Here is a 48130-nt window from a genome sequence, read left to right on the forward strand (position 1 = left end):
CAGTTTTTCTCAGTTAGTTCCTACTCATATATACAAAAATTGAATTTATTAGACATTATTTCTTATTAAATATTACATATAAAATTTATCTATAGTATAATTAAAATAAGAAAAAAAAGAGGGGAGTGGTGGGATGAGATTTATTCATGCATTATCCTATAGGGGTGCGGACTATTTAATGAAGCAGATGAAGGGAAATCATGAAAGCAGGAGAATTTATTATTTCGGGTTTCAAATTATAATTGGTGCGGTAATTAAAGGGTTACTTTTGATACTGCTAGCCGCAATCACACGAACAATACTTCCTTCTCTCACAATTGTGGCTGTTTTTGTGGCATTAAGGCAAATTGCCGGAGGATACCACATGAAGACTTACGGAAAGTGTATAGCAGCTTCTTTGGGAATGTTCATTGCAGCGGCGTTGATTTCGAAATATACATATCATTTTTGGAACAGAACATCACTTCTGATTTTTGTAATATTAACATTTATTGTTTCGTTAATACTCTTGTTAAAATGGGCGCCTTCGGATAATCCCAACAGGCCGATAACCAAACAGGAGGAAATCAAGAAATTTAAGGGTTTGTCTGTATTGTTTATAATAATCTGGCTTTCTGTGTCGTTGATTTCAGTATATTTTGAGCTAAATATGTACACCTTGGCAGGATGCTTTGGAGTTATACTTGAAGTGTTTACGATAACGCCGGTAGGACACAAATTTTTTAGGAGACTCGAACAAAGTATGGATAGAGTAAAAAAATAAATAATAAAAAGTAGATAATAAAAAAGATAAATTGAAACCTGCGGCATGCAGGTTTTTTAATATGTCCTTTACAAAAGGGGAGTAAAGTATTAAAATTAAAAAAAGTATTATAAGAAAAATATTATTATAAGCTGATAGGAAGGTAGTTAGATTGAGTAACGTCGAATTGATTGAAAAAATAAATGAATTGAAGAAAGAAAAAAATGCTGTAATAGTGGCTCATAATTATCAAAATGATGAAGTTCAAGAAGTAGCGGATGTTATTGGCGATTCACTGGCTTTGAGCAGATACTGCGCCAATAATGACAAGGATGTTATTGTTTTTTGCGGTGTTCATTTTATGGCTGAAAGCGCAAAGATACTTTCACCGTCAAAGACTGTACTGCTTCCGGAAATTGATGCCGGTTGTCCTATGGCTGACATGGTAACAGCCGATGCTTTAAGAGAGGAGAAGAAAAAGCATCCCGGGGCTGTTGTTGTTTGTTATGTCAATTCATCTGCTGAGGTAAAGGCTGAAAGTGACATATGCTGTACGTCATCGAATGCCATTGAAGTTGTAAAATCAATTCCGGAGAAGGACATATTGTTTGTTCCCGACAAAAACTTAGGAAGTTATGTTGCCCAGAAGGTTCCGGAAAAAAATATAATTTTGTGGGAAGGTTTTTGCATTACACATCACAGAGTCAGCCTTGAACAAGTTAAAGAAATCAGAAAAATTCACCCTGATGCTCTTTTGCTTGTGCATCCAGAGTGCCGCAAAGAGGTTTGGGAAGAGGCGGATTTTGTCGGCAGTACCAAGCAGATAATTGACTTTGCAAAAGAATCCGGCAGTTCAAAGTTTATTATAGGTACGGAAATGGGAGTAATGTATAAACTTAAAAAGGATAATCCCGATAAAAGTTTCTATTTGCTCTCCCAAGGACTTGTATGTCCAAATATGAAAAAAACCACATTAAAAAGTGTCTATAATGCATTAAAAGAAATGAAATATGAAATAACACTTGACGAGAATATAAGATTAAATGCAAAAAGGGCTCTGGATAGAATGATCCGGATTGGCTGAGTTGTGTATATTTCATTAGCTGAATTTAAGGCTCCGAGGTTTCTGGGTATGGTTATCCGGAGCCTTTGTTGTGATGTAAAATGAATGCAATTATTATAGAGGAGGAATAACGAATTTTGGATGAGGGTAGATATTTGGTAGACTTTGATACTGAGAAGATACCGACAGAGTTTCATGATGTGGTTATCATAGGAAGCGGGATAGCGGGAGTTTACACTGCTCTTGAGATACCTGAAAAATATGATGTTGCAATACTGACAAAGGAAACAATTGAGATAAGCAATTCGGTCCTTGCTCAAGGAGGTATAGCTGTTTCCCTTGACAAAGGGGATTCTCCGGAGTTGCACTTTAAGGATACAATATATGCCGGAGCAGGTTTGTGTGATGAACAAAGCGTATGGGTATTGGTTAATGAAGCTGCTGCAAACATTGATACTTTGTGTAAGTTTGGAGTTAATTTTGACAGAAAAAGCAAAGACGAACTCTCTCTCACAAGGGAGGGAGCTCACAGCAAAAACAGGATTATACATGCAGGGGACACAACGGGCAAAGAGGTTTGTGACAAGCTCATATCGGTGGTAAGGACGAGGGAGAATGTTAAAATAAAGGAAAGAGTTGCAGCAATAGATTTAATAACCGAAAACAATGTGTGCAAAGGCGTATTGGCCTATGATGAAGACAGTTCATCCTATATATTTTACAGGGCTCATGTTGTGGTATGTGCAACGGGAGGTTTTGGACAATTGTATTCAAACACAACAAATCCCGATGTGGCAACTGGCGACGGGGTAGGTCTTGCCTATAGGGCCGGTGCGGAGCTCATGGATCTGGAGTTTGTTCAATTTCATCCCACAGTGCTTTTTCACCCGGATAACAAGAGCTTTCTTATATCCGAAGCGGTAAGGGGTGAAGGCGCTATATTAAGGAATGTAAAAGGCGAAAGATTTATGCCTAAATACCATGAGCTGAAAGAATTGGCGCCTAGAGATATAGTTTCAAGGTCTATTTTTCATGAAATGAAGAAGACAAATTCAACCCATGTATATCTGGATATTACATTTAAGGATAAGGAATATTTGGAGCACAGATTCCCGAATATTTACAAGACATGCTTGAGCTATGGAATAGATATAGCCAAGGATTATATTCCTGTTGCTCCGGCTGAACACTACTGCATGGGAGGAATAAGAACTGATGTATTTGGACGTACAAATATAAAGGGTTTCTATGCGTGCGGTGAGGTTGCATGCAATGGTATACATGGGGCAAACAGATTGGCCAGCAATTCACTTCTTGAAGGTTTGGTGTTTGGACACAAGATAGGAAAAGAGGTAGCGAATATAGTTGAAAACTGCCGGGACAAGACCCTGAAAGTCAGTATTAAAGCCCAGACAAACAGGGTGGCTAAAGATATTGATGCAAATCAAATCAAAAAGGATATTCAGGAAACAATGACCCAGTATGTTGGAATAGTAAGAGAGAAGGAAGGGCTTGAAAAGGCAAAGAAAAAAGTCGATGAATACTACGGTTTGATAAAGAATATGAAAAATACCGGTGTCGGCGACTTTGAGCTGCAAAATATTGTTCTTCTCTCAAGGCTTGTAATTGAGACGGCTTTAGAGCGCAAGGAAAGCCGAGGGGCACATTTTAGGTTGGATTATCAAAAAACTGATGATGAAAATTGGAAAAGAAACATAATAAAAAGAAAATTTTAGTACATACTAATGGGGGAAGGGGTAAAAATATGCAGTACATATCGGACATAGACAGGATTATTATAAATGCACTAAAGGAAGATATTCCTTCAGGTGATATTACAACTGACAACATTATTGATGAAACATCTGAATCTGAGGCTGTGTTGATTTCGAAGGATGAAGGAGTGATAGCAGGATTAGATGTTGCAAAAAAGGTTTTTTTAATGCTAGACGACAAAGTTGTATTTGAAAAAATGGTTGAGGATGGACAGGCTGTAAAACGCGGAGATATAATCGCCAAAATAAAAGGCAATACTAGAGCTTTTAAAGGGGGAAAGAACGGCCCTAAACCTTCTTCAAAGACTTTCGGGTATTGCAACGAAGACAAGGCAGCTTGCGGATAAAATTAAGAATTTGCCTGCAAAACTGGTGGATACGAGAAAGACAACTCCAGGGCTTCGGATACTGGAAAAGTATGCTGTTAGAGTCGGCGGAGGATATAATCACAGGTATTGTCTTTCCGACGGGGTTTTGATAAAGGATAATCATATAAAAGCTGCAGGAGGAATCAAACAGGCAATTGGGCTTGTACGCGAAAAGATTCCTCATACCATGAAGATTGAAGTTGAAACCGAAAGTATTGAACAGGTGCTTGAGGCATTAGATGCAAAGGCCGACATAATAATGCTTGACAACATGGGGCTTGACAAAATGAAGGAGGCTGTTAAAATTATTAATGGCAAAGCTATTACTGAAGCATCCGGCAACGTAAATGCCGATACAATTTATGATATTGCCAGCACAGGTGTCGATATCATCTCCGTAGGAGGTCTAACACATTCTGTAAAAGCATTTGATATTAGCATGAAGATCAGCTAATATAGCCAGCAAAATTTTTTTGAGTAAATTCTCAAAATTTTTTCTCATTTTTGCTAAAGAAAAAGTTTTCCATGATCGATAATTAAGTCGTGTTTGATAATTAATTCAAAAAGATTAATTAAGTTAGGATGTAATGACGACTTGTGGATAAAACGAAAAGATATCCACAATTAATTCACATGTTCATTATTATTTTTGTGTATAAATTGTGAAAAACGCTTGACACAAGCGTTTGCAGTTTTGTGTTTATCAACAGATATCCACAGCTTTGTGGATATCTGTTGTGTTTTATGTGGATAAAGAAATTTTTTTATTTATTTATGACTGCAGGATATGGTAAATCTGTATTAAGCATTTCCACAATGCGGTTAAAAACCATGTTGTTGTTTAATATGCCTTTATGATTCGGAGCATCTAAAATATTGCCGTTTAAGAGGTTATTCACAGTAAAGTTGTTTTCACCAACATTGAATATTTCAGTTTTAATTCCCCATTTGTCAAGGCTGGCACTTTCATCGGTAACCACTTCATCGTACTGGCTTAAAAGATTTCCTATTTGGATTGAGCTGTTTAATCCGCTGTTAATTGTGTTGGGGAAAATATTCACGAACAATTCGTTGTCGGGAACCAGTTCTTTAATTGACCTATCGTTAAAATACTCTTCTCCGATTGATGCCAGGACAGAGCCTTTATGGGGTACTGAAAGAAAGATTATTTTATTGATATCATCATTTTTCAGATAATTTTTGCTTGCCGAATAATACCTTGCCACAAGTCCTCCCATGCTGTGGACAATTAAGTCGAATTTACCCACAAGTATTCCTTGATTTAAGAATTCCTGTTTTTGATTTTGTAAAAACAACTCCAGTTCTTTGGCACCGTATTCTACTCCGAGAGTGGAATCATAACTTAGTGAGGTGCATGCATATCCTTTTGACGAAATAAATTCACTTAAATTGTCAAAAACATCTTCCGTTTCCCGATATCCATGTACAAAGACAATGGGTACGGGAACAAGGTTCAGCTTTACTGTAGAGTTTATACCGGTGCCGGCGATGGAAGCAGAAATGTCAATTGGCTGGGGATTTGTGTCAAAGCCTAGATTATAGTAGTGTTCCGGGACGTAAGTTACAAAGCATTCTCCCTGCCTGTCGGTGATCGCTTTGCCGGGATGCACGGTACCGATATCCTTTGTACTTTCAAAATTAACTTCAATATAGGGAATTTGATTTCCATTTGCATCTCTAACTACAGCCTTTAAATATACCTTGTTTGTAGGTTCGGATGAAATTGAATCAACCTGGCTGTTTATAAGACTCAGGTAAATATTTAAGTTTGATTTATTATAAAAGGTTTTAAAAAAAAAGACATAAATATGTTCAAAATGAACAAATATAAGAAAAAGTACTAGAATGACTGTTATAAAGATTTTCCGATTTCGAACCTTATGCACAAAAATCAATCCCTTATTGATAATTTTGAAAAAATTAAGCTTGAGAATTTAAACGATGTGATTAATTCTAATTATAGCATTCCACGGACATATTATAAATATGAAACAGTTGGATTATAAAAGTAAATCATGGATTGTTTGGGTATATATTTAATAACAGGTCTACATAAACTGTACTGGCAAATCTTATGAATGTGTAGATTTGCAAACATATTGGGTTGTCTATATTTTCATTTATTAAATAGTCTTTTGAGGGGAAAATAAAATTGAAATACAAATAAGGAGATGATGAGCTTGAAGGTTAAGGATAAAATGACGAAAGCTGTAGCATATGTTTCTCCACAAACCAGTGTAGTTGAGGCAGCGCAGCTGATGCAAAAGCACAATGTAGGTTCTATTCCTGTTTATGACCAAGGTGTAGTTGGAATAGTAACGGACAGAGATATTGTTGTAAGAAATGTTGCCCATGGTAAAATTCCTAAAGACACAAAAGTACAGGATGTTATGACATCACAGGTTACAACCGTATCACCTGAGATGGATGTGGATGAAGCTACAAAACTCATGGCAAATCAACAGATTAGAAGAGTTCCGGTGGTTGAAAACAATCAGATTGTCGGAATACTTTCATTAGGAGACATAGCTGCAGATACGAGGTTTGAGATGGAAGCCTCGGAGGCATTGTCTGAAATATCCAAACCTGCAAAACCTTATAGAATCTAAAATATAGAATGCGTTGAGATGACACGAGCCTGTGTCATCTCAATGCTTTATTTGGCCTCTTGGAATGAAATGAAAGAGGCAAAAGCGAAGGGACTCGATGTCCATTTGTATTTGAATTTGCAGTATCAGTTAATAATAGAAGCGGACAAATTTTATAGAATATAGGTCAGCAAGCAGCAAATCGTCCGTATCAACCTCTCTGATTATAATGTAACTTGTTCCCACATCAACTAAAGTACCTTCCCTATCCAAAAGCATGTTGGTACCGATAAGAAACTCAACCTTTACTCTTGCTCCTATATGCCGTTTGAGATATCCTTGAGTATAGTTAATGTTTTGTATGGTTTCAGGTTCGGGTTCCATAGTGGGAGGCGTTGGAACCTGTGGAGTCGTCATGCTTGCCGGTGAAGGCATCTGGGTGTACATCGGACCGGTAGGGTATCCTGTGGGCAAAGGCGGCAAAGCTGTTATGGATGGTGAAACAGGCACATTGCCCGGTGAAGGCTGGTTTGGAGTCATTTGGCGGTTCAAATTGCCGCAAAATGCTTGACAATTATTCGGATTAAAATGGTTGAGCATAAGATTTCCCTCCATAATGAAATATTTCTAATGATATTACTTTTAAGTTTGTGCATATAATTCTGTCGGTCTGTAAAAACAATGTTGATTGACCCGGGTTACAAATTGACCTGTGCCGCTTGCGGGAAATATATAGCTGCACGATGGGCTAAAGGATTATAATACCAAAGGCATTCGCCTATCCCAGGAAGCTTGTTTCCGGACAGCGCCCAATCGGCAACATCATAGTGAATTTGCTCGGGAGGAGTTGCCCAGATTGTCTGTGGATTTACTTCACCATATACTTTACTCATTACACATGTAAATTGACTGGGCTGGAATATAACTTTTCGAAGGTCTCCCTGGCCGGTTCGCAGGTATTCTCCATATGAAGCGTGCACGCGGTTCATAACAACAGTTGCAACAGCTTTCATACCGTCAATTCCTTCACCGCCGGCTTCGCATTTAATAAGTCGCGCAAATAATTCTCTTGAGGAAAATGACATAATGATCACCCTGACTTTATTCTTTTATATTTAATGCAATCATTTTAACAGTATCTAATGTAAGTAATATTAGAAACGGATATTATAGTATATTAACATAACGGAAAATTGGTAACAAAAATCACTATGAAAGCTCCAAAGAAATTATGTGAAAGGTAAAATAGCATTCTTGATTGTGCGGTTGAAAAAATTACATCAAATTAATAAATGAAAAATGAAGATAATAATATTGTACGCAAAATTTTAGCATCGGCCGTTAAGGACTGATGCAAAAAGGAGGCAATTATTATGAGCAGAAACAGAGGTATAATGTCGGAAGAGCTCAAAACCGAAATTGCAAAGGAACTTGGGTATACAACACAGTTTCAAAGGAAGGTTGGGGCTCAGTAAGTTCAAGGGACTGCGGTAATATAGTCAAGAAGGCTATAGAAATGGCAGAAAGGAACCTCGCAAGCAAATAGTATTGCCTTAAAGCGTAAGAGAAGCCGGTGAAATACCGGCTTTTTAAGTTCTTAAAAAAAACATTTCCCAAAAAAATCACTAATATAATTGTACTTACAGCAATTTTATAGTATAATATTAGATATTGAAACTACTGAATTTTCCAAGCAAGTCCAACAAAACAGTTTGTTTCAATTCTGTTACAATTTCTTTACACTTAAATTCAAATTGTTGACTCACTAATAGGCCGATGGTATAATAAGTTTGAATTCAAGATAGGTTATGTGCGCCAGTCTTGATCAAAAAGCAAGATAGGTCAGGTTAAGAAACAAAAGGGATAAGGCGTAGCCTGGCTTCAATATTTAAGCCTGCTTCCCAAAAAAAACTTACAAGGAGGATTTGAGAGTATGAAGAATCTCAAAAAATTGCTGGCAGTATTAGTTGTAATCTCTATGGTTTCAACTTTTTTGGTGCCTGCATTTGCTGATTCATTCAGCTATGAAAAAGAAGCAGAAGAGTTGTATAAGCTTGGCTTGTACAAAGGCACATCAGAAACTGAATATGTGCCCAACTTAGAAGGTAAACTTGACAGACAGACTGGAGTTGTTATGCTCCTCAGACTGTTCGGTCAGGAAGATGAAGCATTGGAAATACCAATGGAAGAAGCTGCTGCAACACTTGCTGCTAAATTCTCAGATGCAGCTGACATTGCAGATTGGGCACAAAGACAAGTTGCATATGCAGTTGAAAAAGGATATGTAAAAGGTTATCCGGACGGAACATTTGGTCCAAATGCAGACCTTAACGGTTTGGCTTTCTGTTCATTAATCCTTCAACAGTTAGGATATGACGGAGACTTCGTATATGACGAAGCTGCATACAAATTACAGCAGTTCGGCGGTTTGACCGAAGAACAAGCTAAAATCTTCAACAGCAAAGAAGGAATAAACAGAGATTCAATGGTAGGTATCGCCTACTCAGCATTACAGGCTGTATACAAAGAAACTGGAAAGACAGTTATTGAAGTTCTCGTTGAAAACGGAAACGTTGACAAAGAACTTGCATTAGAAATTGGAGTATTGTTAAAACCAATTAAAGAAGTAAAAGCTTTGGCTGATGTTAAAGTTCAGATAGGTAACACTCCTGAACTTCCAGAAGAAGTAGAAGTTGTATATGAAGATGATACAACTGCGAAACTTGCAGTTGCTTGGCCTACAGTTGATACTTCAGAACTTGGAGAACAGGAAATCGAAGGTACTATCAAAGGTGCTAACGGTTTGGCATACAGAGCTCCAAAGGCTACTGTAAAAGTTGTAGTAACTCCTGAAGAGCTTGTAGTTGTAGATGTTAAAGCTGACAACCTTAAGGAAATAGTAATCGACTTCAACGGTGAAGTAGCTGAAAAGGCTAGCGAAAAAACTAGCTACTCAATTGACGGCAATGACATTGAGTTGGTTACAGTATCAGATGACAAGACTTCAGTTACTTTGACAGCTAAAAATGCTCTCAAAGCAGAAGAAGAAGTTGAAATAACAATCAAGACAGCAACTGGTATTAAGGAAGAAGTTACTAAGACTGTAGTACCTGTTGACTACGAAAATCCTGAAGCTTTATCCATCGAATTGATAGGCCCAGATTCCTTTGAAATTGAATTCTCAGAGCCTGTTACAAGCAGTTCAGATGCTGACGTTATCGTTGATGACGGAACTTACTATGTAAGCGAAAAGACATTATCAGATAACTACAGAAAATTAACTGTAGTATTGGGCGTAAGCTCATTGAATGAAGGAACTTACAAAGTAAGAGTTAAAGGTTACAGAGACTTTGCAGGAAATATGCTGAGATCAAAAACCTTTGACTTGGAGTATGTAAAAGATACTACAGCTCCGACTGCTAGAATAAAAGAAGCAACACAGAACAAGTTAGTAATCGAATTTAACGAGCCTGCTACAAGAGACGGTTACACAGGATCTGAAGCAGCTCTTACAAGAGATTACTTCTACCACACATATTCTTCATGGAAGCCAACTAAAGTTGTAGCTTCTGACAACAACAAGGTTTACACTTTACACTTCTCTGAAACAGAAAACGATGGCAGCTATCCAGTATACCTGCTTCCAGTAGGAAATGTTACTGTAACAATTCTTAAGGAAGTAGACGATGATGCGATAGTAGATGCATGGGGCAACAAAGTAGAGTCAGACATAAAGCTTACTGCTACAGTAGTAGCTGACAATGAGGCTCCAACAGTAAAATCTGTAAAAGCTGAAGCAGAAGACAAAATTGAAGTTGTATTCAGCGAAGATGTAAATAAAGATCAAGCAGAAAAGACAGACAACTATGTAATCAAAAAAGGCGGAAAAGAAATAGACGAATCATTTACAGTTGAATATAAGAGCGATGAAACAAAAGCAGTTATTACTTTAAGCGAAAAGCTTGCTGGCGGTAAATATACAATAGATATTAAGGGTATCAAAGATACTTCAGTATCTCAGAACGAAATGAAAGCTGTAACTCTTGAGTTTGAAGTTACTGACAAAACTGCTCCAACAGTTAAGAGTGTAACATTTGTTGGCAAATACATCTATGTAACATTCAGCGAAGCTATGTCAACAAAGGGTAACGGTTCAGTCTGAACAAAGACAACTACAAACTGTACGATGATACTAGTAAATCTGTAGAAATTAAGAAGATTGAAAGCTTCGGTTCAGAAAAAGACAAAGTAAGATTAACTGTTGCAGACGGTGTAACTCTTACTACAAGTTTTGAACTGTTAGTAGCTAATGTTGAAGACGAAAGCGGTAATGCAATCGGTGCATTCGATGTACAGAAAAAAGCATTAGCAAATGAAGAAAAACCAAAAGTAGAAGAAGTTAATGTTATCTCAAAGACAGAAATTGAAATAGTTGTTGACAAGATCCTTGACAGAGGAACTATTGACAGAGCTGACTTTAAGGTATCAAGAACTGGCGTAACTGCAACAGAAGTTACAGGAATAAGCTTGATTACCTTCAAGGATGGTAAGACAACAATTAAAGCTAAACTTGCAACTGCAGTTCAACCTGCGAACTCAGGCGATATCGAAGGTAAGGGTTATGCTCTTGAAATTGTAGGAGTAGTTAAATCCGATACTGGTGAGGAAATGGTACAAGAAACACTCTCAGTTGACTTTGCTGATAAGTTTGCTCCAAGCTATAAGAGCGTAACTGCTGGCGTATACGGTTCAACAAAAGGATTCACATTAGAATTTGATGAAGAAATCAAGTTCTTGAACAACTCAGCTGGATTGGGTGCAACTGACCTCGTAATCAAAGACGGCGGTAAGACTCTTGAAGCTGGTATCGACTACGATGTAGCAGTTAAAGACGGTAACAAGATAGAAGTTACTCTCAAGGGTGACGACTACAAAGACTTCAAAGGTACTCTCAAAGTATCAACTAAGGAAACTGTGAAGTATATCACAGACAAAGCAGGTAATGCACTCAACAAGTTCGAAGATAAAGAAGTAAAGATTAACTAATCTTACTTCCGACTGAAAGTAAAAAGGGCTTCCCATTAAGGGAAGCCTTTTTTATTACGCGTGCAGAGCACCTTATATTTCTAATTGACATCAACACATTAATTATATACAATAATAATGATTTAAAGTTAACAAATAGGGAATTTTAAAAGGAGTACTGCATAATGGCATTGCTCCTTCATTATTAAATTTCTGTCTGAAAAGTAAATATGGCTCTAAAACCTTTGAGATAAACGCAGATGGGGGACGGAATAAATGGAAGAGTTAAGTTTGAGAGAATTAATTGAAATAATAATAAAAGGTAAGTGGATTATAGCGGTTGTAACTGCAATTTGTATAGCTGTTAGCATAGTAATAAGTGTATTTGTTATAAATCCGACTTATGAGGCACAAACGATGTTGATGATTTCGCCCATAAAAAAGACTGAAATGCAAACAACTCTGATACAGACAGGCGATGTGGATATCAACAATTTTTCTTCTTTAGTGGATGCAATATCGCGGTATCCGGAAATGTCCATTGATACCTACAGAGAACAGGTGAAGGCTCCGGTAATTCTGCAGTATATTCGTGATGAACTGAATATGAAAGATGTTCCTTTAAGCATAATAGCGTCAAAAATAACTGTTAATGCGATTAAGAATACAAATCTGATAACAATAAGTGTAAGGGATGTAAACCCTGAAACTGCGGCAAAAATAGCAAATCTGGTTAGTGATAGATTTACAAGATTTGTATCTGAAACAAACCAAAAGCAGGCAGAAAGCTCGGCAAAGTTTATTGAGAACCAGATGAAAAAAGAAAGAGAAAATATGGAGAAAATATCGGAAGAGTATAAAAACTTTTTGTCACAACCTAGAAGTCCGGAAGAAGTTAAAATGGAGCTGGATTCAAAACTGGAAAAGATCACAGAATATAAAACACAATTATCACAAATCAGAGTTGACGAGAATGCTACAAGAGCATCGTTAAATACTGCAAAAAACCTGATAAGTAAAACACCGCAAAAACTGGTAACGGATACCACTTTATTATCTGATCCGCTTTTAACGGGAATGATTAAGGACAAGACGGGACTTAGTTCGGAAGAGCTTGCAAAAATAAAGATGTCAACAGAGCAAATAAACGTGATATATGTTGAGTTGTCAAACGCGGTGAACGAACTGGAGGTTCAATTGTCAAATCTTGAGGCTCAGAGGAAGAATATGGAGCAAGTGATTCAAGATAGTCAAAGGGAAATTGAAAATCTCCAGGCAGAATATGCAGAGAAACAGCAGCAGTACGAAATATTGAAAATGGAGCTTGATTTATCAAAGGAAGCATATAATGCATATCAGCAAAAATATAAAGAGTCAATGATTATGCAATCGGCAGAAGTAGGTAAGTCAAGTATAGTAATAGTATCTGAAGCTATTCCGCCTATTAATCCTGTTTCGCCGAAGAAAGCTTTAAATGTGGCCATTGCAGGGGTGTTTGGAATGGGAAGTAGCTTTGCTATTGTTTTTACAAAAGAATATTTAATTAGAAGCAAGAAGTGAAAAATGTCTGTTTAGTAGCTGTAAATAGACAAATAAAACCAAATTGGCAATGAAGGTGATAGAAATGGGTAAAAGCAGCAAGGGTTTAAAGAGGGGACAAGCAGGAAAGGCTGCAAAGCCGGTAAAAGAAGAGAATAAATATAGTATATTTAGGATGCTAATATTAGTACTAAATTTAATTGTGATATTCTATTCACCCTTTGTAAGAGGTTTGTATTTTGAAGCAGAGCAGCTGCCGGCAGAGATATTTATACTGGCAAGCTTTGCTGTATTTTGGATACTGAAGTACATGGAGAAGGGAAGAAAATTTATATCAACCCCAATAGAGTATTGTTCATTAGGGCTGATGCTTATTTATTTTATATCGATACTAAGCTCGGCTAGTACAAGGCTTGCAATTTCAGAATGGCTGAAGTATTGTATGTATTTTGCCGTATTTTTCATGATTACGGATCTGGCATCAACAATGAAAAATAAGCTAATAGTATTATGGACAGTTATTACAGCATCGATGGGGTTATGTGTTTTAGGTCTCGACAGTGCAGCTGGGGGAAAATTGGTTGATTGGCTAAATGGGATATTTGATTTTCTGCACATACCCGTTAATTTCTTTGGCCTTTATGTTGATGGCCGTATTCATTCAACGCTCCAATATCCAAATGCATTGGCTGCGTACCTAATGGCGGTATTTTTTATAGCTGTAACGGTATCTATAATATCATCAAAGGTTTGGCAAAAACTTGTTGCTGGAGTATGCAGCTTTATATTTACAACTACAATAATATTTACTATGAGCCGTGGTGTAATGATATTAATACCCGTTATGCTGATATTATATCTTGTGGCAGTTCCTAAGGGTGCCAAGTTAAGAGCATTTTTAATGGCTTTCTTTGCAGCAGTTTCAAGTATAATACCTGTGCTGTTTTCACCTTTGGGAGGCAGAAGCGGTTCAAGCCTATGGCTGGGAATTATATTAGGGATGATAATGTCCATAATTTTAACGGTTGCAGTGGAGTATTTATTCAAGCTGCGTTTCAAAATAAGGTTAAACCTAAAACCTTATTTCTTGATTATTCCTGTTGCTGTAGCCTTGATTGCAATGCTGGTTGTAATAAGTATTCCTAAAGAACTGGAACTTGGAATTTACAATCCGGAAGGAGGAACGGGACATTCCTTCCAGAAAAGTATTGAATTGAAGCCGGGTAAAGAGTACAAGCTGTTATTTGACGTATCGTATTTGAATAACAATGATGAAAATTCATTAACAGTGTCGGTAAGCAGCCGAGATAAAAAGAACATTATGTTTGGAGGAAAAACCGAACTTGCAACAGTTAACGAGAAGAATAGCGATACCCTGGAAATTCCGTTTACCGTACCGCAAGATAGTTCATTAGTAGATATCAAATTTACAAATAACTCTGCTAAATCAAAAGTGTCTATTGACAACGCAAAAATTGTTGACGGCAAAACCGGCAAAAGTGTAAAAAGCATCAAACTTCAATATAAGTTTATACCGAATTCTGTAGCATCAAGATTTCAAAATTTAATCGCTTCAAGAAGCTTTATTCAAAGGCAAATATATTTAAATGACGGATTTAGAATGTTCAAGGACAATTGGCTGCTTGGAGCAGGAGGTGGAGCATGGTCACTGCTTGTGTTCGGATACCAATCCCACTTGTACTGGTCAACACAATCTCATGCATATTTTCTGCAGGTCGCAGTAGAGACCGGTATACTCGGATTCATAATTCTGATACTGCTGTTGTTATCAATTATTGTACAGTTTGTTACAGAACATAAAAATAAAAAAGAAGAGGATATTAATTATAGGATTTTGCAGGGTACACTGTTGACATCCGTACTCGGAATGTTTTTGCATTCGTGTTTGGATTTTGATTTATCATTATCCTCCGTATTTCTATTGTTGTGGACATTGGTAGCACTGTTGAATTCAGGGTACAGACGCAATAAGCCTGTTGTAGTAAAAAATAATGACAGTTCCGGTGCGAAATCGGACTTGCTTTATAGGATAAGCAACTTGAAATCACTTAATATAAACCCTATAATATTGGCTGTTTTATCCTCTATGATTATTATAATGCCGGTATTATTTGTAGCTGCCTCAAGTTTTGAAGGCAAATACCAGAATTCAATGTCTGAAGGCAATAGAGACGATGCGTTAAAATATATAAAGAGCGCGGAGTCGTTAGATACCTTTAATGTAGATTATAAAATAAAATATGCAGACTTGATTTTATCTTCGGAAAGCATAACAAAAGAAGAGTTTGAAACTGCAAAGAAATTGGTAAATGAAGCGGAAAAGGCAGGGAAATATAATGCCAATGCATTAGAAAATGCAGCCGTACTATATATGAAAATGTCTATGTTTGATAAAGGAATTGAGCTTATAGACAGGGCTATTGAGTTGAAACCGTTTGTTGAGCAAAGCTGGGAGCTTAAGCTAAATATGCATTACCAGCTTGTGCGTGCATATTTAAATAACGGTGACCCTGAAAGTGCGAGAAAATATTTAGACTTGGCACTTAAAACCATCGATACTGCAAAAACTAAAAATGAAAGAAACATGGATCCTTTTGTATTTAATACAAAGACGATGGAATATCTGGAAAAGCTGGTTTATATAAAAGAAAATTTTGACCGTTTGGATTTGGAAGAGGTAGAAAAAATTAAATTTTTAAGTATTAACGAAATAGATATCGATTCTAATAATATACCGGATCAATGGAAAATTGTCCAAGTGGAAAGAGTAGAAGTAAGCATTAATGAAGGTAATATACAAATAAATAATATAAACGACAACACTCCAGGTTCCTTTCAGACAAGAAATATAAACTTTGAAGGCGGCAAAAAATATAAAATCGAATTAATAACTGACAACCAAGAAGATGGCACTAAAGTGCTGTATTATATCCCTGAGTTTCATAAGGATTTTGTGCAGCTTGAAAAGACAGGTGAAGGAAAATATTCAGTGAATATTGAGATTCCGCAGGATTATAAAGCGGCAAATACCTATATAAGGTTCCGTTTTTCAAAGGATTCATTAATAAAAAGCCTGACTGTAACCCAGATATGAGTTTTAGGTTTGAGAGGTCAGGACATGAAATTTAATGTATTTAATAAAAAGAGAGGCAGTAATAAAAATGTTAATGCAAAGGGAAATTAAGACTAATATTAAAACTAAAAAACGAATATATTTATCCTCTCCGCATATGAGTGAGGAGGGATATGAAAAGCAGTATATTAATGAAGCATTTGAGACCAATTGGATTGCACCACTGGGAGAGAATGTTAACGAATTTGAGAATGAGCTTGCAGCAAAAGTGGGAGCAAGAGCTGCTGCAGCATTGTCGTCGGGTACGGCTGCAATTCATATGGCACTAAAAGCTGCCGGAGTGAGTGAAGGAGATATTGTATTTTGTCCGACGCTTACTTTTTCTGCTACTGCAAACCCGATAATATACCAGAATGCAATACCGGTGTTTATTGACAGCGATTATGAGACATGGAACATGAGTCCTGATGCTTTAGAAGAGGCATTTAGAAAGTATCCGAAGGTAAAGGCTGTATTGGTAGTGCATCTTTACGGATTATCGGCCGATATGGATAGAATAGTTGAGATATGCAGAAAGCATGATGTTCAACTCATTGAGGATGCTGCCGAATCTTTGGGTACTACCTATAAAGGTAAGTATACCGGTACTATTGGGGACTATGGAATTTATTCCTTTAACGGAAACAAGATTATTACAACCTCCGGCGGAGGAATGTTGGTGTCTAACAATGATGAGAGAATTGCAAAAGTAAAATTTTGGGCTACTCAGGCAAGGGATAAAGCCCGACACTATCAACACAGTGAATTGGGCTATAACTACAGAATGAGCAATGTAGTTGCCGGAATCGGAAGAGGACAATTAAAAGTCCTGGATCAGAGAGTAGAGAAAAAAAGATATATATTTGATTTTTACAAAAGGGAACTGGGTTTCATTGATGAAATTGACTTTATGCCAATTAATGATTGGAATGAACCTAACTGCTGGCTTAGCTGCATTACGCTGACGGGTAAAGTCAGACCCTTGGATGTGATAATAAGGCTGGAAGAGGAAAATATAGAATCAAGACCGATATGGAAGCCCATGCATATGCAGCCATTCTTTGAAGGCTATGATTATATTGGGTCAAATGTTTCTGAAAAGATATTTGAAAATGGTGTGTGTTTGCCTAGTGATACCAAAATGACGGATGATGATCTTTATAGGGTTGTAAATATAATAAAAGGGTTGTGGAAATAGTATGCATTGTGAGGTCAAACAGAAAATAAATCCGGATGTACGGGTTTTATACAAAGAAGGAATATATAAAAAATATTTAAAAAGGCCAATTGATTTTATATTATCATTGGCAGCAATTATAATTTTTTCACCATTAATTCTTATTGTTGCACTGATGGTGAGAATAAATCTTGGAAGTCCAGTTATATTTAAGCAGGAAAGACCGGGGCTCAATGAGAGGATATTTACTCTATACAAGTTTCGGACTATGACGGATAAGAGAGATGATAAAGGGGAATTGCTGCCGGATAGCCGCAGGTTGACTAGGTTTGGCAAGTTTTTAAGGTCGACTTCCCTTGACGAGCTTCCGGAGCTATTTAATATTCTAAGAGGAGATATGAGTATTGTAGGGCCAAGGCCTTTGCTAGTTGAATACCTGCCGTATTATACGGAAGAAGAGAGGCTTCGTCATACTGTTCGGCCGGGGTTAACCGGTCTTGCTCAAGTAAACGGGCGAAACAATTTAGAATGGGATATTAGACTTGGACTGGATGTAGAATACGTTAAGAATGTTACATTCGGCCTTGACATTTCTATTATTGTAAAGACAATAATAAAGGTATTCAAGAGGGAAGGCGTTGCTGTTGTTGATCAGACTCCTTTAAAAGATTTGCATGTTGAAAGGAGTAACAAATATGATAATAAAAACCTTACAGTACGATGATTTTTTACTCTACAGAGACAGGATAAGAGATTTGCTGGCAGAGATATATGATATCAATTTTGATGTCTCCCATGATTACAGCATTAATGAGAGCAATAAAAAATTAAAGCTTTTAGATGAATATATTAAATCAAATCAAGCTGTTTTAATCGGTGCAATTGAAGGGGAAAATTTGGTTGGATTTATATGGATATATAGGCATGAGTATTTTGGTGAAATAAGAATGCATGTAAATCAAATAATAGTGGATAGAGGATATAAAGGGAAAGGTATAGGAAAGAGATTGTTGGAAGAAGCTGAGAAAAAGGCTCTTGAGACAGGGATAAATGTAATTGATTTATTTGTTTCGGAAAAAAATATAGAGGCTATGAATTTTTATAAGAAATCAGGTTTTATTACGGAGCGAAGATATATGAAAAAGATGCTGTAGAGGTGTTCGTATGGTCTTTTTTGTGAATATAGATGACAATAATAAATGGGATAATATAGTCAAAGGATTTAAAAATTTTGATGTTTATTATCTGTCAGGATATGTAAAGGCTTTCCAAACCCATGGTGATGGGGAGCCTAAACTGTTTTTTATGAAGATAAGAATATTAAAGCAATTAATGTTTTTATGAAAAGGGATATTGAAAAGGATCAAAACTTTTCGGGCAAAATACCGTCCGCTACCTTTTACGATGCAGCGACACCGTATGGGTACGGTGGTTTTTTAATTGAAGGGAATGTGACGGATGAAAGTTTAGAAGCCCTTGAAAAAGAGTATTCCAGACTTTGCATGAATGAAGGTATTATTAGTGAATTTGTCCGTTTTCACCCGGTGCTAAATAATTCCAAGGTGCTTTCATCAATTTATGATATTTCAGAGCTTGGAAGGACCGTAACAATAGAGTTGGGTTCACAGGAGCAAATGTGGGAAGGTTTTGCCGGCAACAATCGCAATAAGATTCGGAAAGCTAAAAAGTCCGGAGTCGAGATATATTGGGGACGAAGCCGGGAATTGTTTGATGTGTTTATTCCCATGTATAATGAAACAATGGACAAGGATGATGCAACAGACTATTATTATTTCAAGAACGACTTTTACAACAGCATACTTGAAGACTTGAAATATAATTCACTAATGTTTTATGCTGTTTTTGAAAGCAAAATAATTTCAATGTCAATTATTTTGTTTTCAAACCAACAGATGCATTATCATTTATCTGCATCTGACAGAAACTACAAGAATCTTGCGGCTACCAACCTATTGTTGTATGAAGCGGCATGCTGGGGCTGCGAAAACGGATATAAGACGCTCCATTTGGGCGGAGGTCTGGGCAGCAGGGAAGACAGCCTTTACCAGTTTAAAAAGGGGTTTAACAAGAATTCAAATACTTGTTTTTCTATAGGTAAGAAAATATTTGACAATGAGAAATATAATGAGTTAATAGAAATAAGAAAACAGGACCAGGGCTTTGACGAAAATAAATTGTTTTTCCCTGTATATAGGGGATAAAACAAGGATCGTATTAAAGTCTAGATTAAGATAACTAATTTTTCAATGAAGGGGTACGAAAGATGGGGATATTCATTAAAACTTTATTTTATACAAGCGGATTTATCATATTTTGGGCCATGATAGGATATCCCGTATCACTTAAAATAATTGGCAGGTTATATAAATCGCGCAAATTAGAAAAAGACTATAGTTATCAACCTACAGTAACGGTTATGGTTGTTGCACATAACGAGGAAAAAGTAATACTTGAAAAACTTAATAATATCTTAGAGCTTGACTATCCAAAGGACAAAATTGAGATTTTGGTTGCTTCCGACAATAGTACGGACCAAACCAACGATATTGTGAGAGAATTCATCGAAAGGCATCCTGAGTGTAAAATCAGGCTTTATGAAGTCAAGACCAGAAAGGGAAAAACAAATGCGCAAAATGAGGCTCAAAAAACTGTAACAACGGAAATTCTGGTTATGACGGATGCCAACTCAATGTTGGATAGAAATGCAGTTAAAGAATTAGTGGCGGCATTTACATCAGATAATATCGCATATGTTTCCGGAAGGCTTGCAATTGCAAATCGGGAAGCAAGTGATGTCAGCAACGCAGAGGCCGGCTATTGGGACAGTGACCTTGCTAGCCGTGAAATTGAAGCAAGAATTCAAACAATAACAGCCGGAAACGGAGCGCTGTACGCTTGCAGAAACATAGAATATCATGATTTTGACCCAATACAATGCCATGATGCGGCAATGCCTTTATATTATGCACTAAAGGGAAAAAGAGCTATTTGCAACCATGATGCTGTGGCATATGAAAAGGCTGGAGAAGTAATTGAAGATGAATTTAAAAGAAAAGTACGTATGAATCGTACGATATTAAAGGCTATTTTGCCGGATATAAGGATACTTAACTTTTTTAAGTACAAATGGTTTTCATTTTTTTATTTTGGACACAGGACATGCAGATATCTATTATGGATAGCACATTTAATTGTATTGATATCCAATGCTTTCCTGGTAACGGATTCGTGGTTTTACAGCATAGCATTTTCGGGTCAATCGTTGTTTTATTTGTTAGCATTAATAAAAGTGCTTACAAATGCAAACAACAGGATATTGGCAATTATCCATTATTATTGCATTACCGTAGCATCCCAGTGGGTTGGAGTTTATAATATATTGACAGGAAGGTCCAAGCCTTTTTGGGAAAAAGCAGAGAGCACAAGATAGAATAAGGAGAGTAAATAAAGAAAGGATTTGCTATGAAGATACTATTATTGGCTTCAGGAAGAGATATTCATAGTGTCAGATGGGCTAATCAACTGAGCCGAAATGGAAATACAGTACATTTGTGTTATGTTTCCAATCAAAAACCTTCGATAGATAAATTTGATGACAACGTGTTTTTACATGAATTAAAATTTCCGGCCCCTATTGGATACTATTTAAATGTATATCAGCTAAGAAAAATCATTAAGAATATAAAGCCGGATATTTTGAACGCTCATTACGCCAGCGGTTATGGAACTTTAGGCAGATTAACCGGATACTCACCTTATTTGATTTCGGTTTATGGAGGGGATGTTTATGACTTTCCGTATCAGAGCCGGATAAATATGGAAATAATCAAGAAAAACTTGAAAGCGGCAGATTCGATAGCATCAACAAGTTATGCAATGGCCCGTCAGACATCAAAGTTAATAAATTGCCGGGCCGAGGATATTTATATTACTCCTTTTGGGGTGGATACGAAACAGTTTTACAAAAGAAATATGAATAAAGGTAATGAGATTGTTATTGGAAGCATAAAAAAACTTACACCCAAATATGGGATAAAATACGGAATCTTAGCAATTAATTATTTGGTTAACAACCTATTTGCCGAAAATAAAAAGAATACGAAAATAAAGTATTTGATTTATGGAGAAGGGCCTGAAAGGGCTGAACTAGAGCAACTGGTAAAAGATCTAAACCTTCAGGACATTATTGAGTTCAAAGGAAGAATTCCAAACAATTTGGTGCCTCAGGCATTGAATGAATTTGATATTTTTCTCGGTACGAGTGTTCTTGACAGCGAAAGCTTTGGAGTTGCAGTGGTTGAGGCAATGGCTTGTGAGGTTCCGGTGATTGTTACCGATGTTGATGGATTTAAAGAGGTTGTCGACAACGGAAAAGCGGGGATTATGGTGCCAAGGAAAGATTACAAAGCCATGGCAGAGCAAATATACAAATTGGTAAAGGATTCCGAGCTTCGCGTGAAGCTTGGAAAGTTGAGAGAGAACGAGTCATTGAAAAGTATAATTGGATAGATAATGTTAAAGAAATGGAATATATATATAGTCAACTGATTGCAAAGACAAAGAAATAATTATCAAGAGATATTTTACGATAAAGGGGAGGATGGAGATATAATGTCCATACTCGATGACGTTACTTTTCGAACCAAGCCGATGCTTCTTAGCATATTGATATTTATTATTACTTTTGCAAATTCCGGGCCGTCGGTGCCCAGAATATTGCTATATTTTGGTTTTGTCATGGTTCTTGTATTTATTCCCTTGTTAAAGAGCAAGACAAATTTTTTAACTCTAAAGTAATATATACAAATTTAGCGTTGGTTTTGTTTAATGCTATTATTCTTTTTGTATATTACGAAAATTTTTCATCGATATATAACGGCTTGTTATATATCGCGTGTATTTTGTTTTTTCTGGTACTGATGAATTTCAGCACAAATCTTAAAAATACAGAGGCATTTATCCGCTATATATCAATCGGTACTAAAATATTAATGATAGCAGCAGTTGGCCTGTCACTATCGGGGATAGAGTTTCAATGGGTATCTAGAACATCATTTTTATTTTTTCTATTATATTTTATTTTGCTTGATGAGAAAACGAAGAAGCATAGTAAGATTTTATATATGGGTATATGGCTGTTTATTGCGGCTCTTGACGGAGAAAGGACATTTATGTTGTTATTCCCTGTTATGTTGTTCCTAATGGCATCTGTAAATTGGATTTTTGAGCATAAAAAGGTATATAAGTTTCTGTTTATTGTAGTCGTTATATTAATTATATCCATACCGGTAATTTACGTTATGTTATCTAATTCGGAGTATAAAGATTTATTGAATCAATATGCTGTAAGATATACTAAGAGCAGATTCTTTTCGGGCAGAGATGTTATATGGTCGAATATGTTTGAGTACTACCTTAGGGGAAATATATTTTTGGGGAGCGGCCATCATGTAACACCAATCACAATCTATGGTGCCGAACTTTCGTCACATAACACTTACATGAGCATACTGATTAGAACAGGAATGATTGGAATTTTTTTATTCTTTTACTTTTTATGGAGTGTATGGAATAGGTATTTAGAGTTTAAAGATACAGAGGCAATAAAGTTGAGTGCTGTGTTCTTAATTATAACTATGCTTAAGCAATCTTCGGAAATGGCCCTTATTGGCAACAATGTTGCTGTATCCGTAATAAATTGGTTGGTTATTGCTTTTGGATTCGTTTATTGTAATTCATTAAACTACCAAAATAAAATGGAAAGAGGTTTTGAAGTTGACCAGAATCGGGAACAGTAAAACAATTTTGAATTTTGTTTTGTCCAGTGATGAAAATTATGCAGATAAGCTTGCGGTTACGATGTACTCGATTTTAGAGGTTCATGCTGAAGTTGATGAAGTGTGCATCCATGTTTTATCCAACAATATTTTAAAAACCAGTATTGAGAAAATTAAAACAATAGAAGATAAATTCAGTAATGCTAAAATCATTGTTCATAATTTAGATGACTTAGGCGAAAAGCTGGGAAAAGATGTAAATGTCGACCATTTGTCTCTTGCTGCCTATGCAAGATTATTAATACCGGATATTCTGCCCGATGACGTGGACAAGGCATTGTATTTGGATGTAGATATATTGGTTAGAGAAAATTTATCGGATTTATTCTCTATGGCTATCGAAGACTATTATGTAGCCGGTGTTAAATCGATTATAGACTTGGCAGATTGCAATGAAGAGAGGAGCACTACTTTCACATTAATTCAGGAGTAATGTTGTGGAATTTTAAAAAATGCAGGGAAGAAAAGTTGTTCAAAAATGCTTGGATTATATCAGAAATACGAACGGAAAAATAAAATTTCATGACCAGACAATAATTAATGAAGTATGTAAGGGAAAAATTAAAGCTCTTCACCCAAGGTATAATGTGATGAGTGGAATGTTTTTTCTCAAGTATTCGAAATTTATTAGTGTTTATGGCCTGAAGAACTATTATTCAAAAAAAGAATTTGATGATGCAGTATCCTCACCGGCGATAATTCACCTTACATCTTGGGTGGTTGGCAGACCGTGGGAAGAAGGATGCGTTCACCCATATAAAGGTGAATATGAAAGAATACTGCAATTAACTCCATGGAGGGGCAAACCTTTATTAAGAAAAAGAAGACGGGGATATAAGCTTGTTATTTATAGCTGTTGCCGGGGAGTTTAATAAGGATAATTACAAAAATTAAGCGGTTGATTAAAGCAAAAATAAAGTAGGAAGGTTTGGAAAATGAGAGTAGGAATACTGACATATCATAATACATTGAATTTTGGTGCTTTAATGCAATGTTATGCATTGTATAAAGCTTGCTTCAATCTTGGGGCTGAAGTTGAAGTAATTGATTATAGAAACTGGGTAATAAAAAATAATGTAAAACCGATTTCCATGATTACAAGGAGAGGAAAAGAGAAGGTTAATATTAAGAGCATTATAAAATTACTATGTGCGTACCCTATGATAAAATCTAAGAAGGCATCATTCGAAAAGTTTATCAAAAAAAATATAAGGCTGAGCGAAAAGGTATATGATACAAGAGAAGAAATACTAAACGATCCTCCGGAATATGACAAGTATATAATTGGCAGCGACCAGGTATGGAATTACAATATAAATGGCATGGACACGACATATTTGATGGATTTTGTTAAAGATGAGAGCAGAATATTTAGTTTTTCATCAAGTTTTGGTTTGGAAGCTATTGATAAAGACAAGGAAAAGGTCTATTCAAAATTATTGGCGCGAATTCCGGAAATTTCGGTTAGAGAACAGCAGGGTTCAAAAATCATTCATGACCTGACGGGAAAAGATGCGAAAGTACTTTGTGACCCTGTATTTTTAATACCAAAAGAAGAATGGATAAGTTTAATCAACACAAACAATCGGAGCAAAAATAGCAATATTTGCACTTATTTCTTAAACTATAATACAAAAGAACAGTTTGAGAGGGAATATAACAAGAAAACCGATCTTAAAAGATATAAGAATGTGAAACTGGCTGGAGGCATAACATTCAAGGATTTTATAGACAGAAATATTATGGTGAAAATATTTGGCGGACCCCTTGATTATTTAAAGTCAATTTATGATGCGAGATATATATTTACGGATTCTTTCCATGCAACGGTATTTTCGATACTTTTTGAGAAATTTTGTTGTTTTTTTGTCAGGTAACAAAGGAAGAGACTCAAGGATTATTAATTTATTGAAACTTTTTAATATGGAAAACCGTATTTATAACGGGAGCCTTTCAAATTTGGATGAGAGGATTGATACCGAAAGAAATAAAAAAATATGTGAAGAGATTAGAAATGAAGCGATAGAATACCTAAAGAAAAATATATCAAAATAAAAAGGAATTTGGTAGGAAGATGAAATATGAGAAAAAATGTAATTTTAATGACAATATATGAGATTCTTGTTTTGATTCTGCCCTTTGTTACAATGCCCTATGTTTCAAGAATATTAGGGCCGGAAGGAGTAGGACTCTATGCCTACAGCAATTCCATTGTGAGTTATTTTGTTCTGATTTCTTTGCTGGGGATTCAGCTATACGGTAAAAGGGAAATTGCAAAAGTTAATCATGATGAAATGACGAGAAGCAAGGTGTTCTTTGAAATATATCTTATACAGTTAATAATGTCAATTATATCTCTTGGTATATATGCGTTCTTTATATTAACTACCAATGACGGGATTAGAACATTATTGGTGATACAATTGGTAATACTGGTGTCATCCTGCCTGAATATAGATTGGTTTTATTTTGGCATCGAAAAATTTAAAATGACCGTTACAAGGAATTTACTGGTTAAGGCGCTTTCCTTGGTACTTATTTTTGTGTTTATTAAAGAACCCGGTGATTTGAGTAAATATGTATTCATAATGTCTTTTTCAACTTTTTTCAGTCATTTTGTTATGTGGTTTAGTCTAAGTAAATATGTCAAGAGGTCAAAAATTGATACTCATGCGGTTATAAAAAGATTTAAACCTATTGTTATGCTTTTTATTCCTGTACTTGCAATCCAGTTGTTTTCAATTGTGGACAAGACAATGCTGGGGTTGATGGCAGATAAGCAGCAGGTTGGTTTCTATGAAAATGCCAACAGAATTGCAAGAGTACCTATTTCAATTATTACATCCCTTGGAACCGTCATGCTTCCGAGGATGACCAATCTGATTGCGAACGGACAAAAGCAGGCTACTGAAAGGTATATAGAAAAATCTTTAATATTTACAATGTTTCTGACTTTTGGATGTGTATTTGGTATATTTGGGGTTGCAGACACTTTTGTTCCGTTATTTCTGGGGAAATCATTTGCGGAATCGGCTTCATTAGTTAAAGTATTGAGTGCTATATTGGTTTTTGTTTCATGGGGAAATGTATTTAGAACTCAATATATTCTGCCTAAAGGTATGGATACCCTGTACACTAAGTCTGTAGTTTATGCGGCTATATTAAATATTATATTGAATGCGATATTAATACCGGTTTTACAAGCTTTTGGTGCAGCAATTGCATCTGTTATTTCCGAAGCTTTAATATGTATTTATCAGCTATTTAAAATTAGAAATGAATTTAAAATAATACAATATATTAAACCATGTCTTAAATATCTGGTAAGCGGAATGATTATGGGGGCGATTGTTTCAATTACCGGTAGTGTCTTGAGGGGGGGAGCGGGCACAGTACTCTTGCAAATTGCTATAGGGATTTTTGTATATTTTGATTTATCCATTGTATTTGAGATTATTCAAAACCAAATGTTTATTGCTTTGGAAATAAGAAAAGTTTTTCTTAGACTAAAGCCTAGCAGAAAAATATGATGCCAATAGAAATAACGCACCTGCTTTAACAAAAATTTGTTTTTGTTTTTTGTATTTAATCTGATATAATAAAAAAGACATAAGGTGAGCAATTAATATAAATTTTAGCAGCTTTCTACTTTGTAATGTATGGGGGTCTACAATGAAACAAAAGATCAGAGCGAATGGATTAATTGCGATTGATGTTTTTTTAGTAAATATATCGCTTGTTATTTCATACCTTTTAAGGTTTGACTTAAATTATAGAAATATACCGGAGCGCTTCACCGAACACCTGATAAAGCTTGCCCTCATTGCAACAATTGTCAAGCTTGTGACTTTTGCTTCGATGAGGCTTTACAACAGTTTGTGGAAATATGCCGGGATATATGAAGTGTTTATGGTGGTTGCCGCTTCATTTATCAGCAACTCAATAATGATAAGCTATGTTTTTTTATCCCAAGTACCTGTACCGAGAAGCATATTCTTAATATGCATTTTGACAGACATTGCCTTGGTTACGGGAGTGCGGTTTGCCTATAGGGTGTTTAGAAGAATTGTCAAGGGTGAAATGATTCGTTTTACCAACTCAAAAAGGGTGCTGATTGCCGGTGCCGGGGATGCCGGTGCAATAATTGTAAAGGAAATGAAGTCTCATCCGGGACTAAAGAGCACTCCGGTGGCGTTTGTCGATGATGATGTATATAAAATAGGGAAAAAATTGAGCGGAGTTCCCGTTGTTGGAGAAACAAAGGATATTTCAAAAATAATACAAAAGCTGCAGATAGACGAGGTTATTATTGCCATGCCGTCTGCCAGCCACAAAAAAATAAACGAAATATACGCCAGTTGTTCGAAAACGGACTGCAAGGTAAAGATACTTCCGTCGGTTTCACAGTTAATCGATGAATCTGTTGTCATGCAAAAAATAAGGGATGTCAATATAGAAGACCTTTTGGGCAGAGAGCCTGTAAACCTTGATATTGAAGAAGTTGGTGCATATTTAAAGGGACAGGTGGTAATGGTCACCGGAGGAGGAGGCTCAATCGGTTCGGAGCTGTGCAGACAGATAGCGGGCTTTTCTCCAAAGAGGCTTATTATTTTGGATAATTATGAAAATAATGCATATGACATACAAAATGAGCTGTTGTACAAATACCCGGATTTAAAGCTTGACACAGTGATTGCCAACATCAGAGAGAAGCAGAGGATGGAGAGCATATTCAGAAGATTTATGCCGGATGTTGTATTTCATGCTGCGGCTCACAAGCATGTTCCTCTAATGGAGAGTAATCCTACGGAGGCAATAAAAAACAATGTATTTGGCACCATGAATGTGGCAGAATGTGCCGACAAGTACGGGACTAAAAGGTTCGTACTCATATCCACGGACAAAGCTGTAAACCCTACAAATATTATGGGTGCGACAAAAAGAATTGCAGAAATGCTTATTCAGTCAATGAATGAAACCAGCAAAACTGAGTTTGTTGCAGTAAGATTCGGTAACGTACTTGGAAGCAACGGAAGTGTTATACCTTTGTTTAAAAAGCAAATTGAGATGGGAGGTCCGGTAACCGTTACCCATCCCGAAATAACCAGATTTTTTATGACAATTCCTGAGGCTGTGCAGTTGGTACTACAGGCAGGAGCAATGGCAAAGGGTGGAGAGATATTTGTACTTGATATGGGTGAGCCTGTGAAAATCAGTGATCTTGCAAGAAACCTCATAAAGCTTTCGGGTTTTGAGCCGGATGTGGATATAAAGATTGTGTATACGGGGTTAAGACCCGGCGAAAAGCTTTACGAAGAGCTTCTGCTTAGCGAAGAAGGACTTCAGGCAACCAAAAACAACAAGATATACATTGCAAAGCCTGTTCACATTGACCTTGCAATGCTTCAAAGGGAGCTGGATTGTCTTAGGGATATTATGGTGACGAATTCTGAAGGGATTTCGGAATATATCAAACTTATTGTACCTACGTACAAAAAGGTGGAGAACGGTAATTAGAATTTTGAAGGTATCTAACTTAATAAAACTAAAAATAGACGTTTGAAGTGACAAACGTCTATTTATTAAACACTGCGTGGTTTTATGTCATTTTTTAATTAATTGCATCTTGCAGCTTTATTTAGATGACTTAAGCTGAAAGCATAGGTTTTGTCCCTCTGGACAATTCTGTTGTAAAGGGACAGTATTTTGTCCAATCGCTGGCTATAGTGCAAAACTTCTTCATTCAAGAGATCAAAATTGTTTTTTTCGATTAAGTCGTTTAACCTGAGGTGCATCTTAGTTATGAGAATATACATTAACTCCTTGGACATGACATGCAACCTCCTTTGATATAGTTTTATTTTTCACTGGAAGAAAGCTACTAACATTAGAAGGAATAAGGACAACCATCTTATTTTATTATAGCACATATTGGAATAATATCAATATAATTTGTGTAATATTTTATAATATTTGAGGAAAAACAGGTTACAGGATATAAAAATTCAATTAATTGGGGGTATTGTCGTAAAATATATGTTCTTATTTTCGTTTTTAATGTTATAATGGAAGGTATGGTAGCTATAAAATCATTTATTCATAAAAGAAAGGAAGTGTGTTTTGTGAGCGCAAAAATCCTTGTTGTTGATGACGAAAAGAATATAGTTGATATCCTTAAATTTAATTTGACAAAAGAGGGTTTTTCCACGGTTGAGGCAAATGATGGCGAGCAGGCCATCGAACTTGCTTTAAGTGAAAAACCGGACCTAATACTTTTAGATATAATGCTTCCTAAAATGGACGGCTTTACTGTTTGCCGCAAATTGAGGGAAAGCGTATCTACTCCGATAATAATGATTACAGCAAAAGAAGAAGAAGTTGACAAGGTATTGGGCTTGGAGCTTGGAGCGGATGATTATATAACAAAGCCTTTCAGCACCAGGGAGCTGATGGCCAGGGTAAAGGCAAACCTAAGAAGAGTTGCTTCATCTGCGGAGGCTCAAAAGAAGCAAGCTAACTGTTTGAAGTTTGGAGAACTGGAAATAGATATTGAACATTATGAAGTAAGAAGGAACAATGAGGTAATTGAACTTACACTAAGAGAGTTTGAACTTGTTAAATTTCTGGCATTGCAGCAGGGACAGATATTTTCAAGGGAAAGCCTTTTGGAAAAGGTTTGGGGTTATGAGTACTACGGAGATGTCCGTACAGTGGATGTTACAGTAAGAAGAGTTAGAGAAAAAATTGAGAAGGATCCGAGCAATCCCTATTACATTATGACAAAAAGGGGAGTAGGATATTACTTTAACAAAATAAGTTAAAGTACAAAAAATGAGAAAATTTTGACTGTGCGAGGATGGGTATGGTTTTGAAGCGTTTGCAGTTTCTAAGGAGCCTTCAGTGGAGACTTGTGACAATTTTCATACTTTTGGCATTGGTGTTGGCAGTTTCGGCAAGTGTATCATTAAACTATTTTGTTGAATTGTTCTTTTATGATACATTTAAAGCAGGGATTGAGAATGGTTTTGAATATTGGGGTATTGATGAGAAAGATGAGCCGACAAAAGATCAAATTGTTTCGTACCTTACTGCCAATAACAAGGCGAACGCAATGTCCCTGTTTTTTATAAACAATTTCAGGACATTTACCATAATTGACAAAAACACCAATGAGATAATATATACTGATGTAAAAATGCCCTATAGGGAAACACTGAGGGAGGATATTATACAGTCAAGGAACTATCTTGCCGCATTGGCGGGGGATAAAGGAGATAAAGGAAAGTTAATAAGAATTGGAGATAAGGCCTTTTTTGATTATGCAAGGCGAATTGGCAATACGGATTATATTTTATACTTCAGATATGACCGGGAAGAATGGGCCGGAGCAATAGAGGCCTTTAATGATATAATAAAGCTGAGCTTTCTTATTGCGGTTATATTATCATTGATTTTCGGGTATGCTTTGTCAAAAACTATAACCGTTCCGATTGTCAATCTCATGCATAAAGCCAGGGAAATGGCGGCAGGAGATTTCGGACAGGTTATGGAGGTAAAATCCGACGATGAAATAGGAAAGCTTACGAAAGCTTTTAATTTTATGAGCAAGGAGCTTAAAAATACTTTAAATCAAATTTCCAGGGAAAAAAGCAAGATAGAGACTATTCTCAATTATATGACTGACGGTATAATTGCATTTAATATAAACGGAGAAGTAATTCATATAAATCCGGTGGCGAAAGCAATATTGGAGATTGATAAATTTGATTTTGATTTCAACGAATTTTCAAAGAGATATAATCTCGATGTTTCGATAGAAGAGGTTAAGTACCTTGAAATATACAATGCAAAAGAAGCCAGCATTAATATTGGAGAAAAATATGTCAAAATATATTTTGCTCTTTTTACTGACGAGGAAAATAATGCCGACGGTATAATTGCCGTGCTTCACGATATAACCGAACAGCAAAAGCTCGAGAACATGCGCAAAGAATTTGTTGCAAATGTGTCCCATGAACTGAGGACTCCTTTGACATCAATTAAGAGCTATGCAGAAACATTGCTGGACGGAGCTTTGGAAGAGAAGGAAATTGCGGAGAAATTCCTGGGAGTTATTAACTCGGAAGCCGACAGAATGACAAGACTTGTAAAAGATCTTCTTCAGCTTTCAAGGCTCGATAACAATCAAATGAAATGGGACATGCAGAAGATATCTTTTGAAGCCTTGGTAAAGAACTGCATAGAGAAGGTTAAGTTTGAGTCGACAGAGAAAAATCAAATACTGGAGTGCTTTACCATTGGTGAGATAATGGAGATTTTTGCCGACAGGGACCGCATTGAGCAGGTGGTTTTGAATATCCTTACCAATGCCATAAAGTATACTCCCGAAGGCGGTAAAATTACAGTTTATATTGGAAAGATGTACAGCGATGTTTATGTTAAGGTGATTGACTCAGGGATAGGAATTCCCAAGGAGGATATTGAGAGAATATTTGAAAGGTTTTACAGGACCGACAAGGCACGTTCGAGGGAAATGGGCGGTACGGGCCTTGGGCTTGCAATTGCAAAAGAAATCGTAGAGGCTCATAAAGGCACGATATCTGTCGCAAGTGAGCTGGGAAAGGGAACAGAGGTTACTGTAAAGCTGCCGGCATGTAATTGAATCTTAAATACAGTGTAATATTTTTGTAACAGTTATATAGTATAATTAAATTAGTATTAGGGGGGATAAAGTTTAATTTTGTCTTTATTTCTCTATTATGAGGTGTTTTTATGAAAAAAAAGATATTTGCGCTGTTTTTGATAGTTGTATTTTCAATAGGTATGTGCATGACGGTATTTGCCGACGAGAAAATTGATTTGATATCCGATAAAAAGACTGAGGATACAAAACAATTTCTTGTTACAATTACCCGTCCCGAAGGTGATGAAACTACCTTTAAAGAATCTTATGTAATTTGCGGCAATTCAGACAAACAGAATATAACAGTTAAACTTCTTATGTATAATGAAAAGACAGAACAGTTTGAGCCTTACATGAATCTAGATGGAGAAGATACTTGGACGATAGGAGCTTCGGGGTTCTTTATGAAAGAGATTGAGCTTCCGAAGAAAGGAGCAAACAAGGTAAGAATTGTGGCATACCAAGGAACGGCAAAGATGGACAAAGCGGAATTGGTTTTAGGAGAGAATTTGCAGGTAAACACATTTACCGTTACCTTACTGGACAGAAGTATCAGAGATGCAATTAAGAACGGATTTCTTAGAATTACAGATATGTTGGATAATTTATTCGGAGCATAAAGGTCTGGGATTTGAATGAAATGGTTTGGCCGTGAAAGAGTAAAGTTGTACATACTATTATTGTTGGTAATGACAAGTTTTATACAGGTAGGTATCCTTTGGTATTATCAAAATCGAGGAGTGCCTACTAATTTTTATGGGGATTTTTTTACAATGCACACAGCGAAACCGAGTATGACATCGGAGATGCTTTTAAGCCTTATAGAGTTGTGGTTTCCGAAGGATTTGAGAATCCCCATTGGGTGATTAAGGAAAATCATGAATATTATAAGCCGTTGTGGAATGATGCGAAAGCCTACATAAAATATCTTTTAACCGATAAAAGTGTCACATCCAAAGGGGAATACGGCAGGGAATTTTGGGGTGATGTGGTTTTAAAGAAATCTTTCGTCTTTGAGTTTAAGACCTGCATAAACTCTGAGCTTCTGGCGGCATTTCTTAATGAAAGCTGGGTATCGGGATTCAAATCCGAAGGTATCTATAAAATGGCAATCCTTCCATCGGAAAATATAAACAAGAATCTTACAATATATGTATTTGACGGTGACAAGGTAAATAAATATGTGGTTCCTTTTGTGACGAAGGGTTTGTCAATAAAAGACTATGACGATATTATTGCCAATCTCTACAAACAAGATATTGATGAGTACGGCGTTATAAAAGAATACGTGACAAACTATGTATATCAATATCTTAGCCCGGATGTTTTGATAGTTGCCCAGGGGCCAAAATTCAGAAATTACAAGAATCTTATTTGTGAGGTGCCTCAAAAAATAAGAGATATCCAGCCAAACAGCAGTCAGGACCTTAATGATATAGCCAAAACCGTCCTTGGAGAGAATGAGGATGATTACATAAGAAGTATTGATGTTTACAACAATACAATTGTGTTCCAAAATTTAAGCAGTATGTACAGAATTTACAAGGATGGCCTCTTGGAGTATAAATATCTCCATACAATTAACAACTACGAAAAAGGCAGTAAAGTTGAAGCTTTAAAGAGAGCGTTGGAGTTTATTAACCGCAGAGATAAGCTGGCGCCGGGTGTGGATATTTACTTATCGGGAATTGTGGAACACAGCAATTATTATACCTTTACTTTTGACTATAAATGCAATGATATAGCGGTTTCGTTTAATGAATATACGGTAAACAACAAGGATAAAAATAAACTGAACCATGCCATAACAGTGGATGTCAACAGCCAGAGGGTTTTGAGCTGCTACTGGATACTAAAAGAGTTTAAGTTGGGTAAGGACAACTTGATGCTGAATGTCAAGTTTGAAAGCCTGTTTGATGATATATTCACCCTGTATCAGGATATAAGCATAAAGGATTTTTCTGTAAAGGATATAAATATGTCATATGAGGTTAAATTCAGCATAAACAGTCAGAGTTTAGAGCCTGTCTGGATAGTTGAGACAATTGAGGGCAAACGGTATGTTGTACCAATGCAAAGGAAACCTCCGGAGGGAAAATAGATATGGACTGGGCTAGAGCAAAGAATATTTTTATAGTGCTGTTTTTTCTTTTGAATATTTTTTTGAGTATTATTCTTATATATACGTTAGATAGCGACAGCATCTCAAAGGATACGATTGATGATGCCCGGCAGGCGCTGGCGGAAAGAGGAGTCGCCATAACCTGCGAAATTCCGCATTTTAACGGAAGTATTGGAACACTAACTTATGACGACACAAGCTTTAACAGAGAAATTATAGTTAGGAATTTGACGGGAAGTAAGCAAAATGGGGAAAGTATACTGAGCACCCTTGATATAAAGGATGAAAGCAAAGAACTGATTTTTCCGGACGAGTATTCTTTTGCTTTTAGGGACAGTAACCCCGAAGGCCTTTCTGCGGGTTTAAAAACTGCAGAAGGCGTGCTGAGTTTTGTGTCTAATGTGCTTAGAGGGACGGGAATACCGGTGACGGATTATCATTTGGACATAATTGAAGAAAAAGAGGGGCAAAAAACTTATATTTTCAAGCAGAAATATAAGAACTTCTGGATTCATGAAAACTATATTGTTGTGGAGCTTGGCGATAAGGGTGTTACATATATCGAATTAAGATACCGGAAGATAGACAGCATAATTAACGGCAAAAAGGTCATGCCTGTGTACCAAGTACTTATACGGCACTATGATCGATAAAGAATATTACTATTACCAAAATTGATTTGGGTTTTAAAGAGCATAAAATGGATGACGGCAGCAGGGAGCTGGATGATATTCCTGTTTGGCGTATTGAGTATAAAGATAAAGGAGAGAGACAAAATAAGTTTTTTAAGGTATATGACGGAACGGAAATAGAATAAAAGTAAGGATAAAATAAATTATTAAAATTTATAGTATGCAAACAATGTAATTTAGTAGTATAATTGACTAGTAAGCTATAGAATTAGAAATTGATACAGTATACGGGTGGGGGCGTATTGGTTGGAAAAGTTTGTTATTGCGGGAGGAAGACCTCTTGAAGGTGAGGTCAGCATAAGCGGAGCGAAAAATTCTGTCGTTGCGGTTATTCCTGCGGCCATATTGGTCGACGGACAGTGCACGATAGAGAATATTCCAAACATCAGCGATGTAAAAACACTTATAAATATATTAAAAGACTTGGGAGCAGAGATTAATTTCGAAAACAACGATACTCTTTCAATAAATTCTCAGTATATAAAGTCCTACACTGCTACATATGACATGGTGAAAAGTTTAAGGGCTTCCTACTACTTGATGGGAGCACTTTTGGGCAGGTTTAAAAAAGCAGAGGTTTCGCTTCCGGGAGGATGCGATTTTGGATTTAGACCGATAGATCAGCATATTAAAGGATTTGAGGCATTAGGGGCAAAGGTTAATATAGATCACGGTGTTGTAAAGCTCGAAGCCGAAAAGTTGGTGGGCTGTCAGATATATATGGACGTGGTAAGCGTCGGGGCTACAATTAATATAATGCTCGCAGCTGTAAAAGCTGAGGGAACGACAATTATTGAGAATGCCTCTAAAGAGCCGCATGTTGTTGATGTGGCAAACTTCCTAAATGCGATGGGAGCCAACATAAAAGGTGCGGGAACCGATGTTATAAAGATAAAAGGTGTTGACGGTTTGCCGGGAGGAGCGTGCCATTCAATAATTCCCGACATGATAGAGGCCGGAACATTTATGGTTGCTGCAGCTGCCACCAGAGGAGATGTGACTGTCAGAAATATAATACCGAGACATATTGAGTCATTGAGCGCAAAGCTTGTTGAAATGAATGTAAAGATTCAGGAAGGCGGAGACTATGTAAGGGTTATAGGTGCTGATGAAATAGAAAAGGCAAATATTAAAACCCTCCCTTATCCGGGATTTCCAACCGATCTGCATCCGCCGACATCGGTTTTGCTTTGCCTGGCTAACGGAACAAGCACTGTAACCGAAGGAATTTGGGATTCGAGGTTTCAGTATGTGGATGAGTTAAAAAGAATGGGAGCAAAGATAAAGGTTGAGGGCAGAATGGCGGTTGTTGAAGGAGTTCCGAAGCTTACGGGTGCCCCGGTAAGGGCTACGGATTTGAGGGCAGGGGCTGCCATGGTAATAGCTGGACTTGTTGCAGAAGGTGTGACTGAGGTGTATAATATAAAGTACATAGATCGAGGTTATGAGAACCTTGAAGTAAAGCTAAAGAGTCTTGGTGCACAGATAACAAGAAAATAGCAGAGCGAACTAATAGTTAGGAGATTACAAATGATTAGATTTTGCAGCTTGTACAGCGGAAGCAGCGGCAACGCAGTTTTTCTGGCGGCCGGTAAGACTAAAATTTTGATTGATGCGGGACTTAGCGGTAAAAAAATTACAGAAGCGCTTGTTTCAATTGGCGAAAAGCCCACGGAATTAAGCGCTATTTTAGTGTCCCATGAACACAGTGACCATATTAGAGGTGCAGGCATAATTTCAAGAAAGTATGCCATTCCGATATATGCAAACGAAAATACATGGTCGGCTATGGAAAATCTCATAGGCCCTGTAAGTGTCAAGAACAAAATGTATTTTAACACGGGAAGAGAATTTGAAATAGGAAATGTGATTGTAAACCCCTTTCCCATACCCCATGATGCAGCGGAACCGGTGGGTTTTAACTTTTTTGTGGACAACAACAAGATTACAACAGCTACCGACATTGGACATATGAATAAAGAGCTTCTGGAATGTATTGAAGGAAGCGACCTTTTGCTTATAGAATCAAACCACGACATAGAAATGTTAAAGGTAGGGCCATACCCATGGCACCTCAAGAAGAGAATACTGGGGGATAGAGGGCATCTGTCCAATGAAATGGCAGGCAAGGTGGTGGCACATCTTGCTGAGAAGGGAACCAGGTGTTTTTTGTTGGGGCACTTAAGCAAGGAGAACAATTTCCCCGAGCTGGCTTATGAGACTGTGCGCAACATACTGAAAGAGAAGAATATAGATATAGAAAGGGATATAAGGCTTTCTGTAGCTTTAAGGGACAGAGCCGGCAAGGTAGTGGAAATTTGAAGCGGAGTAGCGTGAAGGCATGAAAATCACAATAATTGCAGTGGGAAAGATAAAGGAAAAGTATTTAAGAGAGGGTATAAACGAGTACAGCAAAAGGCTTTCCAGGTTTTGCAGCCTGGAAATAATTGAAGTTGATGACGAGCAGGCACCGGATAACCTTAGCAGCATGCAGGAGGAACAGGTTAAAAAGCGCGAGGCCGAAAGGATTGTTAAGAGGCTGAAAGAAGGCTCCACTCTTATTGTCTTGGACGTTGCGGCAGCAAACTGAGTTCTGAGGAATTGGCCCGCAAGATAGAGACATTTTTCATTTCAGGCAAATCCCATATCACTTTTGTAATCGGAGGGTCTTTGGGGATAGACAAAGAGCTTCTTAATATGGCTCATTTTAGGCTTTCCCTTTCGAATATGACATTTCCGCATCAGTTAACAAGACTGATACTTCTTGAACAGTTGTATAGAATGTTTAAAATTACCGGCTCAATAAAACAATAGAATATCTAATTCTCGGACATTTGTGATAAAATATTAATAAGTGAGACATCCATGATTCGGATTTAAGAATTGGGAATGGGGTGGTATTGGTGAATAAAAAAGATTTGTCTGAAAGAGATATATGCTCTAAATACATAACCCCCTCTTTGATAAATGCAGGATGGGATTTGGAAAGACAAATTAGGGAAGAAGTAACCTTTACTGACGGAAGAATTATAGTTAGAAAGAAAATGGTTACAAGAGGAGAGAGAAAAAGAGCGGACTATATACTGTATTATAAGTCAAATCTACCTCTTGCTGTTATAGAGGCAAAAGATAATAAGCATTTCGTTGGAGCCGGTATGCAGCAGGCATTGGAATATGCCCGGATACTGGATATTCCTTTTGTGTATTCGAGCAACGGAGATGCATTTTTAGAACATGACAGAACTATTCAAGAAGGTAAAAAAGAAAGAGAGATACCCCTTGACCAATTCCCGTTTCCGGAACAGCTTTGGGAAAGATATAAAAAAGCAAAAGGATTTAATCAAGAGGAAGAAGAAATTGTCACACAGGAATACTATTTTGAACAAGACGGAAAAACTCCAAGATATTATCAGCGTATTGCCATAAATAGAACGATAGAGGCCATTGCAAAAGGACAGAAACGTATTTTGCTTGTCATGGCTACCGGTACGGGGAAAACTTATACAGCCTTTCAAATAATCTATAGGCTTTGGAAGTCCAGAGCGAAAAAGAGAATTTTGTTTCTGGCCGATAGGAATATACTGGTAGACCAGACTATGGCCAATGATTTTAAATATTTTGGCGATAAAATGACCAAAATCACCAATAGAAAAATAGATAAAGCCCATGAAATATATCTGGCTCTGTATCAAGGAATTTCAGGTACAGAGGAGTTTAAAAACGTTTACAAGCAATTTTCCCAGGACTTCTTTGATTTAGTCATCATTGATGAGTGCCACAGGGGAAGTGCCAAAGAAGATTCTGCATGGAGAGAAATATTGGAATACTTTCATCCGGCTACTCAAATAGGGCTTACGGCCACTCCAAAGGAAACAAAGGATGTTTCTAATATAGAATACTTCGGTGAACCTATTTACACCTATTCATTAAAACAGGGGATCGAAGACGGTTTTCTTGCTCCATACAAGGTAATCAGAGTATTGCTGGACAGAGATGCTGAAGGGTATAGGCCGGAGAAAGGAAAGAGGGACAAGTACGGATTTGAAATTGAAGATAGAGAATACAATATAAAGGACTATGACAAAAACTTAGTTCTTGAAAAGAGAACAGAGGCTGTTGCCAAAAAAGTATCGGATTATCTTAAGAATAACAATTCAAGGTTTGCAAAGTCCATATTCTTCTGTGTAGACATTGAGCATGCCGAAAGAATGAGGCAGGCACTTGTCAATGAAAATTCAGACTTGGTAGTGGAGAATTCCAAATATGTTATGAGAATCACTGGGGATAACGAAGAAGGCAAGGCGGAATTGGACAACTTTATAGACCCTGCAAGTAAATACCCCGTTTTAGTTACAACCAGCAAGTTAATGACTACAGGCGTAGACGCCCAGACTTGTCAGTTTATAATTTTAGATGCTAATATAAATAGTATGATTGAATTCAAGCAGATTATTGGGAGAGGCACAAGAATAAGAGAGGATTACGGAAAGCAATATTTTACCATCATTGACTTTAGAGGGGTTACCAAATTATTTGCAGATCCGGACTTTGATGGAGACCCTGTGATTGTTAAAACTACTAATGGAGATATTCCTGTTGAAGAGGATGAAGAGGTTTCAGGCGGTGAAGGGGAATTCGAGGGAGAACACGAACCTGAAACAGGCAATGGAGAAGGTTTTCCTCCGGAAATTCCGGGCGGGGGGAGTATTAGTGAAACTCCGGCCAAGTACTATGTAAATGATGTTCCTGTAAAAGTAATACATGAAAGAGTTTATTACTATGACAAAGATGGTAAGCTAATAACCGAAACACTGATGGCTTATACCAAGAAAAACATTAGAAATGAATTTAAAACTTTGGATGAGTTCCTGGCAAAATGGAAAGAAACAGAGAGAAAAGAAGCCATTATAAAAGAATTGGAAGAGCGGGGAATACTTTTAGAGGAACTGAAAGATGAAGTGGGCAAAGATTTAGACCCCTTTGATTTAATTTGTCATGTAGCCTTTGATATGCCCCCTCTCACAAGGCAAGAAAGAGCAAATAATGTAAAGAAGCGAAACTACTTTACAAAGTATGGGGAAAGCGCAAGGGAGGTCTTGGAGGCACTTTTGGAAAAGTACGCTGATGAAGGAATTGAGAATATAGAAAACTTAGAAATACTTAAAGTGCCGGAGTTTAAAAAGTTCGGTTCGCCAATTGAAATAGTTAAAAGGTTTGGAGGAAAGAAGAAATATCTGGAAGCAATAAAAGAGTTACAAGAGGAAATATACACTGCTTAAGAATTAGAAAGGTGATGGATAAATGTCGATATCTGTGACTATTAAAGCTGTTCAGGATATTATGCGCCAAGATGCCGGCGTAGATGGAGATGCACAAAGGATATCACAACTTGTTTGGATGATATTTTTGAAAGTATTTGATGCAAAGGAAGAAGAATGGGAACTGATTGATGACGACTATACCCCTATTATTCCGGAAGGGTTGCGCTGGAGAGATTGGGCTGCGGATGATGAGGGTATTACAGGTGATGAACTTTTAGACTTTGTAAACAATAAACTTTTTAAAGAGCTAAAAGAAATGGAATTGGATGAAAACAGCAATCCAAGAGCTTTTATTGTAAAGGCTGTTTTTGAGGATTCTTATAATTATATGAAGTCCGGAACCCTAATGAGGCAGGTAATCAATAAATTAAATGAAATAGACTTTACAACTCAAAAGGACAGGCATCTATTTAATGATATCTATGAAAGCATATTAAGGGATTTGCAAAGTGCGGGAAATGCAGGAGAATACTATACTCCAAGGGCCGTAACTCAATTCATGGTGGACATGGTTAATCCGCAATTGGGAGAAAAGGTTTTGGACTTTGCCTGCGGGACGGGCGGATTTTTAGTATGCGCCTTAGAGCATTTGAAGAAGCAAGTAAAGAATATTGATGATGAAAAAACATTACAGGAAACAATACTGGGTATTGAAAAAAAGCCTTTACCTTATATGTTGGCAGTAACCAATTTGATTTTGCATGATATAGATAGTCCCAAAATAAGACATGATAACTCCTTGACCCGTAATGTAAGGGATTATAGGCCAATAGATAAGGTGGATATTATTGTGACTAATCCACCCTTTGGAGGTATTGAGGAAGATGGTATACAAGTAAATTTTCCGCAGCAATTTCAGACAAAGGAAACTGCTGACCTTTTTATGGTGTTATTAATGTATTTATTAAAGGATACGGGAAGAGCGGCAATTGTATTGCCTGACGGATTTCTCTTCGGTGAAGGTGTAAAGACTACAATTAAAGAGAAGTTGCTTGAGGAGTTTAATCTTCATACAATAGTGAGACTTCCTAATGGGGTATTTGCACCCTATACGGATATAAATACCAATCTTTTGTTTATGGAAAAAGGAAAATCCACGAAAGAGATTTGGTTCTTTGAGCATCCACTGCCGGAAGGATATAAGAAGTATACAAAGACAAAGCCAGTAAAATATGAAGAATTTGAACTGGAAAAACAGTGGTGGAATAACAGAGAAGAGAATGAATATGCTTGGAAGGTTGGTATTGAGGAAATAAAGAGCAGGAATTATAATCTAGATATAAAGAATCCAAATAATAAGGGAGCCGAGGTTGAATTAACTAAAGATGAAATTATAAATAGAATTGAATCAAATTTAGCGAAAGCACATGAATTACTAAATCTTATAAAAAGGAGTTTTTAGAATGAGTTGGAAAGAAGTTACAATAGGCTCCTTTTTGAAAGAAAGACCTGACAAAATAAAGCCTGATCAAGCAAATTCTTTAGGCCTAAAGCGAATTGAAAAGATAGATTTTTCGGGTAATATATATCTTTTAGAGAATACGAGCACAAAAACCAATATGATTATAGTTAAACCGGGAGATTTGGTAATATCAGGGATTAATGTTGCAAAAGGAGCATTGGCAGTATATGAAGGAACAGAAGATGTATTGGCTACAATACATTATTCTTCTTACGAATTTGATAAATCTATTATTGATATTGAATATTTAAAATGGTTTCTTACAAGTAATAAATTTATGAATGTTTTAAAGGAACAAGTTGGAGGGGGAATAAAAACAGAATTAAAACCAAAGAAGTTTCTGCCTCTAAAAATTAAGTTGCCTGATATTAATTTGCAAACAGAAATAGCAAAAAGAATTAATAATGTTTCTAATGAAATTGAATTACTAAAAGTAACAAATGAAAAAAATTATGAATTGATATCAAAACTTCGCCAAGCTATTCTTCAAGAAGCTGTACAGGGTAAACTCGTACCACAAGACCCTAATGATGAGCCAGCAAATGTTCTTTTAGAAAAAATAAAAGAAGAAAAAGAAAGGTTGATAAAGAAAGGCAAGATCAATAAAGAAAAGCCTCTGCCACCTATTACAGGAGATGAGATTCCCTATGAATTACCTAAGGGGTGGGAGTGGGTTAGATTGGGATGTATCGTAAATGTGAAATCAAGTAAGAGAATTTATGAGAGTGACTATAAAGCTTCTGGAATACCTTTTTTTCGTTCTAAAGAAATTGGAGAATTATCTCAAGGTAAGAATATTAGCTCAGAATATTATATATCTATTGATAAGTATAAAGAAATAAAGGATAAATATGGAACTCCTTTGAAAGGAGACTTATTATTAACCTCTGTGGGAAGTATCGGTAACACATGGATTTCTGATGGGAGAGAATTTTACTATAAAGATGGTAATGTAACTCAAATCGACAATAACAAGTTTTTAGATATGAAATATATTCAAAATTTCATAAAAAGCCCGTTATTTTTTAAGCAGGTAAACAGTTCTGTTTCCGGTACTGCTTATAATGCGCTTACAATCATAAAAATTAAAAACCTTATTTTTCCTTTGCCTCCGCTAAATGAGCAAAAACGCATTGTAGAAAAAGTAGATCATTTAATGGACTTGTGTGATAAACTAGAAAAGAACATTGAAGAGTCTAAAAAAGACAGCGAACTTTTAATGCAATCTGTTTTACATGAAGCATTTAACGAAGTATAACAAAAAGACTTTCAGGTTAATCTGAAAGTCTCCTTTTCACAGCATAACTAAATGCAAAATATTAGTGAGCCTACATTAAAAAAGTATACTTTTGCACACTTTTACTTAAACAATCTAACTAGGGTTATTTAGTCAAATAACCTTAAATACATTGGAATACAATCCTCAGTATATTCGCTGTATAAAGGGATATATTTTTCTAAAGTTTCAAAACCATTTCTCTTGTAAAATTTAAATCCCTCTTTTGTAGAATATAATACTATCATTTGAATTCCTAATATATTAAGTGAATAATTATATATATCGCCAATTAAAGAACCTAAAATCATATCACTCAAAATTTTATCGCCAAATTCTTCGCTATGATATACATAATCTTGATACACCTTGCTGACTGCAAACATCTTGATTTCTATAGCAGGAAATCCACGAATTTTCAATTCATCAATAGAATTCTTTTCTTTAATATCTTTAGTTTCCGAATAAATTATAGATGTAGCTGCTAATGTATAATATGCAATTAATTTATCTTTTTTATCATTTAATACTAAATAGGTAACCCCTTTACCTGAATTCATATCATTTAAAGCATCTTCTCTAATATATCTATCGATTTCATCATTACCGCAACGAAAATCGGTCAAGATATTTAAATAATCTTCACTTAGTAAGGAGATAGTATAAGGTAATTTTTTAAGCATCATTATCCCTTATGCAACCTGTATTTTCTCTTCTAAACATTGAAGATAATTTTCTGCATTCAGATAAAAATTCAGGCTTTATGATGTTTTTTTTACTATCTTCTAAAAACTCATTTGATTTATCTTTATCAATAATAATAGCTCTATCACAAGGTCTGGTTAACAATGCCATATTGTTACCTCCTCTCCTAAATACCCCTTTAAATTGCTTGGATAATTGGAAATTCTTGTCCATATTATACCACCTCTGATTAAAACATTCAACTAATATATTATGTTTAATCAAAGGTTTTAATACATTTGATGAATAATTTTACCATATAAATTATGACACATTATTGCTACTTAACATTATTATATCATGCTGAATTACCAATATCAATTCTTATACTCATCCAATGCAAAAAAATGGTAGTTGGCTATTTGATCTTATCCTTATATCAACAATGAATATTTCTTAATACTTTTTCTAATAGTTACTAAAAAGTGATATAATTATTCCGATAATCTACGCTACTGATAAGGATGAGAATATGAAAATTAGAATTATTAATACTGAGAAGATAAAAGACAAATATGTAAAAGATGCTGTGCAAGAATACACTAAGCGTTTAAGCGCATACTGCAAAATAGAATATGTAGAAACAAAAAATCCGGCAAAAGAAATATCCGATAAAACGTATGTGATTAAACTTAATAAAAACGGTGAACAACTTTCCTCAGAACAATTGGCGGAAAAAATTGAGCAGTTGGGAGTAAGCAGTAAAAGTCATATTACTATATTTTTAGGCGACGATGATATTGAAGCTGACTTTGAATTATCCATTTCTAAAATGGATATTGATATAAACATATTATTGATAATTATATGTGAGCAGATTTACAGGGCTTACCGTATTATCAACAATGCTCCATATCACAAATAAAGCGGTGCCTCAAGACTAAATGTTATATCATCATAACATGGTATCACACATTTTTTGAATATGATATAATAGAAAGTACAGCAAATGATAACAGGATAATTTTCCTGTTATTTTTTAGTCATGTATTCGGCAATGTATGATGAGCTATATACAAATAAACAGGCCGAGATTGAAAGAGGTTGGATATAATGCTGTATCTGGTTAAATTCTTTTATCAGACTTTTTTGCTCCCTCCGGGGTGTATAATTTTACTGCTGGCATTAGCTTCGTTTTGGCAGTATAGAAAGAAAACCCAAAAGTATACGAAGTTTTTTGTTATCATAGCCGTAATACTTTATGTGGTTTCTACTCCTATAATATGCGATAATTTAATCTGGTCCCTGGAGGGAAAATTCAAACCGCCTTCAGAACCAAACGGTGATGTTATTATTATGCTGGGGGGAGGAGCCTATGCGGATACTCCAAATGTAAATGGAAAGGGTCATCTTTCAAGCATAGCGTCAAATAGGCTGTTGACCTGTATACAGCTTTATCATAAACTGGATGTTCCTATAATTATTTCAGGGGGACAGATTCCCGGCCACACAAATTCTGAGGCTGAAATTGCAAAGAATATTTTGCTGGGATTGGGTATTCCCGAGGAAAAGATAATTGTTGAAAATAGGAGTTTAAATACTACTCAAAATGCAATTTATACAAAGGAGCTGATTGAAAAACACGGTTTTAATGAGCCGATACTGGTAACATCGGCATTTCACATGGAAAGAGCTGTAAGGCAATTCAGAAAAAATGAGGTGAATGTCACTCCCTATCCTACCGATTTTCAAACAAACAGCATAAGAAGAGTTACTTTTATGGATTTTGTTCCGTCAGCGGAAGCCTTACAAAAGTTTTATTTTTCCGTCAAAGAGTATGTTGGAATAGTTGCTTCAAAGTGGTATTAAAGTGGTATTAATGATAAAGACAGGATTGTTAAATGGATATTAAATAATGACGATAAATATTGCTGATAATAATTATTGAACATAGAATTTATTATCAATAAAAAAATAAAAGGAGGATTTGTTATGTTAAAACGCAGAATTATAGCAGTAGGAATGGCAATAGTTGTAGCAGGATTGTTGGTAGGGTGCAACAAGACTCAGGGTACTCCAACCAATACTGCAAAACAGTATAAGGACGGCACATATTATGCCGAAGCAGATGATTTTGATCAATCAGGATGGAAGGGTACAGTAAAGATTGAAGTAAAGGACGGAAAAATTGTTTCAGCAGACTGGAACGCAATTCACAAAGATGGCGGCGATGATAAAGATACCCAGTCGAAAAATGGCGAATACAAAATGGTAGAAAGAGGCGGTGCTAAAGCAGAATGGCATGAGCAAGCCGAAAAGGTTGAAGCCTACCTTGTAGAGACGCAGGACCCGTCAAATATAAAGTATAAGGACGAAGAAGGTCATACTGATGCAATATCCGGAGCGACAATTAAAGTAAAAGAGTTTTTCGATTTGGCAAAGAAAGCTTTAAAAGATGCAGAAAAATAGAGAAAACGCGTGCAATATTTTATAGCGGTTGAAAAGTTTCTATTTATGTTTTCGCTATAATATGTTATATTATTTATTGGACAATGATTTTAATTTTTTGTATTAAGTGGAGGGGGATCTGGTGAAAAAGTTATTAGTTTTATTGCTTTTGTTTTCTTTTCTTGTTGTAGGGTGTTCCGGTGACAGGAAGGAGAAAAAGCTTCAGGCCACTGAATTGACCGATAAGTATCAGATAGAAAGCGTGTCTGAAGAAAATACCTATGGGGATGTGCATACGGTATTTACTTATCCGGTAATAAAGGACCTGATTGACAAGAGAATTGAGGACAAGATTAATAGCACAATATCAGCAAGAATTGAAGATTACAGGAGCTTGGTCAGCGTTAGTGAGGAATTTGGACTTGAAGAAACTATGACTGTATGGTATGAAGTCCCATTCAGATCAAAAGAAAAACTTAGTATAAAATTCTATATTCAATCTCATATAAAACAAGAAGATTATACGGATATTACCATCGACACATATAATTTTGATCTGAACAGCGGTGAAGACATTCCATTGGCAGATCTATTTAAATTAAAAACATATAAAGATAAGCTGAATTCAATATTGCAGGTAAAGTTCAATGAGTTGGATGTTAAAACAAACAAACAATTTGCCGGTCTGGATGAAGATCAAGACTACTATTTGAAAGACGACAAGCTGGTAATATACTATCAGTCATTGATTTATACGGATGATGAACCCCTTGAGTTTGAAATACCTTTCGCTGATATAAGCGACATGCTCAAAGCTCCGATAAATTAATGACAATGCACAATAGGGTAAAATGAGAAATATTAAAAATATGATGACTACTTGCCTGACAAGTGGTCATCATATTTTTTACAAAGACTATATAATTTCATCAGAAAATATTTGACAATCAGGACTGCTTTCATGAAGTTGCCGTGAAAAACAACTATTCTTGAAGAGAATCATAGTAATAAAATAATGAACAAATCCCACTATGATTCCGGTAAGTGATATAATACTTTCAATAAGGAATTTAAAGTCCATTATTTTAAATGAATAAACGAAAACAGCCGTTAATAGTAAAAAGCATATTGATATTTTGATAGAAGCTTTCTTGATGGAAATATCCAAGAAATGGACAGCCAACCAAGACAGAATAAAATATGACGGCATAAAAATCAGCGTTCCGATATCTGTAAACATCAAGAATTCCATATTCGAATAATCGGGATAAAAATCAAAAAGGAGTTTACCGAAAACAGCTATTGACCCAATTATCCATAATAAATAAAAGACAGTAATAAGTTTTTTCAATTTAATATCACCTCATTGTTTTCATTATAAATTTTACCATTTCATTTGTCCACATAAAGTTTTTGGAAATCTAAAATAGAGCAATGCCGATTATTATTTTGTGCAATTTTACCTCTTGCTTTTAGAATAAATCCGTGGTATACTATTTAAGCGTTAAGTAACTGCTTGTATAATTGAATAGCATAATAGCCGTATATATGGAGAGATGGCTGAGTTGGTCTAAGGCGCACGACTGGAAATCGTGTGTACGTTAATAGCGTACCGAGGGTTCGAATCCCTCTCTCTCCGCCAGTACCAAGGGTTGCAGAGTTTTATCTGTAACCTGTTTTTATATCACAATACTTTTCATGTCAAAAATATGTCACAACTTATTTTCTATGATGTTACCATATATGTCTGATGTAATTGAAATACTGCTATGGCTGAGAATTTAAGAATACGGTTTTAAGTTTTACACCTTCATGCGGCATTAAGCCGGCAGCAGTATGGCGTAGAACATGAATGCCTATAAGGTTTAAGACTTACTCTATTTAAAACAACAGAAGCAGAATTTTTTGATAATGCTCATGATTCAATATTTGTGTTATAATAGAGTTAATGCAAGAAAAAAGAAAAATAGTAATTATAATTTTATAAGGGGAGGATTTATTATGAAGAAGCAACATTTGTTGACAATAGAAAGCGAAGACGCAGAAGATTTTAATAGAAAAGTCAATGCTTTTTTGACAAGTGGTTACAAAGTAACATCAACTCATATTCGAGGAGTTTATGTGGGTACTTGTGACGAAAGTAGTATTTATCT

At 36.0% G+C, this 48130-nt stretch carries 42 protein-coding genes, 1 tRNA gene and 5 pseudogenes; 41 read left to right on the forward strand and 7 right to left on the reverse strand.

The window, feature by feature from the left end:
* The first annotated feature begins 133 nt into the window (after positions 1-133).
* The 4 genes and pseudogenes from JCM21531_RS08515 (at position 134) to nadC (ending at position 4402) form a co-directional block, all read left to right on the forward strand.
* Positions 134-763, forward strand: coding sequence for an accessory gene regulator ArgB-like protein (locus tag JCM21531_RS08515; protein WP_038289053.1), 630 nt, complete (start codon positions 134-136; stop codon positions 761-763).
* Positions 764-914: 151 nt separating this feature from the next.
* Positions 915-1826, forward strand: coding sequence for a quinolinate synthase NadA (gene nadA, locus JCM21531_RS08520; protein WP_038289054.1), 912 nt, complete (start codon positions 915-917; stop codon positions 1824-1826).
* Between the two features lie 116 nt (positions 1827-1942).
* The gene (gene nadB / locus JCM21531_RS08525) at positions 1943-3541 is read left to right on the forward strand and encodes an L-aspartate oxidase (protein WP_038289056.1); all 1599 of its coding nucleotides are present in this window, start codon (positions 1943-1945) and stop codon (positions 3539-3541) included.
* A 29-nt stretch (positions 3542-3570) separates the two neighbouring features.
* Positions 3571-4402: pseudogene (nadC, locus tag JCM21531_RS08530) on the forward strand (carboxylating nicotinate-nucleotide diphosphorylase).
* A gap of 310 nt (positions 4403-4712) precedes the next feature.
* Here the strand turns inward: nadC and JCM21531_RS08535 are convergent.
* On the reverse strand, positions 4713-5855 hold the full coding sequence (locus JCM21531_RS08535) for a PGAP1-like alpha/beta domain-containing protein (protein ID WP_243467450.1): 1143 nt from the start codon (positions 5853-5855) through the stop codon (positions 4713-4715).
* Between the two features lie 294 nt (positions 5856-6149).
* On the opposite strand from JCM21531_RS08535, the gene JCM21531_RS08540 reads away from it, so the two are divergent.
* Positions 6150-6578 carry a CBS domain-containing protein gene (locus tag JCM21531_RS08540; protein ID WP_038289057.1) on the forward strand — a complete coding sequence of 143 codons (429 nt, stop codon included), beginning with the start codon at positions 6150-6152 and terminating at the stop codon, positions 6576-6578.
* A gap of 129 nt (positions 6579-6707) precedes the next feature.
* On the opposite strand, the gene JCM21531_RS08545 is transcribed toward JCM21531_RS08540, so the two are convergent.
* Entirely contained in the window at positions 6708-7157 is a 450-nt protein-coding gene (locus tag JCM21531_RS08545; RefSeq protein WP_038289058.1) for a hypothetical protein, read from the reverse strand.
* 42 nt (positions 7158-7199) lie between these two features.
* Positions 7200-7642 (reverse strand): annotated as a pseudogene (locus JCM21531_RS08550) (cell wall hydrolase).
* A 288-nt stretch (positions 7643-7930) separates the two neighbouring features.
* Here JCM21531_RS08550 and JCM21531_RS18335 point away from each other — a divergent pair.
* Positions 7931-8103 (forward strand): annotated as a pseudogene (locus JCM21531_RS18335) (small, acid-soluble spore protein, alpha/beta type).
* Between the two features lie 387 nt (positions 8104-8490).
* Positions 8491-10719 (forward strand): Ig-like domain-containing protein, encoded by a 2229-nt coding sequence (locus tag JCM21531_RS08555; RefSeq protein ID WP_243467451.1) that lies wholly within the window; start codon positions 8491-8493, stop codon positions 10717-10719.
* Positions 10720-10729: 10 nt separating this feature from the next.
* Here JCM21531_RS08555 and JCM21531_RS21485 read toward each other — a convergent pair whose 3' ends face one another.
* Complete coding sequence (locus tag JCM21531_RS21485) at positions 10730-11098, reverse strand: hypothetical protein (RefSeq protein WP_243467452.1); 369 nt, start codon at positions 11096-11098, stop codon at positions 10730-10732.
* Here JCM21531_RS21485 and JCM21531_RS21490 point away from each other — a divergent pair.
* The 16 genes and pseudogenes from JCM21531_RS21490 to JCM21531_RS08635 all read left to right on the forward strand — a co-directional run bounded on the left by JCM21531_RS21490 (position 11085) and on the right by JCM21531_RS08635 (position 28806).
* Positions 11085-11603, forward strand: a complete 519-nt coding sequence (locus JCM21531_RS21490) for a hypothetical protein (protein WP_243467453.1) — start codon at positions 11085-11087, stop codon at positions 11601-11603. The genes JCM21531_RS21485 and JCM21531_RS21490 overlap by 14 nt on opposite strands.
* 255 nt (positions 11604-11858) lie before the next feature.
* The gene (locus JCM21531_RS08560; RefSeq protein ID WP_038289061.1) at positions 11859-13142 is read left to right on the forward strand and encodes a GumC family protein; all 1284 of its coding nucleotides are present in this window, start codon (positions 11859-11861) and stop codon (positions 13140-13142) included.
* 49 nt (positions 13143-13191) lie between these two features.
* Entirely contained in the window at positions 13192-16236 is a 3045-nt protein-coding gene (locus JCM21531_RS08565) for an O-antigen ligase family protein (protein ID WP_243467457.1), read from the forward strand.
* A gap of 67 nt (positions 16237-16303) precedes the next feature.
* A complete protein-coding gene (locus JCM21531_RS08570) occupies positions 16304-17452 on the forward strand; it encodes a DegT/DnrJ/EryC1/StrS family aminotransferase (RefSeq protein ID WP_038289106.1) in 1149 nt (382 codons plus the stop codon).
* Position 17453: 1 nt separating this feature from the next.
* Entirely contained in the window at positions 17454-18155 is a 702-nt protein-coding gene (locus JCM21531_RS08575; RefSeq protein ID WP_038289064.1) for a sugar transferase, read from the forward strand.
* Positions 18127-18585, forward strand: a complete 459-nt coding sequence (locus JCM21531_RS08580; RefSeq protein ID WP_038289066.1) for a GNAT family N-acetyltransferase — start codon at positions 18127-18129, stop codon at positions 18583-18585. Before JCM21531_RS08575 ends, JCM21531_RS08580 begins: the two co-directional genes overlap by 29 nt.
* Before the next feature lie 10 nt (positions 18586-18595).
* Positions 18596-19653, forward strand: a pseudogene (locus JCM21531_RS08585) (lipid II:glycine glycyltransferase FemX).
* A 62-nt stretch (positions 19654-19715) separates the two neighbouring features.
* On the forward strand, positions 19716-20882 hold the full coding sequence (locus JCM21531_RS08590) for a glycosyltransferase family 2 protein (protein ID WP_038289068.1): 1167 nt from the start codon (positions 19716-19718) through the stop codon (positions 20880-20882).
* A gap of 32 nt (positions 20883-20914) precedes the next feature.
* Positions 20915-21961: a glycosyltransferase gene (locus tag JCM21531_RS08595; protein ID WP_201768056.1), complete on the forward strand. Its 1047-nt coding sequence runs from the start codon at positions 20915-20917 to the stop codon at positions 21959-21961.
* A gap of 102 nt (positions 21962-22063) precedes the next feature.
* Positions 22064-22249 carry a hypothetical protein gene (locus JCM21531_RS08600; RefSeq protein ID WP_038289069.1) on the forward strand — a complete coding sequence of 62 codons (186 nt, stop codon included), beginning with the start codon at positions 22064-22066 and terminating at the stop codon, positions 22247-22249.
* A gap of 326 nt (positions 22250-22575) precedes the next feature.
* Positions 22576-23250: an O-antigen ligase family protein gene (locus JCM21531_RS08605; protein WP_157833663.1), complete on the forward strand. Its 675-nt coding sequence runs from the start codon at positions 22576-22578 to the stop codon at positions 23248-23250.
* Positions 23228-23722 (forward strand): glycosyltransferase family 8 protein, encoded by a 495-nt coding sequence (locus tag JCM21531_RS23690; protein ID WP_038289073.1) that lies wholly within the window; start codon positions 23228-23230, stop codon positions 23720-23722. Before JCM21531_RS08605 ends, JCM21531_RS23690 begins: the two co-directional genes overlap by 23 nt.
* Positions 23723-23741: 19 nt before the next feature.
* A complete protein-coding gene (locus JCM21531_RS23695; RefSeq protein WP_038289076.1) occupies positions 23742-24161 on the forward strand; it encodes a glycosyltransferase family 8 protein in 420 nt (139 codons plus the stop codon).
* 63 nt (positions 24162-24224) lie between these two features.
* Positions 24225-25166, forward strand: a complete 942-nt coding sequence (locus JCM21531_RS08620; RefSeq protein ID WP_038289078.1) for a polysaccharide pyruvyl transferase family protein — start codon at positions 24225-24227, stop codon at positions 25164-25166.
* Between the two features lie 204 nt (positions 25167-25370).
* Complete coding sequence (locus JCM21531_RS08630; RefSeq protein WP_054847053.1) at positions 25371-26819, forward strand: flippase; 1449 nt, start codon at positions 25371-25373, stop codon at positions 26817-26819.
* Between the two features lie 142 nt (positions 26820-26961).
* A complete protein-coding gene (locus JCM21531_RS08635) occupies positions 26962-28806 on the forward strand; it encodes a polysaccharide biosynthesis protein (RefSeq protein WP_038289080.1) in 1845 nt (614 codons plus the stop codon).
* A 98-nt stretch (positions 28807-28904) separates the two neighbouring features.
* Here the strand turns inward: JCM21531_RS08635 and JCM21531_RS08640 are convergent, their stop codons facing one another.
* On the reverse strand, positions 28905-29120 hold the full coding sequence (locus JCM21531_RS08640) for a Spo0E family sporulation regulatory protein-aspartic acid phosphatase (protein WP_038289081.1): 216 nt from the start codon (positions 29118-29120) through the stop codon (positions 28905-28907).
* A gap of 291 nt (positions 29121-29411) precedes the next feature.
* On the opposite strand from JCM21531_RS08640, the gene yycF reads away from it, so the two are divergent.
* The 12 genes and pseudogenes from yycF to JCM21531_RS08695 all read left to right on the forward strand — a co-directional run bounded on the left by yycF (position 29412) and on the right by JCM21531_RS08695 (position 42827).
* Entirely contained in the window at positions 29412-30110 is a 699-nt protein-coding gene (yycF, locus tag JCM21531_RS08645) for a response regulator YycF (RefSeq protein WP_038289083.1), read from the forward strand.
* A gap of 41 nt (positions 30111-30151) precedes the next feature.
* A complete protein-coding gene (locus tag JCM21531_RS08650; protein WP_038289084.1) occupies positions 30152-31951 on the forward strand; it encodes an ATP-binding protein in 1800 nt (599 codons plus the stop codon).
* A gap of 110 nt (positions 31952-32061) precedes the next feature.
* Entirely contained in the window at positions 32062-32592 is a 531-nt protein-coding gene (locus tag JCM21531_RS08655) for a hypothetical protein (protein ID WP_038289086.1), read from the forward strand.
* Between the two features lie 209 nt (positions 32593-32801).
* A complete protein-coding gene (locus tag JCM21531_RS08660) occupies positions 32802-34073 on the forward strand; it encodes a hypothetical protein (protein WP_243467456.1) in 1272 nt (423 codons plus the stop codon).
* A gap of 2 nt (positions 34074-34075) precedes the next feature.
* Positions 34076-34747: a two-component system regulatory protein YycI gene (gene yycI / locus JCM21531_RS08665; protein WP_279379015.1), complete on the forward strand. Its 672-nt coding sequence runs from the start codon at positions 34076-34078 to the stop codon at positions 34745-34747.
* Positions 34748-34773: 26 nt separating this feature from the next.
* The gene (locus JCM21531_RS23700; protein WP_279379016.1) at positions 34774-34911 is read left to right on the forward strand and encodes a hypothetical protein; all 138 of its coding nucleotides are present in this window, start codon (positions 34774-34776) and stop codon (positions 34909-34911) included.
* Positions 34912-35032: 121 nt separating this feature from the next.
* Positions 35033-36286: a UDP-N-acetylglucosamine 1-carboxyvinyltransferase gene (murA, locus tag JCM21531_RS08670; protein ID WP_038289088.1), complete on the forward strand. Its 1254-nt coding sequence runs from the start codon at positions 35033-35035 to the stop codon at positions 36284-36286.
* Positions 36287-36316: 30 nt separating this feature from the next.
* The gene (locus JCM21531_RS08675) at positions 36317-37108 is read left to right on the forward strand and encodes an MBL fold metallo-hydrolase (RefSeq protein WP_038289089.1); all 792 of its coding nucleotides are present in this window, start codon (positions 36317-36319) and stop codon (positions 37106-37108) included.
* A 19-nt stretch (positions 37109-37127) separates the two neighbouring features.
* A pseudogene (gene rlmH, locus JCM21531_RS08680) lies at positions 37128-37600 on the forward strand (23S rRNA (pseudouridine(1915)-N(3))-methyltransferase RlmH).
* An 89-nt stretch (positions 37601-37689) separates the two neighbouring features.
* Positions 37690-40065 carry an EcoAI/FtnUII family type I restriction enzme subunit R gene (gene hsdR, locus JCM21531_RS08685; RefSeq protein ID WP_038289090.1) on the forward strand — a complete coding sequence of 792 codons (2376 nt, stop codon included), beginning with the start codon at positions 37690-37692 and terminating at the stop codon, positions 40063-40065.
* Between the two features lie 22 nt (positions 40066-40087).
* Positions 40088-41509 (forward strand): type I restriction-modification system subunit M, encoded by a 1422-nt coding sequence (locus tag JCM21531_RS08690; protein ID WP_038289091.1) that lies wholly within the window; start codon positions 40088-40090, stop codon positions 41507-41509.
* Position 41510: 1 nt separating this feature from the next.
* The gene (locus JCM21531_RS08695; protein ID WP_038289093.1) at positions 41511-42827 is read left to right on the forward strand and encodes a restriction endonuclease subunit S; all 1317 of its coding nucleotides are present in this window, start codon (positions 41511-41513) and stop codon (positions 42825-42827) included.
* 128 nt (positions 42828-42955) lie between these two features.
* On the opposite strand, the gene JCM21531_RS08700 is transcribed toward JCM21531_RS08695, so the two are convergent.
* Together JCM21531_RS08700 and JCM21531_RS08705 are read right to left on the reverse strand one after the other, a co-directional pair.
* Entirely contained in the window at positions 42956-43531 is a 576-nt protein-coding gene (locus JCM21531_RS08700; protein WP_131464444.1) for a hypothetical protein, read from the reverse strand.
* Positions 43521-43763 (reverse strand): hypothetical protein, encoded by a 243-nt coding sequence (locus JCM21531_RS08705; RefSeq protein ID WP_038289095.1) that lies wholly within the window; start codon positions 43761-43763, stop codon positions 43521-43523. Before JCM21531_RS08705 ends, JCM21531_RS08700 begins: the two co-directional genes overlap by 11 nt.
* A gap of 298 nt (positions 43764-44061) precedes the next feature.
* On the opposite strand from JCM21531_RS08705, the gene JCM21531_RS08710 reads away from it, so the two are divergent.
* The 6 genes from JCM21531_RS08710 to JCM21531_RS08735 all read left to right on the forward strand — a co-directional run bounded on the left by JCM21531_RS08710 (position 44062) and on the right by JCM21531_RS08735 (position 47619).
* Positions 44062-44454 carry a 23S rRNA (pseudouridine(1915)-N(3))-methyltransferase RlmH gene (locus JCM21531_RS08710; RefSeq protein WP_038289096.1) on the forward strand — a complete coding sequence of 131 codons (393 nt, stop codon included), beginning with the start codon at positions 44062-44064 and terminating at the stop codon, positions 44452-44454.
* A gap of 188 nt (positions 44455-44642) precedes the next feature.
* A complete protein-coding gene (locus JCM21531_RS08715; RefSeq protein ID WP_038289098.1) occupies positions 44643-45398 on the forward strand; it encodes a YdcF family protein in 756 nt (251 codons plus the stop codon).
* 123 nt (positions 45399-45521) lie between these two features.
* Positions 45522-45998: an FMN-binding protein gene (locus JCM21531_RS08720; protein WP_038289100.1), complete on the forward strand. Its 477-nt coding sequence runs from the start codon at positions 45522-45524 to the stop codon at positions 45996-45998.
* A gap of 121 nt (positions 45999-46119) precedes the next feature.
* Positions 46120-46806: a hypothetical protein gene (locus JCM21531_RS08725; RefSeq protein WP_038289101.1), complete on the forward strand. Its 687-nt coding sequence runs from the start codon at positions 46120-46122 to the stop codon at positions 46804-46806.
* A gap of 307 nt (positions 46807-47113) precedes the next feature.
* On the forward strand, positions 47114-47239 hold the full coding sequence (locus JCM21531_RS23705) for a hypothetical protein (RefSeq protein ID WP_279379017.1): 126 nt from the start codon (positions 47114-47116) through the stop codon (positions 47237-47239).
* A gap of 288 nt (positions 47240-47527) precedes the next feature.
* Positions 47528-47619: transfer RNA gene (locus JCM21531_RS08735), tRNA-Ser, on the forward strand.
* Positions 47620-48130: the final 511 nt, after the last annotated feature.

Origin of the sequence: Acetivibrio straminisolvens JCM 21531 (assembly GCF_000521465.1) — a bacterium.
GTDB classification, from domain to species: Bacteria; Bacillota; Clostridia; order Acetivibrionales; family Acetivibrionaceae; genus Hungateiclostridium; species Hungateiclostridium straminisolvens.

What these genes read in the sequence shown, in the direction of transcription:
- JCM21531_RS08515 (WP_038289053.1), top strand. Translation starts at nt 134, where the DNA reads ATGAGATTTATTCATGCATTATCCTATAGGGGTGCGGACTATTTAATG.
- JCM21531_RS08545 (WP_038289058.1), bottom strand. Translation starts at nt 7,157, where the DNA reads ATGCTCAACCATTTTAATCCGAATAATTGTCAAGCATTTTGCGGCAAT.
- JCM21531_RS08555 (WP_243467451.1), top strand. Translation starts at nt 8,491, where the DNA reads ATGAAGAATCTCAAAAAATTGCTGGCAGTATTAGTTGTAATCTCTATG.
- JCM21531_RS08560 (WP_038289061.1), top strand. Translation starts at nt 11,859, where the DNA reads ATGGAAGAGTTAAGTTTGAGAGAATTAATTGAAATAATAATAAAAGGT.
- JCM21531_RS08565 (WP_243467457.1), top strand. Translation starts at nt 13,192, where the DNA reads ATGAAGGTGATAGAAATGGGTAAAAGCAGCAAGGGTTTAAAGAGGGGA.
- JCM21531_RS08570 (WP_038289106.1), top strand. Translation starts at nt 16,304, where the DNA reads ATGTTAATGCAAAGGGAAATTAAGACTAATATTAAAACTAAAAAACGA.
- JCM21531_RS08575 (WP_038289064.1), top strand. Translation starts at nt 17,454, where the DNA reads ATGCATTGTGAGGTCAAACAGAAAATAAATCCGGATGTACGGGTTTTA.
- JCM21531_RS08580 (WP_038289066.1), top strand. Translation starts at nt 18,127, where the DNA reads ATGATAATAAAAACCTTACAGTACGATGATTTTTTACTCTACAGAGAC.
- JCM21531_RS08590 (WP_038289068.1), top strand. Translation starts at nt 19,716, where the DNA reads ATGGGGATATTCATTAAAACTTTATTTTATACAAGCGGATTTATCATA.
- JCM21531_RS08595 (WP_201768056.1), top strand. Translation starts at nt 20,915, where the DNA reads ATGAAGATACTATTATTGGCTTCAGGAAGAGATATTCATAGTGTCAGA.
- JCM21531_RS08600 (WP_038289069.1), top strand. Translation starts at nt 22,064, where the DNA reads ATGTCCATACTCGATGACGTTACTTTTCGAACCAAGCCGATGCTTCTT.
- JCM21531_RS08605 (WP_157833663.1), top strand. Translation starts at nt 22,576, where the DNA reads ATGGGTATATGGCTGTTTATTGCGGCTCTTGACGGAGAAAGGACATTT.
- JCM21531_RS23695 (WP_038289076.1), top strand. Translation starts at nt 23,742, where the DNA reads ATGCAGGGAAGAAAAGTTGTTCAAAAATGCTTGGATTATATCAGAAAT.
- JCM21531_RS08620 (WP_038289078.1), top strand. Translation starts at nt 24,225, where the DNA reads ATGAGAGTAGGAATACTGACATATCATAATACATTGAATTTTGGTGCT.
- JCM21531_RS08630 (WP_054847053.1), top strand. Translation starts at nt 25,371, where the DNA reads ATGAGAAAAAATGTAATTTTAATGACAATATATGAGATTCTTGTTTTG.
- JCM21531_RS08635 (WP_038289080.1), top strand. Translation starts at nt 26,962, where the DNA reads ATGAAACAAAAGATCAGAGCGAATGGATTAATTGCGATTGATGTTTTT.
- JCM21531_RS08640 (WP_038289081.1), bottom strand. Translation starts at nt 29,120, where the DNA reads ATGTCCAAGGAGTTAATGTATATTCTCATAACTAAGATGCACCTCAGG.
- JCM21531_RS08650 (WP_038289084.1), top strand. Translation starts at nt 30,152, where the DNA reads ATGGTTTTGAAGCGTTTGCAGTTTCTAAGGAGCCTTCAGTGGAGACTT.
- JCM21531_RS08655 (WP_038289086.1), top strand. Translation starts at nt 32,062, where the DNA reads ATGAAAAAAAAGATATTTGCGCTGTTTTTGATAGTTGTATTTTCAATA.
- yycI (WP_279379015.1), top strand. Translation starts at nt 34,076, where the DNA reads ATGGACTGGGCTAGAGCAAAGAATATTTTTATAGTGCTGTTTTTTCTT.
- JCM21531_RS08675 (WP_038289089.1), top strand. Translation starts at nt 36,317, where the DNA reads ATGATTAGATTTTGCAGCTTGTACAGCGGAAGCAGCGGCAACGCAGTT.
- JCM21531_RS08690 (WP_038289091.1), top strand. Translation starts at nt 40,088, where the DNA reads ATGTCGATATCTGTGACTATTAAAGCTGTTCAGGATATTATGCGCCAA.
- JCM21531_RS08695 (WP_038289093.1), top strand. Translation starts at nt 41,511, where the DNA reads ATGAGTTGGAAAGAAGTTACAATAGGCTCCTTTTTGAAAGAAAGACCT.
- JCM21531_RS08700 (WP_131464444.1), bottom strand. Translation starts at nt 43,531, where the DNA reads ATGATGCTTAAAAAATTACCTTATACTATCTCCTTACTAAGTGAAGAT.
- JCM21531_RS08705 (WP_038289095.1), bottom strand. Translation starts at nt 43,763, where the DNA reads ATGGACAAGAATTTCCAATTATCCAAGCAATTTAAAGGGGTATTTAGG.
- JCM21531_RS08710 (WP_038289096.1), top strand. Translation starts at nt 44,062, where the DNA reads ATGAAAATTAGAATTATTAATACTGAGAAGATAAAAGACAAATATGTA.
- JCM21531_RS08715 (WP_038289098.1), top strand. Translation starts at nt 44,643, where the DNA reads ATGCTGTATCTGGTTAAATTCTTTTATCAGACTTTTTTGCTCCCTCCG.
- JCM21531_RS08720 (WP_038289100.1), top strand. Translation starts at nt 45,522, where the DNA reads ATGTTAAAACGCAGAATTATAGCAGTAGGAATGGCAATAGTTGTAGCA.